This window comes from Nocardioides sp. (genome assembly GCF_041913365.1).
Lineage (GTDB): Bacteria > Actinomycetota > Actinomycetes > Propionibacteriales > Nocardioidaceae > Nocardioides.
Window position 1 is genome coordinate 334,716 of record NZ_JAYSFM010000002.1, and the last position, 43,941, is coordinate 378,656.

Consider the following 43,941-nt stretch of genomic DNA (forward strand, 5'->3'; position numbering starts at 1 on the left):
GTCGAGCCGGTGAGGTGCGCGTCCACGGCGGCGGCCGCGCTGCGGCCCTCGGCGATCGCCCACACGATGAGCGACTGGCCGCGACCCACGTCGCCGGCGACGTACACGCCGGGCACGGAGGAGGCGTACGACGCGTCGCGCTTGACGTTGCCGCGCTCGTCGAGGTCCACCCCGAGCTGCTCGACCAGGCCGGGCTTCTCCGGACCGACGAAGCCCATCGCGAGCAGCACCAGCTGGGCCGGGATCTCGCGCTCGGTGCCCTCGATGGGCTGGAACTTCGCGTCGACCTCGATCAGCCGCAGCGAGGCGACGTTGCCGTCGGCGTCGCCCACGAACTCCTGCGTCGAGACTGCGTACACGCGGTCGCCGCCCTCCTCGTGGGCCGAGGAGACGCGGAACAGCATCGGGTACGTCGGCCACGGCTGGCCCGTGGGCCGGTCGTCGCCGGGCTGCGGCATGATCTCCAGCTGCGTGATCGACCGGGCGCCTTGGCGGATCGAGGTGCCGAGGCAGTCGGCACCGGTGTCGCCGCCGCCGATGATCACGACGTCCTTCCCGGTGGCCAGGATCTGGTCCGAACCGTCGGTCGTCGGGGCCTCGCCCAGCGAGGCGCGGTTGGCCTGCGGCAGGAACTCCATCGCCTGGTGGATGCCGCCGAGCTCCCGGCCGGTGACCGGCAGGTCGCGGGCGTCGGTGGCACCCATGGCGAGCACGACCGCGTCGTAGCGGGCCAGCAGCTGCGGTCCGGTGAGGTCGCCGCCGACGTCGACGCCCGCCCGGAAGACGGTGCCCTCGCGGCGCATCTGGTCCAGGCGCCGGTCGAGGTGCTTCTTCTCCATCTTGAACTCGGGGATGCCGTAGCGCAGCAGGCCACCGATCTTGTCGGCCCGCTCGTAGACGGCGACGGTGTGGCCGGCGCGGGTCAGCTGCTGCGCAGCCGCCAGGCCGGCGGGACCGGAGCCGATCACGGCCACGGTCTTGCCCGAGAGCCACTCCGGCGGCTGCGGCCGGACGTAGCCCGAGCCCCAGGCGCGGTCGATGATCGAGACCTCGACGTTCTTGATGGTCACCGGGTCCTGGTTGATGCCCAGCACGCAGGCGGTCTCGCAGGGCGCCGGGCACAGCCGGCCGGTGAACTCCGGGAAGTTGTTGGTCGCGTGGAGCCGGTCCATCGCGCCGTCCCAGTCGTCACGCCAGACGAGGTCGTTCCACTCCGGGATGATGTTGCCCAGCGGGCAGCCCTGGTGGCAGAACGGGATGCCGCAGTCCATGCAGCGTCCGGCCTGGGTGTTGATGATCGGCAGCAGGGCGCGGCCGATGCCGTCGGGGTAGACCTCGTTCCAGTCCTTCACCCGCTCGGCGACCTCGCGCCGGCTCGCGACCTCGCGGCCGTTCTTCAGGAAACCCTTGGGGTCAGCCATGCAGCACCTCCATGATCCGTGCGGCGGCCTCGTCCTCGTCGAGGCCCTCCTCGAGGGCCTCCTCACGAGCCTCGAGCACGCGCTTGAAGTCGCTGGGCATCACTTCGGTGAAGCGCCCCAGCGAGGTGTCCCAGTCGGCCAGCAGGGCCGTGGCGATCGTCGAGCCGGTCTCCTCGGCGTGCTGCTCGACGAGCGCCTTGAGCTCGTCGGCGGCCTTGCCCCGGACGCGCGCGAGCTCGACGAGCTCGGGGTTGACCCGCGACTCGTCGAGGTCGAGCACGAAGGCGTAGCCGCCCGACATGCCGGCGGCGAAGTTGCGGCCTGTCGGACCGAGCACGACGACGACGCCGCCGGTCATGTACTCGCAGCCGTGGTCGCCCACGCCCTCAACGACGGCGCTGGCGCCGGAGTTGCGGACGCAGAACCGCTCCCCCACACGACCGCTGAGGAAGATCTGGCCCGAGGTCGCGCCGTAGCCGATCGTGTTGCCGGCGATGATCTGCTCGCCGGCCTCGAAGGTCGCGGCCCGGTCCGGGCGCACGACCAGCCGGCCGCCCGACAGGCCCTTGCCGACGTAGTCGTTGGCGTCGCCCTCGAGGCGCAGCGTGACCCCGCGCGGCACGAACGCGCCGAACGACTGGCCGGCCGAGCCGGTGAGGGTGATGTCGATGGTGCCGTCGGGCAGGCCCTCGCCGCGGTAGCGCTTGGTCACCTCGTGGCCGAGCATCGTGCCGACCGTGCGGTTGACGTTGCGGACCGCCACCTGGGCGCGGACCGGCTCGCCGGACTCCAGCGCCGGAGCGGCGATGGCGATGAGCTCGTTGTCGAGCGCCTTGTCGAGGCCGTGGTCCTGCGTCTTGGTGTTGCGCAGGTCCTGGTCCTCGAACTGCCCGAACTCACCGTGGGCCGAGGCCTGGTGCAGGATCGGCCCGAGGTCGAGACCGGACGCCTTCCAGTGGTCGACGGCCTGGGCGACGTCGAGCGTGCCGACCTGGCCGATCGCCTCGTCGAGGCTGCGGAAGCCGAGCTGGGCGAGCAGCTCGCGGACCTCCTGGGCGATGAACTCGAAGAAGTTCACGACGTAGTCGGCCTGGCCGCTGTAGCGCTCGCGCAAGACGGGGTTCTGCGTGGCGACGCCCACCGGGCAGGTGTCGAGGTGGCAGACCCGCATCATGATGCAGCCGCTGACGACCAGCGGCGCGGTGGCGAAGCCGAACTCCTCGGCCCCGAGCAGCGCGGCGATGATCACGTCGCGGCCGGTCTTGAGCTGGCCGTCGGCCTGCACCACGATCCGGTCGCGCAGCCCGTTGAGCAGCAGGGTCTGCTGGGTCTCGGCGAGGCCGAGCTCCCACGGACCGCCCGCGTGCTTGAGCGAGGTGAGCGGCGAGGCGCCGGTGCCGCCGTCGTGCCCGGACACGAGCACGACGTCCGCGTGGGCCTTGGACACGCCCGCCGCCACCGTGCCGATGCCGACCTCGGACACGAGCTTCACGTGGATGCGCGCCGCCGGGTTGGCGTTCTTGAGGTCGTGGATCAGCTGCGCCAGGTCCTCGATCGAGTAGATGTCGTGGTGCGGTGGCGGGCTGATCAGGCCGACGCCCGGCGTGGAGTGCCGGGTCTTGGCCACCCACGGGTAGACCTTGTGGCCGGGCAGCTGGCCGCCCTCGCCGGGCTTGGCGCCCTGCGCCATCTTGATCTGGATGTCGTCCGCGTTGGTGAGGTACTCCGAGGTGACGCCGAACCGGCCCGAGGCGACCTGCTTGATCGACGAGCGTCGCTCGAGGTCGTAGAGGCGGTCGGGGTCCTCGCCGCCCTCACCGGTGTTGGACTTGCCGCCCAGCCGGTTCATGGCGATCGCGAGGGTCTCGTGGGCCTCCTTGCTGATCGACCCGTAGGACATCGCGCCGGTGGAGAAGCGCTTGACGATATCGGAGACCGGCTCGACCTCATCAATGTCGACGGGCTCGCGCACGCCGTCCTTGAAGGTGAACAGCCCGCGCAGCGTCATCAGCCGCTCGGACTGCTCGTTCACCCGGTCGGTGTACTGCTTGAAGATGTCGTAGCTGCCGGTGCGGGTGGAGTGCTGGAGGCGGAACACCGTCTCGGGGTCGAACAGGTGCGGCTCGCCCTCGCGGCGCCACTGGTACTCGCCACCGATGGTCAGCTCCCGGTGGGCCGGCGCGATGCCGCCGCGGGGGTACGCCACCGCGTGCCGTCGAGCCACCTCCTCGGCGATCGTCTCGAGCTCGATGCCGCCCAGCTTGGACGTCGTGCCGGTGAAGTAGCGGTCGACGACGGCCTGGGAGAGCCCGACCGACTCGAAGATCTTGGCGCCGGTGTAGGAGGCCACTGTCGAGACGCCCATCTTGGACATCACCTTGAGCACGCCCTTGCCGAGCGCCTTGATCAGGTTGGCGACGGCCTTCTCGGGGTCGACCTTCACGTAGTAGGCCTCGCGGGCGAGGTCCTCGACGGACTCCATGGCGAGGTAGGGGTTGACCGCGGCGGCGCCGTAGCCGACGAGCAGGGCCACGTGGTGGACCTCGCGGACGTCACCGGCCTCGACGAGCAGCCCGACCTGCGTGCGGGTCTTCTCCCGGACGAGGTGGTGGTGGATCGCGCCGGTGAGCAGCAGTGACGGGATCGGCGCCAGGTCGGCGGTCGCGTGGCGGTCGGACAGCACGATGATCCGCGCGCCGTCGGCGATCGCGGCCGACACCTCGGCGGACAGCTCGTCGAGCTTCGCGGCCAGCGCCTTGCCTCCCCCGGCGACGTCGTACAGGCCGCGGACGATGTGGACCTGGAAGCCCGGCATGTCGCCGTTGCGGTTGATGTGACGGATCTTGGCCAGGTCGTCGTTGGAGAAGACCGGGAAAGGCAGCACGACCTGACGGCACGACGCCGGCGTCGGCTGCAGCAGGTTGGCCTCGGGGCCGATCGAGCCGCTCAGGGACGTCACCAGCTCCTCGCGGATGGCGTCGAGGGGCGGGTTGGTCACCTGGGCGAACAGCTGCGAGAAGTAGTCGAACAGCAGCCGCGGCTTGTCGCTGAGGGCCGCGATGGGAGTGTCGGTGCCCATCGAGCCGAGCGCCTCGCCACCGGTGTTGGCCATCGGGCTGAGCAGGACGCGCAGCTCCTCCTCGGTGTAGCCGAAGATCTGCTGGCGGCGCGTGACCGAGGCGTGCGTGTGGACGATGTGCTCGAGCTCGTCGAGGTCGTCGAGGTGGATCAGGCCCGCGTGCAGCCACTCGTCGTACGGGTGCTCCGAGGCGAGCTGGCTCTTGATCTCCTCGTCCTCGATGATCCGGTGCTCCTCGGTGTCGACGAGGAACATCCGGCCCGGCTGGAGGCGGCCCTTGCGCACGACCGTGGCGGGGTCGAGGTCGAGCACGCCGACCTCGGAGGCGAGGACGACGAGGCCGTCGTCGGTGACCCAGTAGCGCGAGGGGCGCAGGCCGTTGCGGTCGAGCACGGCACCGATCTGGGTGCCGTCGGTGAAGACCACGCACGCGGGGCCGTCCCACGGCTCCATCAACGTGGAGTGGAACTCGTAGAACGCACGACGCTGCGCGTCCATGTCGCGGTGGTTCTCCCACGCCTCCGGGATCATCATCAGCACGGCGTGCGGCAGCGAGCGGCCGCCGAGGTGGAGCAGCTCGAGGACCTCGTCGAAGGACGCGGAGTCCGACGCGCCGGGCGTGCAGATCGGAAAGAGGCGCTCGAGGTCGCCGGGGATCAGGTCGCTCTCGAGCAGGGCCTCGCGGGCGCGCATCCAGTTGCGGTTGCCCATGACCGTGTTGATCTCGCCGTTGTGGGCGATGAAGCGGAACGGGTGGGCCAGCGGCCAGCTCGGGAAGGTGTTGGTCGAGAAGCGCGAGTGCACGACAGCCATCGCCGAGGCGATCCGCTCGTCGGTCAGGTCGGGGAAGACCTGGTCGAGCTGGTCGGTGGTGAGCATGCCCTTGTACGCCAGGGTGCGCGAGGACAGCGACGGGAAGTAGACGTCGGTCTCGGACTCGGCGCGCTTGCGCAGGCAGAACGCCAGCCGCTCCAGGCCCATGCCGCTGACGCGGGAGGCCTTGCCGGCGACGAACACCTGGGCGAACGTCGGCATCACGCTGCGCGCGGTGGCGCCGAGGGTCGAGTCGTCGACCGGGACCTCGCGCCAGCCGAGGACGGCCAGGCCCTCCTCGTCGGCGATCTCCTCGATGCGCTGCCGGGTCTTGGCCACCGTGTCGGTGTCGCCGGGCAGGAACGCGGTGCCGACCGCGTACGAACGGGCCGGCGGGAGCTCGAAGTCGACGACGTCGCGCAGGAACGCGTCGGGCACCTGGAGCAGGATCCCGGCGCCGTCGCCGGAGTTGACCTCGGCGCCGGCGGCGCCGCGGTGGTCGAGGTTGCGCAGGGCGGTGAGCGCCTTGGCCACGATGTCGTGGCTGGCCTCACCCGTCAGGGTCGCCACCATGGCGACGCCGCAGGCGTCCTTCTCGTGGCGAGGGTCGTAGAGACCCTGGCTCGGCGGGAATGCGTGCATGGAGGCATTCTCCCGTCGTCGTCTCCACACGCCAGCACGATCCCGGGTGGGATCACAGGCGGGCAGAGGGGTGGGCGTTACCGCTGGGGACGACGTTGGCCCGAGCAAGACGGAATCTATCACCGGTGACAGGCGCCCGGTGCGCGCCGTTTCAGGCCGTGGGACCGGCGGTCTCGCGCTCGTCGGCGCCGCCGGACCCGTCCGTCCCCTCCGCCTCGGCCTCGTCGCCGGGCTCGGGCTCGGGGTCGCGGGTGCGCACGACCTCCTCGCGACCCGGGTGCCGCCTCGCCGACCACACGAAGAACAGCGCCGCCAGGACGAACAGGACGATCGAGGTCCACACGTTGAGGCGCAGGCCGAGGACGTCGTCCATCTGCACGTCGTCGATGCGCAGGTTCTCGATCCAGCCGCGACCGGCGGTGTAGAGCATCACGTAGAGCGCGAGCACCCGGCCGTGGCCGAGCCGGAACCGCCGGTCGAGCCAGACCAGCAGGGCGAACGCGGCCAGGTTCCACAGGCACTCGTACAGGAACGCCGGGTGGTACGTCGCCACGTCGAGGTACTGGCTGGGGCGGTGGGCGACGTCGATCTCCAGGCCCCACGGCAGGTCGGTCGGGCGGCCGAAGAGCTCCTGGTTGAACCAGTTGCCCCAGCGGCCCATCGCCTGCGCCACGAGCACGCCGGGCGCCAGGGCGTCCAGGAGCGGGAGCAGCTTGATGCCGCGCAGCCGGGCGAAGATCCACACCCCGAGCGCGCCGAGCGCGATCGCGCCCCAGATGCCGAGGCCGCCGCGCCAGACGTACAGCGCCGTGACCGGGTTCTTGCCCTCGCCGAAGTAGAGCTCCCAGTCGGTGATGACGTGGTAGAGCCGGCCGCCGACGAGGCCGAACGGGACCGCCCAGATGGCCAGGTCGCTCACCTCGCCGGGCTCGCCGCCACGGGCGACCCAGCGCTTCTCCCCCAGCCAGATCGCGAAGACGATGCCGGCGATGATGCACAGCGCATAGGCACGGACCGGCACGGGGCCGAGGTGCCACACACCCTCGGCGGGGCTGGGGATCGAGAGCAGGGTCACCAGGGGGGACGCGAACATGGTGAGCATCATCCTTCGTCGAGCAACACGGTGACGTCGTGGGCCAGCTGTGCCTGGGAGACGTCGTAGTCCCAGAACATAGGCGTCTCGTCGTCGGCGTCGACGGCCATCACCTGCGTGCCGTGGGTGACGTCGTAGCCGCCGCTGGGCAGCTTCTCCCCCTGCTCGATGCCGATCGCCATGCTCCGACCGACCTCGATGATGTCGTCGAGGTCGCCGGTGAGGCCGATGATGCTCGGGTCGTAGCGCTCGACGTAGCCCGCCACGGCCTTCTCGGTGTCGCGCGCCGGGTCGGTCGTCACGAAGACCACGTCGAGCCGGTCCTTCTGCTCGTCGTCGAGCCGGGAGAGCGTCCCGGCCAGCGTGGCCATCACCTGTCCGCAGATGTCGGGGCAGTTGATGTAGCCGAAGAAGACGAGGGTGAGGTCCTTGTCCGTGTCCTCGGTCAGGCTGTAGGGGTCGCCCGCCGTGTCGACGAGCGGCGTCGCGGACACCTCGAACGGCGGGTCCAGCTCGGTGCCGGTCAGCTGCGCCGGCGCCTCGGTGCCACCACAGGCGGCGACCAGGCCGAGCAGCGAGACGGCCAGCAGGGTGCGGGCACTACGCACGGCGTACGCCCTCGGCGAGGTCGGCGGTGAGCGCGCGGAGCGCCTCGAGCCCGGCGGCCTCGTCGTCCGGGTGGTCGAGCAGGGCACGCACGAAGGCCGAGCCCACGATCACGCCGTCGGCGTAGCCGGCGACCTCGGCGGCCTGGTCGCCGGTGCTGACGCCGATGCCGACCGCGACCGGGACGTCGCCAGCGGCACGCACCCGGCCGACCAGCGGGCCGGCGAGGTCGGAGGTGGACTCGCGGGCGCCGGTGACGCCCATGACGGCGGCCGCGTAGACGAAGCCGCGGCTCGCGGCCGCGGTCATCGCGACCCGCTCGTCGGTGGAGCTGGGCGCGACGAGGAAGACCTTGTCGAGGTCGTGCGCGTCGGCCGCGGCGATCCACTCCGTCCCGTAGTCGGGCGTGATGTCGGGCGTGATGAGGCCCGCTCCCCCGGCCGCGGCCAGGTCGGCGGCCCACCGCTCCACGCCGTAGCGCTCGACGGGGTTCCAGTAGGTCATCACCAGGGTCGGCACACCGGTCTCGGCGACCGCGCGGACCACGTCGAGCACGTCGCGCGTGCGCACGCCGCCGTCGAGCGCCTGCTGCGCCGCGGCCTGGATGGTGGGTCCGTCCATCACCGGGTCGCTGTAGGGCAGACCGATCTCGATGGCGTCGCAGCCCGCCTCGACCATCGTGCGCATCGCCCTGATCGAGCCGTCGACGCTCGGGAACCCGGCCGGGAGGTAGCCGATCAGCGCGGCCCGGTCCTCCGCGCGCGCCTTCTCGAACGCGGCACTCGTCGACGTCACTGCGCGGCCTCTTCCTCGATCTGCTCCAGGTCCGCGTCGGGGCCGAGGTCGGCGTCACCGAGCCCGAACCACTCGATGGCCGTGCCCATGTCCTTGTCGCCGCGACCGCTCAGGTTCACGATGACCGTCGCGTCGGGGCCCTTCTCCTGACCCAGCCGCTTGGCGACCTCCAGCGCACCGGCCACCGCGTGGGCGGACTCGATGGCCGGGATGATCCCCTCCGTGCGGCTCAGCAGCGCCATCGCGTCCATCGCCTCGGCATCCGTCACGGGCGTGTACGACGCCCTGCCGGACGCGGCCAGCCACGAGTGCTGCGGGCCGACGCCGGGGTAGTCCAGGCCGGCCGAGATCGAGTGCGACTCGATGGTCTGGCCGTCCTCGTCCTGGAGGACGTAGGTGCGGGCGCCGTGCAGCACCCCGGCCTCGCCCGCGTGGATGGTCGCCGCGTGGCGGCCCGTCTCGACGCCGTCTCCCCCGGGCTCGAAGCCGTGGATCTCCACGCCGTCGTCCTCGAGGAAGGCGGTGAACAGCCCGATCGCGTTGGACCCGCCGCCGACGCACGCCGCGACGGCGTCCGGCAGCACGCCGTACTGCTCGAGGCACTGGGCGCGCGCCTCGTCGCCGATGCCGCGGCAGAAGTCGCGCACCATGCTCGGGAACGGGTGCGGGCCGGCCGCGGTGCCGAAGAGGTACGCCGTGTGGTCGACGCTCGCCACCCAGTCGCGCAGCGCCTCGTTGATGGCGTCCTTGAGCGTCGCGCTGCCGGACTCGACCGGCACCACCTTCGCGCCGAGCAGCTGCATGCGGGCGACGTTGAGCGCCTGGCGTCGGGTGTCGACGGCGCCCATGTAGACAGTGCAGTCGAGGTCGAACCACGCCGCGGCCGTCGCGCTGGCCACGCCGTGCTGGCCCGCACCGGTCTCGGCGATCACGCGGGTCTTGCCCATCCGCTTGGTGAGCAGCGCCTGGCCCAGCACGTTGCGGATCTTGTGGGCGCCCGTGTGGTTGAGGTCCTCGCGCTTGAGCAGCACCCGGGCGCCGACGGTCTCCGACAGCCGCTCGGCGTGGTAGAGCCGGCTCGGCGTGCCGGCGTAGTCGCGCAGGACCCGCTCGAACTCGGACACGAAGGACTCGTCGGCCATCGCCTCCTGCCACGCCACCGTCAGCTCGTCGAGCGCGGCGACGAGGGCCTCGGGCATGAAGCGCCCGCCCCACGTCTCACCGAAGTAGCCGCGCTCGTCGGCCTCGTAGCGCATCGGACCACCTGGCAGGGTCTGGCCGTGGCTCATCGGGACGTCACTCCTGTCATCGTTCGTACGGCGGCCTCCGGGTCGCCGTCCTTGACCAGCGCCTCGCCGACCAGCACCGCACCCGCGCCCTCGTTCACGAAGCGCTGCACGTCGGCGACGCCGGTGATGCCGCTCTCGGCGACCTTGACCACGTCGGCGTGGATCTGGGGCGCGAGGCGGCCGAACACGTCGGGGTCGACCTCGAGGGTCTTGAGGTTGCGGCTGTTGACGCCGATCAGTTCGGCGTCGAGCGCGAGGGCCCGCTCGACCTCGGGCTCGTCGTGGACCTCGACCAGCACCGTGAGCCCGAGCTCGCCGGCCTCCTCGTGGAGGCGGCGCAGGGTGTCGTCGTCGAGGGCGGCGACGATGAGCAGCGCGAGGTCGGCACCCGCGGCCCGCGCCTCGACGAGCTGGTAGGTCTCGACGATGAAGTCCTTGCGCAGGATCGGCGTCTCGACCGCGGCCCGCACCGCCCGCAGGTCGGCCAGGCTGCCGCCGAAGCGGCGCTCCTCGGTGAGCACCGAGATCGCCGCGGCCCCACCCCGGGCGTAGGCCTGGGCGAGCTCGGCCGGGTCGGGGATGTCGGCAAGGGCGCCCTTGCTCGGGCTGCGGCGCTTGACCTCCGCGATCACGCTCGAGCCCCGGGCGCGGAAGTGCGGCATCGGGTCGCGCGGCGCCGGTGCATCGGCGAGGTGCGCGAGCAGGTCGGACAGCGGGAGGGCCGCCTCGCGGCGCGCGAGGTCCTCCCGCACCCCGGCGACGATGTCGTCGAGAACGGTCGCAGGCATGGACTCAGCCTCTCACCCGGGACCAGCCGGTGCGGGGCCGGTGCCCAGTGGTCGGACCGGTCGACCCGGTCCTCGATCAGTGGTGCCGGCTCAGTGGTCGGAGGTGTTGAAGCCGAGCCTGGCCAGCACGAGGAACAGCGGGAACGCCACGACGGCGACGATGATGCCGATCCAGAGGAGCGTCATCTGCGCCGGCGTCTGGAGCAGGGCGACACTGCCGATCACGAAGCCGAGCATCGCGACCGCCACCGCGGTCCAAGCAGCGGGGGTGTTGCCGTGGCCTGACGCCATGGTGGGGTGCTCCTTCGTCGAACCGGATCGTTGCGCGCTGAGTCTAGGCGGTCGGGTCGCGGCCCTCGTCGAGGGCCTTCCAGATGTCGATGTTCTCGGTCGGGACGTCGCCGCCGTCCGCCCGCTCGACGTCACCGCCCGAGGTCGGCGCGTCGTACTTCGTGCCCATCTCGGGCCACGACGGCACCAGGCGGACGGCAGCCAGCGTCGTCACCACGCAGAGCACGGCGCCGACGAGCGCTGCGGCGTACCAGCCCGTGAAGCCCGTGCTGACGGTGTCGGCCCCGGACAGCTCCTGGAGCGCGTCGCCGAGCTTGGCAGGCAGGCTCCAGAAGGCCTCGACGGTCACGACGACGAGCCCGAGCGCGGCGACGAGGGCGAGGACGGTGACCGCCCGGCGGAACCGGCCGCGCGTGACGAGCACGACGCCCCAGCACGCCAGCACCACGAGGGCCAGTGCGAGCGCGAGCGGCGACTCGCTCGCCCCGTTGGCCGCCAGGGTCGACACCATCGCCTGGTTGTCATCCGATGCGGTGTCGAAGGCGCCGGAGCTGCCGGCGACCCAGGACTTCCCGCCGGCCACGGCCGCGAGCGTGCCGGCCAGCAGCCCGAGCAGGACGACCGGCCCGAAGGAGCCCCGGCGCCGGTCCGTCGGAGCGGCCTCAGCCATCGACGCGGTGGACGAGGTCGGCGTCGAAGCAGGTGTGGTCGCCGGTGTGGCAGGCCGCGCCGACCTGGTCGACCACGAAGAGGAGGGTGTCGCCGTCGCAGTCGAGGCGGATCTCCTTGACCCACTGGACGTGGCCGGAGGTGTCGCCCTTGACCCAGTACTCGCGGCGCGAGCGCGACCAGTACGTCGCCCGGCCGGTGTCGATGGTGCGGGCGAGTGCCTCCTGGTCGACCCACGCGAGCATCAGCACCTCGCCCGAGCCGTGCTGCTGCACCACGACGGGGACCAGGCCCTCGGCGGTCGGGTGGAGCCGGGCGGCGAGGGCGGGGTCGAGGGAAGGACCGGTCATGGCTCCATCGTCTCAGCCTCGCGGGCGGCCCACGTCTTCGCGCACCACTCGGTGACAGGCCCGGGCGCCGGGAGCTCCCGGTCGTCCCACTGCGAAACAGCCTGCACGTCGCGAGTCGTCGAGGCCAGGAAGACCTCGCTCGCGGACGCCAGCACGTCGGCCAGCGGCTCGTCGACCTCGCGGGCGCCGCACCACTCCACGACCAGGGCGCGGGTCACCCCGGCGAGGCAGCCGGAGGCGAGGGTGGGCGTGCGGAGCTCGCCGTCCACGACGTAGAAGACGTTGGATCCCGTGCCCTCGCAGAGGTTGCCGGCGGTGTTGGCGAAGACCGCCTCGGTGCCCCCGCGCTCGGTGGCATGGGCCAGCGCGATCACGTTCTCGGCGTACGACGTGGTCTTGAGGCCCGCGGTGGCGCCGTGCTCGTTGCGGGTCCACGGGACGGTGACGACCGTCGTGGCGGGCGCGGGGTGGGTGATCGCGCTGTAGGCCACCGCCAGGGTGGGCGGTCCGCCACCGCGACCGGAACCCATCGGGTGCGGTCCGGCGGTCCAGGTGATGCGCAGCCGGCCCATCGGGTCGCCCTCCGCGCCGTCCTCCAGCACCGCCTCCACCCCCTGGCGTACGACGTCGAGGTCGGGGTCGGGGAGACCGAGGCCGGCGGCCGAGCGGGCCAGCCGGTCCAGGTGGCGCGTCAGGGCGAACGGCACCCCGTCGATGGTCTTCACGGCCTCGAAGACCCCGTCGCCCACGGTGAATCCATGGTCGGTGACCGCGATGGCTCCCTGGGTCGGATCGGTCAGCAGGTCACCGTTGAGCCACGCGCGCATGGCGTCACTCTAGGGGTGCCGCACCCGCTCCCCGGGCCGCGCGAACACGCCAGTGGGGGGCCGATTTTGGCGCCGGTGAACCCATGGGCTACTGTTCCACTCGCGCTTCGGGCCGGGAAACCGGACGGGAGTCGCAAGCGGACGTAGCTCAGTTGGTAGAGCGCAACCTTGCCAAGGTTGAGGTCGCGAGTTCGAGCCTCGTCGTCCGCTCGGAGAGGTCTCCCCCAAGTCGTGGGCCTCCACGGTGGGTTGGCCGAGAGGCGAGGCAACGGACTGCAAATCCGTCTACACGGGTTCAAATCCCGTACCCACCTCGCACCACACAACTCAACACGGGCGATTGGCGCAGCGGTAGCGCGCTTCCTTGACACGGAAGAGGTCACTGGTTCAAACCCAGTATCGCCCACCACACAGCTCGAGGGCCGGTCTCATGGAGACCGGCCCTCGAGCCATTTCCGGGTCGCGGCCCGGCGTTGCCACCGCTGCCCGCACCCCGGGGCCGGACACGTGTCCGAGGTGTCGCCCTCACACCGCCCGCCCGAGGGCGAGAAGTCGGACACGTTTCCTCTGTTGTCTGCGCGAGGTCAGCGCTTGCTCTTCGTCACCGTCACCGTCGAGCGCGAGATCCCCGGCTGGACGACGTCGGTCCCGGCGTAGCGCACGACCATGGGCCTCTTGCCCGGGCGGAGGTCGCGGACCACGAGGTGGGCCTTCCCGTCCACGACCTGGCCCTCGACCGTCCGGTTGCCGATGCTGACGGTGATCGCGCCGGCCGGCTTGCGTGCGCCCAGCGCCTTCACGCGGACGTCGACGATGACGCGTCCCCGCTTGACCTCGGGACGGACCCGCAGCTCAGGGACCGTCGTGACGACGGACGCCACGCCGAGCGTCTCGGTCGTGGCCCGGAAGTGGCGGCGCTCCAGCGTGACCTCGACCGTGAGGCTGTGGCCGAGGTCGCCCTTGCGGACCGTGTAGGTGGGGTTCGTGGCCTTGGGGATGCGCTTGCCGTTGCTGAGCCACTGGTAGGTCGCGGTCGCGTCCTTGGGCCGGGTCTGACCGACCTTGGCGACGAGCCGGCTTCCGACCTGGGCCTTGCCCCTGATCTTGGACGGCGTCGTGAAGGTCACCGGCTTGGCGAGGACAGCCGTGGTCGCCGGCGCGTTCGACCGCGACTTCAGGTAGGCCTTGGAGCTGGCCGTGACCCGTGCGCTGATCTGCTTGCCGATGTGGTCCCGCGTGAGGGTCAGCGTCCCGCCGGTGGCTCCGTCGAGCGGCTCGCCGTCGGCGTACCACTGCGTCGTCGCCTTGGCGGGCTGCGGTGCCCAGGCTGAGGGCGTGAGGGTCAGCGTCGAGCCGACCTGCGGCTCACCCTGGATGGTCGGCTGCTGGGTCTGCTGGAAGGTGCCGGGAGCGACCGGAGCGGTGGCCAGTGAGGCCTTCCCGGGGGCGTAGCCGTCCAGCTGCGCGGTCACCTGCGCCGTCAGGGTCTTGCCCTTGACGTCGGGCGTGGGGACGTACGCCGGCGCGGTCGCGCCGGGAATGGCCGCGCCGTCCGCCAGCCACTGCACGGTGACGCTGGTGGGCGAAGGTGACCACGCACCCGTCGCCACCTCCAGCTGCGAGCCCACGGCGGCCGACCCGGCGATGGTGGGCGCCGTCGTCGGCGCGACCACGCGGTCGTTGAAGTGGATGAAGCCGCTCGGCCAGCCGCCTCCGGTCTTGGTGATGCGGCGCCAGTAGAAGTCGCCGCCCCAGTAGTCCTCGGAGACGATGATCTCGGTGTCGGAGACGACCTGCTCCACGTAGGCGACGTGGCCGGCCGAGCCGGCAGGGGTCACGTGCGGCTTGTACCAGGCGACGGAGCCCACGGCGGGGGTCTGGTCGGTGATGCCGGCCATCGCGACGCCCCAGTTCGACGCGTTCCCATCGCCCTGCCACGGCCGGACGTTGGGCATGCCCGACTGGATCAGCCGGTACGCCACGTAGTTGGTGCAGTTGTGCCCCGCGTACATCTTCCAGTACATCGTGCCGGAGGCCTGCCGGTAGCCGGCGTTGCCGTACCCCGCAGCGGCGCACCCTTGGTAGCCCGAGCACAGGTACGTCGAGGAGGTGAGGGTGATCCGCCCGGCCGTGCTCGGCATCGCGAGCAGGAGGAGGACGACCACGCCGATGAGCAGCTTCGCCGTGCCCAGGACCCGTCGCACCACGTCCCGACGGGTCGTCTGGGGCGTGAGGGGCTTCCGGGACGCATGGTGCGTTTGTGACTGATGGGGCACGAGAAGCGATCGTAGGAGGCAAATGTCAAGGGCGCCACGCCGATGGACGAAGAACAATTGTGTAATTCGTCCGGCCCCGCGTGCGGCGTGACCTGGGTCTCAGCCGACCCGGGTGACGCCGGCGCGGCGCACCCGGACCTTGACCTTCTTCCAGGCGCTGGTCCCGCCAGGGCCGAGGGAGCGGACCGAGCAGGTCCGGGCTTCCGCGCGAAGCACGGCTCGGGTGCTTCGCAGACGGGTGCTCCGCGGGCCGCACCGGACGCGGTAGGCATCGGCGCGGGCCGCCCTGCGCCAGGTCACGACGACGCGCGAGCCGGTGCGCCGGGCGCTGACGTGCCGCGGCGTCGACGGGGCGGCCGCCACCTGGGTGGCCGGAGGTGCGAAGGGCACCGTGGTCGGCGGTGCCGAGGGGCTCGCCGGGGGCGGCGGCACCTCGATCGGCGTGGAGCCCCCGCCGAGCAGCTCGTGCACGGCGGTGCCCATCATCTGGGCGATCTTGGCCTGTCCGGAGACGTTGGGGTGGACGTAGTCGTAGGAGTCGCCCGCCTGCGTGTAGGGCGCGGTCATCGTGGCGACCGAGATCCGCGACTCGGCGGTGCCCAGCTCGGCCGCGAGGTCACCGAGCATCGCGTTGAACGCGGTGACCTCGCCGTCGTAGAGCCAGGTGTAGGGAAGCCTGCCGATGACGAAGTCGACGTCGGGCCGCACCGACCGTGCCTCGGCGATCCACGTCCGATAGCTGGCGATCAGCTCGGCCGGTCCCTGGTCGGCGTCGGAGAGGTCGTTGATCCCCCACAGCGACACGATGACGTCGGGCTGCTGCTCCTGCACCTGCGGGGCGAAGGGCACGTAGAACCAGTTGTTGTGCTCCCCCAGCCGGCCGCCGTACCAGGCGCCGTGGTCCTGGTCGAAGTCCGGCTCGGCGTAGGCGTCGGCACCGGAGTAGTCCCAGTCGAACGTGCCGTCCGGGTGGTAGTAGAACGGCCCGCGCCGCGGACCGACGAGGTCGACCCGGTCCCCCGCGTCCTGCAGCGCGTGCCAGAAGAAGTAGCGCCAGGTCACGTCGCCCTTGTAGCCCTGGGTGACCGAGTCGCCGACGACCATCACCCGCGTCGGGTCGTCGGCGTGCGCGACGAGCGGCGTGCTGGTGACGGACGCGGAAGCGACGACGGCAGCGGCGAGGCCGTGCGCGAGCGTGCGAAGCATGGTGGTTCCCCCGGGGTGACGCGAGTGCACGCCGATCGTAGGCGATCGATGGCGGGCGGTCAGTCGTTCCCCGACGGTGGCGGCTGGCCCGCAGCGGTGCGGAAGCCGGTGTGGCTCGTGGTCGAGTCGGGGGCGTTGCCCGTGCGAGCGGACACCCGGTAGCGGTTGCAGTACGAGTCGTGGCACAGGTGCGATCCGCCACGCATCACCCGCTCGTGGCCGGCGGTCGGGCCGGTGGGATCGGTGCGCGCGTGCTCGTCCACGCGAGCCCACGCCGGGTCGAACCAGTCGCCGCACCACTCCCACACGTTGCCGACGCACTGGTGCAGGCCGAAGCCGTTCGCTGCGAACCAGGTCGCCGGTGCCGTCCCGGCGAAGCCGTCGGCCGCCTCGTCGTGCTCGGGGAACGTGCCGTGCCAGATGTTGCAGCGGTGCTCGCCGTCGGGCATCAGCTCGTCGCCCCACGGGTAGCGCGCGCCCTCGAGGCCACCGCGGGCGGCGTACTCCCACTCGGCCTCGGTCGGCAGCCGTCGGCCCGCCCACGCGGCGTACGCGGCCGCGTCGTGCCAGGACACGTGCACGACCGGGTGGTCGAGCCTCTCGGCGATGCTGGAGCCCCGGCCCTGCGGTGAGGTCCAGGTGGCACCCGCGACCGCGCTCCACCACGGGAGGTCGATCGGCGAGGACGCCAGCACGTGCCCCTGCGCGTCCGGGTGCACGTGGCCGGCGAACACGAACGACCACCCCAGGCGCTCGGCGGTGGTCAGGTGCCCGGTCGCGGCGGCGAAGGCGGCGAACTGGGCGTTGGTGACGGTGTGCACGTCGATCGAGAAGGCCGACACCGTCACCGCCCGGACCGGCCCCTCGCCGTCCTCGGTGCGCGCGTCGGGGCCGTCGTCGCCCATGGCGAAGGTGCCCCCGGGGAGGCGTACGTCGCGGTGGCGTGCCGACCCTGACGGCGTGCCGGCGACTGCGATCCCCTGTGTCGCAGTCGCCCGCACGCCCGCACCCGGGCCGCCGGAGGGCGGCGGCGCGCAGCAGGACCCGCCCACGTCACTCCTCCGGCAGTCCGTGCCCGCGCTGCGCGTAGAGCTCGAGCACCTTCTCGCGCGGGATGACCCCGCACCGGTCCGCCCACGCCTGCCAGGCGTCCGCGAGCGTTGCGACCACGTCCGGGTGCTCTGCCGCGAGGTCCCTGAGCTCGGTGCGGTCGGCGTCGATGTCGTAGAGCTCCCAGGCGCCGCGGTGCTTCCTGACCAGCTTCCACGCCCCACGGCGCACGGCGCAGTTGCCCTCGTGCTCCCAGAACAGGTCGCGGTCCTCGGCCGGCGCCGCACCGCGGAGCGCTCCGAGGAGGCTGACGCCCTCCATCGGCGGCACGTCCTGGCCGTTGCGCTGCGCGGGATAGCGCGCTTGCGCCACCTCCGCGATGGTGGGGAGGACGTCCACGAGCTGGCTCGGCACCCGGCACAGCGACCCGTCGGTCGGGAGGCCGGCCGGCCAGTGCGCGATGAACGGGGTGGAGATGCCGCCCTCGTGGACCCAGTGCTTGTACTCCCGGAACGGGGTGTTGGACAGGTTGGCCCACGCCCGGCCGTAGGACATGTAGGTCGACTCCGGACCGGGTCGCAGGGACGGGTCGTTGCCCGGGACCACCGGCTCGCCCTCGCGGGTGGTCTCCTGCAGGGGCACGAACGCGGTCACGAACTCACGCGCGCCGTCACCCGGCGGCATCTCCTCGGCGCACCCGCCGTTGTCGGACAGGAACACCACGAGGGTGTTGTCGAGCCGCCCCGTGCGCTCGAGCTGGTCGAGGACCCGCCCGATGCCCTGGTCCATCCGGTCCACCTGGGCGGCGTACGTCGCCATGCGGGACGCCTCCCACTCGCGGTCGACCGTCTCCGCCCACGCGGGGACGCGCTCGTCGCGCGGCGTCAGCGACCAGGACGCGTCGATGATCCCCTCCTTGACGAGCCGCTCGAGCCGCTCCTCGCGGAGCTGGTCCCAGCCAGCGTCGAAGCGGCCGGCGTAGGTGGCGATGTCCTCCTCGTGGGCGTGCAGCGGCCAGTGCGGCGCGGTGTAGGCGAGGAACAGGAAGAACGGGTCCTCGCCCCGCTGCTCGTGGTGCTCGGCGAGGAAGTCGACGGCCGTGTCGGAGATGGCGTCGGTGTAGAACCACCCGGGCGCCTCGGCCTCGTGCTCGACGTTGGTCTCCTGCCGCACGAGGGTGCGGGGCCGGTAGAACGAGCCCGCGCCCTCGAGAGTGCCGAAGAAGCGGTCGAAGCCGCGGCGCGTCGGCCATGCGGGGTTGGGGGTGTCCATGTCGACGGCGAGGTGCCACTTGCCGGAGAGGTACGTCGCGTAGCCGGCGTCGCGGCACACCTCCGCGACCGTCGCGCACTCCTCGCTGAGGTTCCCGGGGTAGCCGTCGGGGGCGTCGTCGAAGTTGAGGATGCCGATCCCGACCTGGTGCGGGTGCAGACCGGTGAGCAACGACGCGCGCGACGGGCTGCACCGCGCGGTGTTGTAGAACTGCGTCATCCGGACACCGCCGGCCGCGAGCCGGTCCAGCGACGGTGTCCGCACCTCGCCGCCGTAGGACGCGATGTCGGAGAAGCCCATGTCGTCGGCCAGGATCAGCAGGACGTCCGGCCGGGTGTCGGTGCCCGTCATCGCGCCGCCCGGCTGTCGTACGCCGATGCGTCACGCAGGTCGCGCCGGTGCGTCTCCGGGAGGAAGAACACCGAGACCAGCGAGATCGCGGCCATGACCATCACGTAGACCGCGACCGGCCAGACCGAGCCGCTCCAGGCGCTGACCAGCGAGGTGCCGATCAGCGGGGCGACGGCGCCGGTGGGGATGACGCCGATCTGGTAGACCGCGCTCATGCCGGAGTAGCGCACCCGCGTCGGGAAGACCTCGGCGAACATCGCGCCCTCGGGCCCGAACATGATGCAGGCCGCGAGCCCCCATCCGATGACGACGCCGAGGGTGATCAGGACGGCGTTCTCGGTGTTGACCAGCGCGAAGATCGGCACGGCGCTGACGAGCGCGAGCCCGGCGCCGGTGGCGAAGACCGGGCGGCGGCCGACGCGGTCGGAGACGTGCCCGGCCACGAGGATCGTGGCGAAGCCGACGACGGCGGCCACGAGCAGCGCGTCGAGCACCACCGACGCGTCGAGCCCGAGCACCTTCACGGTGTAGGTCACGAGGAACGCGTTGTAGATGTTGAAGGTGACGCTCTCGCTGACCCGGGCGCCCATCGCGAGCAGGGTGACCTTCGGGTGGTTGCGGAAGACCTCCACGAGCGGCAGCGCCGCCTGGGCGTCGGCATCCTCGATCTCGCGGAAGGCCGGCGGCTCGTCGATCTTGAGCCGGATCACCAGGCCCACGGCGACCAGGACGATCGACACGAGGAACGGGATGCGCCAGCCCCAGGACTCGAAGGACTCGTCGGGGAGCTGCGTCACTGCGGTCACCGCGAGGGTGGAGGTCAGCAGGCCGATCGGCACGCCGAGCTGCGGCCACGACGAGAACCAGCCGCGCCTGCCGTCGGGTGCGTGCTCGACGCAGAGGAGGACGGCGCCGCCCCACTCGCCGCCGAGGCCGATGCCCTGGAGCATGCGCAGCGCGAGCAGCAGCATCGGTGCGGCGACCCCGATGGCGGCGTAGTTGGGCAGCAGTCCCATCGCGAAGGTGGACAGGCCCATGATCAGCATCGTGAGCACCAGCATCTTCTTGCGGCCGATGCGGTCGCCGAAGTGGCCGAAGACGAACCCGCCGAGCGGCCGCGTGACGAAGCCGGCGGCGAACGTGGCGAAGGAGATCATGGTGCCGACCAGCGGGTCGAAGGTCGGGAAGAACTGCCCGTTGAACACCAGCGCGGCCATGGTCCCGTAGAGGAAGAAGTCGTACCACTCCACCACCGAGCCGAGCAGGCTCGCCGCGGCCACCCGCCGGATCTCCTTCTCGTCGCGTGCGGTGCCCTCCGGTGCCGCGACGGCGGTCGTAGCCGGCTGTGCCATGTCGTCTCCTGCCTTGCCATGTGTCCCATTCAATGGGACAGTGATCCCTGAAGTGGGACACCGCGGGCCAGTGTTCGGGCGCCGTCGCCCCCGTGTCAAGGAGTGCCTGCTTTCCCCTCCCACCGATCCGAGGAGTTCCCGCGTGGTCCTGTCACCCACCTCGAGCCGGACCGAGGAGCGGGGTGCACTGCGGCGGGCGGTCGCCGTGCTCGACGTGCTCGCGGCCGACACCGCGCCGCCGAGCGTGCGCACGATCGCCGAGGTCACCGGCCTCTCGAAGTCCGCCGTGCAGCGCCTCCTGGCCGACCTCGAGGCGGTCGACCTCGCGGTGCAGGACCCCGCGACCCGCCGCTACCGGCTCGGGCCCCGCACCCTCGCCCTGGGCTCGGCCTACCAGCGCGGGCTCAGCCTCCACGCGGCGTCCATCGGCCCGATGACCGACCTCGCCGCGGAGGTGTCGGAGACCGTGGGGCTGTCGGTGGGCCGTGCGGACCGGCTCATCCACGTCGAGCAGGTGGAGCCGCAGCGGCGCCTCAGCGCCCGCTTCGACGTCGGCCGCCCGTTGCCGCTGTGGTTCGGCGCCCCCGCTCGCGTGCTGCTGGCCGAGCGGTCCGAGGACGAGATCTCACGGGTGCTCGAGGACCGGGAGAGCACCGACGTCGTCCCGGTGAACCCTCCTGCGGCCGACGAGCTGCGCCGCGCGGTCGAGGACGTACGACGCACCGGGCACGCGCGCGCGTTCGAGGAGACGATCGAGGGCGTCCACACCGTGTCCGTCGGGGTGCGCGGCGCACAGCGTGAGCTGGCCGCCGTCCTGTCCGTCACCGCTCCCGCCGAGCGACTCTCGTCGCGACGGATGGACGAGCTGCTCCCCTTGCTGCAGGAGGCGGCCGCCACCATTGCCGGGCGACTGGGCTACCGCGGCCCGTCGGCCGCTGCGGCTCAGAACTCGTAGCCGAACTCGCGGATCGTCCGCGCGAACCGCTCGGCGACGATCTCGGCGTCACCGGGGCCGTAGAGCTCCCGGTAGTGCGGGCCGTTGCCCTGCTTGGCGTGCGGCAGGTCGAGGTCGATGCCGAGCCGGTCGGAGACCTCGGCCACCGCGGCCGGCAGGTCCTCGTAGCGGTAGACGCGGTCCACGACGACGCGGCCACCCAGCCGGTAGAGCCGCTCGTTGAGGGCCAGGCGGTCCAGCCGCCGGGGGGTGCGCACGAACTCGGCGAAGGTCTTGGTGAAGGTCGGCTTGCGTGCGCTGTAGCGGTAGGAGGAGGCGACGACGTCGTAGGGGTTCCGCTCGACCGCGAAGGTGAAGTAGTCGTCCCAGGTCTCGCGGCCGATGACCTGGATCACCCGGCGCGCGCCCATGTGGGCGTACGAGCTGGGGTCGGTGTCGTCGTTCTGGGGACCCACTCCCCCGGCGGCACGCCGCAGCTCCTCGTCGTCCGGGCTGATCCGGGTGACGATGTCGTCGGGGCCGCAGTGGCGCGAGAGCGCGATCTCCAGGCTGGTGCCGGCGGTCTTGCGGGTCTTGACGAAGACGAACCGGTGGGCGTGCGACGCGATCACGTCAGTCGTCGTCCTCGGCCAGCTCCTCGCCGTGGGTGCCGGGGCGCGGCGCCCACGGCAGCTCCTTGGCCGGTCGGACGACGATGAGCCGGTCGCCGCGGGCCAGCAGGGAGACCACCGGGTCGAAGTAGCGGTAGACCTTCTCGTCGCGGATGACCGCGATGACCTGGTCGGGCAGCCGCTGCGGCTGCTTGCCCACCTCGTTGACGAGCAGGTCGCGCTCGGCGACCTCGAGGCCCTCGCCGTAGGTCATCAGGTCCTCCATCACCGAGCCGAGCATCGGCGACATCGACGACAGGCCGAGCAGGCGGCCGACCGCGTCGGAGGAGGTGATGACGGAGTTGGCGCCGGACTGCCGCATCAGCGGGACGTTCTCCTGCTCACGGACCGCTGCCACGATCCAGGCGTCGGGGTTGAGCTGGCGCACCGTCAGGGTGACGAGCACGTTGGAGTCGTCGCGGTCGGTGGTGATGATGACGTGGGTCGCCTTCTCGACGCCGGCCTGGCGGAGCACGCCACGCCGGGTCGCGTCGCCGGCGATGCCGACGAGCTGGTCGCGGTTGGCCTCGCTGAGGGCGACGGGCCCCGGGTCGACCACGACGATCGCGGACCGGTCGTAGCCGTTGTTCACGAGGGTGTCGATCGCGCTGCGGCCCTTGGTGCCGTAGCCGATGACGACGACGTGCTGGTCCATCTTCTTCCTCCACCGGGCGACCCGGAACATCTCGCGTCCCTGGGAGGCGAGGACCTCCAGGGTGGTGCCGATCAGCAGGACCAGGAAGGCGATGCGAGCCGGGGTGATCACCAGGGCGTTCACCAGGCGCGCCTGGGCGTCGGCCGGCGCGATGTCGCCGTAGCCGGTCGTGCTGAGCGTGACGGTCGTGTAGTAGAACGCGTCGAGGAGCGTCAGCTGCCGCTCGGGGTGCGCGTTGTCGCGGTAGCCCTCGCGGTCGAAGTAGACCAGCAGCACGGTGCCGACGAGGATCGCCAACGCCAGCAGCAGCCGGCGGCCGAGCTCCCACCACGGCGACCTCGCGCGCTCGGGCAGGGACACCCGGCCCACGCTGGGGTGGTTGCTCGCGGCTTGCACGGTCAGGAGTCTCGCACGGTGATCCGGTCCCGCAGGCGCTGCACCAGCTCGAGTCGGGCGCTGGTGGTGCTCTTCTGCGGGAAGACGGTGTCGAAGGCGGCGTTGACGGCCGCGCCGATGAGCACGGCGAGGGCGAGGAGGTAGAGCCAGAGCAGCACCGCGATCGGTGCGGCCAGCGGCCCGTAGATCGACCGCGACTCGGCCGCGGTGACTGTCAGCACCCACCGCAGGACGTACGAGCCCGCGATCCAGCAGAACAGCGCGAACGCCGCTCCGGGCAGGTTGAAGCTCCAGCTGGTCCGCACCGGGACGGACACGTGGTAGAGCGTGGCGAGGAAGCAGATCGAGATCGCCAGCACCACCGGCCAGTAGAGGCCGTTGAGGAAGTCCAGGCGTTCGGGCAGGAGCCGGTCCACCAGCGTGGGCCCGGCCACCACGAGCGGCAGGCTCACGGCTCCGGTGACCATCGCGAGGACGTAGAGGACGAACGACAGGGCGCGGGTCGCGACGATCCCGCGGTGGCCGCCGAGGCCGTGCATGATCGTGATGGTGTCGACGAAGACGTTGAGGGCGCGCGAGCCCGACCAGAGCGCGAGGATGAAGCCGATCGAGATCACGTCGTAGCGCCCGCCGTTGAGCACCTCGTTGATGGTCGGCTCGATGATCCGGTCGACCGCGCGGTCCGTCAGCGCCTGCCGGGAGATCTCGAGCACCGCGTTGCTGATGTCGTCGATCTGGGTCGCGGTGAAGCGGTCGCTGACGAAGCCGATCGCGCCGGCGAGCGCGAAGACGAGCGGCGGCACCGACAGCACGGCGAAGAACGCCGCCTCCGCGGCGAGGCCGGTCACCCGGTGCCGGAGGCAGGACCCGACGGTCGTGACGATGATGCGCCAGAGGTGGTCGCGCCCGCGGCGCGCGAGGGCCTCGACCCGGCGCCGGGCAGGGTGCTCCTCTCGCGCCTCGACCATGGGCGCCACGCTATCGACTGCCCTGCCACCCGAGGCGGACCCCGGCCGCGGGTTTCCCGGCTGCGTGCGTGGGTAGCGTCACTGCATGCGCCGACTCTCCCGCACACCTGTCCTGGCCGCCGTCGCGATGCTCGGCACGAGCGCCCTCACCGTCTCGCTCCTGGCCGCGCCCGCGGAGGCGGGACCACGCAAGACCCGCGTCTCGGCCAGCCTCAGCGCCACCGCGACCAACCCCGGCGAGGTCGTGACCCTCTCCGGGTGGGTCAAGGACAAGGGCAAGCAGAAGCGCAAGGTCGTCCTGGAGCAGAAGATCGCCTCCGGCTGGCGGACCATCGGCAAGACCAGGTCGGCCAAGGACGGCGGCTACGGCTTCACCGTGCCCACCACCTGGTTCTACTCCACCAAGCTGCGCGCGCGGGTCAAGCCGACCCGCAAGCACCGCGGCAAGGTCTCGCGGGCGCACAAGCTCAGCGTCGTGCCGGCCTACACCCCGCTCGGCTCCCCCGACTCGTGGGAGACGCTCGGCGAGTCCCGTGACCGGTGGAACCCCTGCCGCACCCTCACCTACGGCATCAACACCTCCCGCGCGACCCCCGACGCCGGCACCGTCTCGACCGGCATCCACAACACGATCGCCCTCGTCTCGCAGGCGACCGGCGTGCGGTTCAAGTTCGCGGGCGAGACCAGCTCCAACCCGCTCGACCGGAAGTGGAAGCGCAAGGACCCCGACATCATCTTCGGCTGGACCACCGACGCGGAGACCAAGCTCGATCTCGGCCCGACGACCGCGGCCCGGGGCGGCTACGACCGCACCCGCCGGGCCCGTGACGCCCGCGGCAAGCTCATTTGGGAGGCGATGGACGGCGGCGTGATCTACGACCTCACTGACACCGCGACGATGAACGCCACCGAGTTCCAGCAGCTCACCCTCCACGAGATGGGCCACGTGATGGGCCTGGGCCACGTGTCGGTCGCCGACCAGTACATGACGCCCGGCGTGGAGCTCTACTCCCTGCCGCTCGTCTACCAGGCCGGCGACCTCAACGGCTTCAGCAAGGTCGGGCTGCAGGCCGGGTGCACGAAGGTGGTGCGGTTCCACCGCAAGACGTCCCTCGAGCGGGTCGCACCCGTCGCCACCACCCTGGACTGAGCGACCTGGGGGCGCCCGACCGCCTACGGTGGGCGCCATGAGCGACCCGCACGACATCCGCCTCACCACCAACCAGGCGCCGCCCCTGGTGGGCCACAACGTGGTGACCTCCGACCTTGCGTTCACCGAGGCGCTGGCTCGACACGGCTCCACCGACCTCGTCGAGGACCTGACCCCGCTCGGGGCCGAGGCGGGCACGGATGAGGCCCGCGAGCACGGTCGGCTGGCGAACCGCCACCACCCCGAGCTGACGACGTACGACCGCTGGGGCAACCGGGTCGACGAGGTCGAGTTCCACCCGTCCTGGCACTGGCTGATGGAGCGCGCGGTGGGCCACGGCCTCCAGGCCGCGCCCTGGGAGTCGGACCGTCCGGACGCCCACCTGCGGCGCGCGGCAGGCTTCTTCGCCTGGTCGCAGACCGAGCCGGGGCACGGCTGCCCGATCTCGATGACGTACGCCGCCGTGCCGGCGCTGCGGGCCGACGACGCGATCGCCAAGGAGTGGACGCCGCTGCTGGCCGCCCGGTCCTACGACCCCGGCGTCCGGGCGCGCTCGGAGAAGACCGGCGCGCTCGCCGGGATGGGCATGACGGAGAAGCAGGGCGGCTCCGACGTGCGGGCCAACCAGACGCGGGCAGTGCCGACGTCGGAGGACGGCTGGTACACCCTCCACGGCCACAAGTGGTTCACCTCGGCACCGATGAACGACGTCTTCCTCGTGCTCGGGCAGACCGCCGGCGGCGTGACGTGCTTCGTCGTGCCGCGCGTGCTGGCCGACGGCACCCGCAACCGGATCGACGTGGTCCGGCTCAAGGACAAGCTGGGCAACCGGTCCAACGCGTCCAGCGAGCTCGAGCTCGACGGCACCCTCGCCCAGCGGCTCGGCGACGAGGGCCGCGGCGTGCGGACCATCATCGAGATGGTCGCCGCGACCCGGCTCGACTGCGTCCTCGGCTCCGCCGCGCTCATGCGGCACGCGCTCGCCGAGGCGTCGTGGCACGTCGCGCACCGGTCCGCCTTCGGTGGCCTGCTCGTCGACAAGCCGCTCATGCAGAACGTCGTCGCCGACCTCGCCGTGGAGTCCGAGGCTGCGACCGCGCTGGCCATGCGGCTCGCGGCGGCCGTGGACCGGGCCGACGACCCGCACGAGGCGGCGCTGCGGCGCATCGCGCTGCCGCTGGCGAAGTTCTGGGTCTGCAAGCGCACCCCGGCGATGGTCGCCGAGGCGCTGGAGTGCCTCGGCGGCAACGGCTTCGTCGAGGACTCGGGGCTGCCGCTGATGTTCCGCGAGTCGCCCCTGAACTCGATCTGGGAAGGCTCGGGCAACGTCAACGCGCTCGACGTGCTGCGCGCCCTCGGGCGCGAGCCGGAGGTGCTGCAGGCGTGGATCACGGAGGTCGGTGCAGCGCGCGGCGGCGACAGCCGGCTCGACCGGGCCGTCGACGACACGCTCGCCCTCCTCGGCGACACGTCCGGCCTCGAGGCCGGCGCGCGGCGCCTCGCCGGCCAGATGGCCGCCTGCCTCCAGGGCTCCCTGCTGGTGCGCTTCGCGCCGGCCGAGGTGGCCGACGCCTTCTGCGGCAGCCGCTTCGGGACGTCGTACGCCGGCACGTTCGGGATGCTGACCAGCGGCGACCTGCGGGCGGTCGTCGACCGCGCGACGCCGAGCACCTGAGCGGTCACATGGCCCATCTGGGCCATGTGACGTGGCCGATCAGTCAGGGAATCGCGAACGCGCCATGGCCACGTCGCGATCCCCGTATGGTCTGGACCAGTCAACGAGGGGGATGCATGGTCCAGGGAAGCACGCTGTTCACGGTCGGCACGCTGCTGCGCCATGCCCAGGACGCCGCCGCGCCGGTGCGGGTGCTGGTCTCGGGCACGTGGCTGGACGGCGTGATCGTGGGCGCCGACGGGCTCGGGGTCATCCTCGACGACGGCAACGGCCACCAGGTGCTGGTGCGCCTGGACTCCATCGTGGCCGTCAGCTTCTCGCGCTCGGCCATCGACGGTGACGACAGCGGTCCGGGCGAGTCGGACGACGAGGCGCGCGCCCACTGGGGTGGCACCCGCCAGCCGATCGAGGCCGGTCCGGTCGGGGGCTGAGCGCCTCACCCCAGCGCGTTGCTGACGACCTCGCGCGCCTCTGCCTGCACCTCGGCGAGGTGCTCGGGGCCGCGGAAGGACTCGGCGTAGATCTTGTAGACGTCCTCGGTGCCGCTCGGGCGCGCGGCGAACCACGCCGACTCGGTGGTCACCTTGAGGCCGCCGATCTTCGCGCCGTTGCCGGGTGCCTCGGTGAGCTTGCCGGTGATCTGCTCCCCCGCCAGCGACGTGGCGGCCACGTCGTCGGGCGAGAGCGCACCGAGCTTGGCCTTCTCCTCGCGGCTCGCCGGGGCGTCGATCCGGGCGTAGGCGGGGTCGCCGTGCTGCGCCACCAGGTCGCTGTAGTGCTGACTCGGGGTCCTGCCGGTCGCGCCGAGGATCTCGCTGGCCAGCAGCGCGAGCAGGATGCCGTCCTTGTCGGTGGTCCACGTCGAGCCGTCGCGGCGCAGGAAGGAGGCGCCGGCCGACTCCTCGCCGCCGAAGCCGAACGACCCGTCCATCAGGCCGGGCACGAACCACTTGAAGCCCACCGGCACCTCGACCAGCGGCTTGCCGATCGACTCGGCCACGCGGTCGATCATCGAGCTCGACACGAGGGTCTTGCCGATCCGGGTGTCGTCGGACCACCCGGGGCGCGCGCCGCCGAAGAGGTAGCCGATCGCGACCGCGAGGAAGTGGTTGGGGTTCATCAGCCCGGCGTCGGGCGTGACGATGCCGTGCCGGTCGGCGTCGGCGTCGTTGCCGGTGGCGATGGCGTACTCGTCCTTGCGACCCACCAGCGACGCCATCGCGTGGGGCGAGGAGCAGTCCATCCGGATCTTGCCGTCCCAGTCGAGCGTCATGAAGCGCCACGTGGGGTCGACCAGCGGGTTGACCACCGACAGGTCGAGGCGGTGGCGCTCGGCGATCTCGCCCCAGTAGGCCACGCTCGCGCCGCCGAGCGGGTCCGCACCGATGCGGACGCCGGCGTCGCGGACCACGTCGAGGTCGAGCACCTGCGGCAGGTCGTCGACGTAGGTGCCGAGGAAGTCGTAGGTGCCCACCGTGGCACGCGCCTTGGCGAACGCCACCCGGCGCACGCCCTCGATGTTGCCGCGGATCAGCTCGTTGGCGCGCGCGGCGATCACACTCGTCGCGTCGGAGTCGGCCGGGCCACCGTGGGGCGGGTTGTACTTGAAGCCGCCGTCCTGGGGCGGGTTGTGGGACGGCGTGACGACGATGCCGTCGGCGAGGCCCGCGCCCGTCGTACGCCCCTGGTTGGCGCGCAGGATCGCGTGGCTGACCGCGGGGGTCGGCGTGAAGCCGTCGCGGTCGTCGACCAGCACGGTCACGTCGTTGGCGACGAGCACCTCGAGCGCGGTCGCCCACGCGGGCTCGGACAGCGCGTGGGTGTCGCGTCCGATGAAGAGCGGGCCGTCGTAGCCCTGCTCCTTGCGGTAGTCGCAGATCGCCTGCGTGGTGGCGGCGATGTGGACCTCGTTGAAGGAGGTGTTCAGCGACGTGCCGCGGTGTCCGCTGGTGCCGAAGGCGACCTGCTGAGAGACGTCGTCGGGGTCGGGCTCGAGGTCGAAGTAGGCCGTCACGAGGTGGGACACGTCGACGAGGTCCTCGGTGCGGGCGGGCTGTCCTGCTCTCTCGTGGTTGGCCATGCCCCCATCTTGGTGCCCCGAGCGGCCTCCGTCGAGAAAGGCTCACCCCTGCTGTCGATCCGGGGCACGATCGTCCGTCAGAGTGGTGAGGCCGCAGACCGGCGGCCCGTCACACAAGGAGTTCACCGCGCGATGAGTCGCTACCTGATCCTGCTGCCCGCCCCCGAGGCCGACTGGGCCGACCTCCCGCCCGAGGAGCACGAGAAGGGCCACCGGTCCCACATCCAGTTCCAGGAGGACCTCACGGCCGGCGGCCACGAGCTGCTGGTCGCAGGGCCGCTCGAAGCGTCAGCGGACGCCACGTCGATGCGTCCGGACGGTGCGGGCGGCACGCTCGTGACCGACGGTCCCTTCACCGAGTCGGTGGAGCAGGTGGTCGGCTTCTACCTCGTCCGCTCGGACGACGAGGCCGACCTGCGCGCGGCGTGCGAGCGGTGGTCCAGCCGCGGCGAGCTCCTCGAGTTCCGCCGGATGGCGGAGTGAGGGAGACAGCGATGACCGACTACATCGTGCTGCTGCTGGGAGACACCGAGGCGTGGTGGGACACGCCCGAGGCAGAGAAGAAGGCGACCTACGAGGTGCACGGCCGCTTCACCGAGGAGCTGGAGAAGCGCGGTCACACCGTCATCGGCGGCGCCGAGCTGCCGCGAGCCTCGGAGGCGAAGTCGCTGGCGCCCTACTCCGACGTCGTCACCGACGGGCCGTGGACCGAGACGACCGAGCAGCTCGGCGGCTACTACGAGGTCCGCACCGACGACCTCGACGACCTGATGCGGGTGTGCACGATCCTGTCCGCGACCGGTGACGCGGTCGAGGTGCACCGCAAGCTCACCGGCGAGGAGGTCACGTCGTGAAGTACCTCGTGCTGCTGATCGGCGACGGCGCGGAGAAGCCGTGGCCCGAGCAGACGGAGGCCGAGCAGGCGGCTGCGATGGCGAAGTTCGGTGAGTTCGACGCGGCCTGCCGGGCGCGCGCGGGCGTCGAGCTGCTGGCCGGCGAGGCGCTCTCCGACCCGCGCGACGCCACCGTGATGCGGACGACCGCGGGCGGGGTCCAGCTGACCGACGGGCCCTACGCCGAGGTGATCGAGGGCATGGGTGGGTTCTACCTGCTCGAGGCTCCCGACCTCGACGTCGTCGTCGAGCTGCTGCAGGTGCTGCCGCCGTACGACATCCAGATCCACCCGACCGTCGACGTCACCCTCTGAGGCGACCCCACGGCATGCAGCAGCTCGAGGAGGTCGTGCGGGACGAGTGGGGCCGACTGGTGGCCCTGCTCCTGTCGCAGTTCCGCCGGCTCGACCTCGTCGAGGACGCGCTCGGTGACGCCGTCGAGGCGGCCAGCCGCACCTGGCCGGTCGACGGCGCTCCCGACAAGCCCGCCGCCTGGCTGCTCACCGCCGCGCGGCGGCGGGTGGTCGACCGGCTCCGCACCGAGGACGTGGCCCGGCGCAAGGAACCGCTGCTGCGCACCGACGCCGAGCAGCACCAGGAAGGAGCGCGCACCATGGCCGACGCCGGCAGCCTGATCGAGGACGACGTCCTGCGCCTGGTGCTGATGTGCGCGCACCCGGCGCTGGCGCCGGAGTCCGCGAGCGCGCTGAGCCTGCGGCTCGTGCTCGGCGTGCCGACGGCCGACATCGCGCGGCTGTTCCTCGTGCCCGAGCCCACCATGGCCGCCCGCATCACCCGCGCCAAGAAGCGCATCGTCGGGGCCGGCATCCCCTTCGCCGTGCCCGACGCGAGCGTGCTGCCCGACCGCCTCGACCTCGTCGCCCAGACCGCCTACCTCGCCTTCACCGCGGGCTACTCCCCCGGCACCGGCCCCGACCTGCTGCGGGCCGAGACCTCCGGCCAGGCGATCCGGCTGGTGCGCGTCGTGCTCGGGCTGCGTCCCGACGAGCCCGGCCTGGTCGCGCTGCTGGCGCTGATGCTCCTCCAGCACTCCCGGCGCGATGCGCGGGTCCGCGACGGCCGGCTGGTGCTGCTCTCCGACCAGGACCGCGGCAGGTGGCACCACGACGAGGTCGCCGAGGCCACCCGGCTGCTCGCGAGTCCCTGCCTCGCGGGACCGCTCTCGCCCCTCGCGGCGTCGTACGTCCTGCAGGCGCGGGTCGCCGTCGAGCACGCGACCGCGCCGGCCGCTGCGGACACGCGCTGGGACCGCATCGTGAGGTGGTACGACCTGCTGCTGCAGGTGGCGCCGTCGCCGTCAGCCCGGCTGGCCCGCGCCGTGGCCGTCGCCGAGGACCGCGGCACGGCAGCCGGTCTCGCCGCGCTCGACGGGATCGACATCCCCGACAGCCACCGCCCCGCAGCGGTGCGGGCCGAGCTGCTCTCGCGCGCCGGTGACGTCGACGCCGCGCGGGCGGCGTACGACCAGGCGATCGCGGCCTGCCGCAACGACGTCGAGCGGGACTTCCTCGAGCGACAGCGAGAGGAGCTGGGCTGAGCCTCGAGCGCCAGCGAGACGCGCTCTGATCAGTCCTCGGGCACCGGCTGCTGCTTGGCGAGCACGGTGAGGCCCTCGTCGACGACGAAGCCGCGGGCGAGGTCGGCCTCCTGGTCGACGCCGATCTGGACGCCCGGCGGGATGACGACGCCCTTGTCGATGATCGCGTTGCGCACGATGGCGCCCTCGCCGACCCGGACGCCGTCCATCAGCACGGAGTCCGAGACCTCGGCGCCGTCCTTGACCCAGACCGCGGGAGAGAGCACCGAGTGGTTGACGGTGCCGCCGCTGACCACGACACCCGGCGACAGGATCGAGTTGAACGTCGACACCTTCTCGCCGCCGTGGCCCTCGACGAGCTTGGCGGGCGGGTGCGGGCCGTAGCTGGTGTAGATCGGCCAGGCGGTGTTGTAGAGGTTGAAGACCGGCAGCGGGGAGACGAGGTCCATCTGGGCGGCGTAGTAGGACCGCATGGTGCCGACGTCGCGCCAGTAGCCGCGGTCGCGGTCGGTCGCGCCGGGCACCTCGTTGTCCTTGTAGTCGTAGACCGCGGACTCCGACTTGTCGACGAACCACGGCACGATGTCGCCGCCCATGTCGTGCTTGGACTGCTCGCGCTCGGCGTCGCGGGTGACGGCGTCGCGCAGCGCATCGGCGTCGAAGACGTAGTTGCCCATGCTGGCCAGCACCTCCTCCGGAGAGTCGGGCAGCCCCACCGGGTCCTTCGGCTTCTCCAGGAACGCCCGGATCCGCCGCGGGTCGCCCGGGTCGACGTCGATCACCCCGAACTGGTCGGCGAGGTCGATCGGCTGGCGGATCGCGGCGACGGTGCACCCGGCGCCGGACTCGACGTGGTCGGCGACCATCTGCGCGAAGTCCATCCGGTAGACGTGGTCCGCGCCGACCACCACGACGATGTCGGGCTGCTCGTCGGTGAGCAGGTTGAGCGACTGGAAGATCGCGTCGGCGCTGCCGAGGTACCACCGCTTGCCGACGCGCTGCTGGGCCGGCACCGGGGTGACGTAGTTGCCCAGCAGGTTGGACATCCGCCACGTCGTGGTGACGTGGCGGTCGAGGCTGTGCGACTTGTACTGCGTGAGCACGACGACCTTGAGGTAGCCGGAGTTCACGACGTTGCTCAGCGCGAAGTCGATGAGCCGGTAGATGCCGCCGAACGGCACCGCCGGCTTGGCGCGGTCGGCGGTCAGCGGCATCAGCCGCTTGCCCTCACCACCGGCGAGGACGACGGCGAGGACCTTCTTGCGCGGGGGCGTGATGGCCATGCGTCGAAACTAGCCGTCCGCGGGGGCGCGGTCGACCTCCCTTCGGTCCTCGTTTTGGGTCTAGGTTCGGTCCATGCGGATCGACGTCCTGAGCAAGGAGTACCCGCCCGAGGTCTACGGCGGTGCCGGGGTCCACGTGGCCGAGCTGGTCCGGGCGCTGCGGGTGCTGCCCGACGTCGACGCGCGGGTGCGCTGCTTCGGCGCCCCCCGCTCCGAGCCCGGCACGACGGCGTACGCCGAGCCGGAGTCGCTCGCCGGCGCCAACGCCGCGATCCGCACGCTGGGCGTCGACCTGGCGATGGTCGACGACTGCGCGGGTGCCGACCTCGTGCACTCGCACACCTGGTACGCCAACATGGCCGGCCACCTCGCCGGGCTGATGCACGGCATCCCCCACGTCGTCAGCGCCCACTCGCTCGAGCCGATGCGGCCGTGGAAGGCCGAGCAGCTCGGCGGCGGCTACGCCCTGTCCAGCTGGGCCGAGCGGACGGCGTACGAAGGAGCGGCGGGCATCGTCGCCGTCAGCGCCGCGATGCGCGACGACGTGCTCCGCAGCTATCCCTCGGTCGACCCGGCGCGCGTCCACGTCGTCCACAACGGCATCGACACCACGCTCTGGTCGCCGGTCCCCGACCCCGACCGCGTGCGTGAGCTGGGCGTCGACCCCGACCGGCCCAGCGTGATCTTCGTCGGCCGCATCACCCGGCAGAAGGGGCTCCCGCTCTTCCTGCGTGCGGCCGCCGCGCTCCCGCCGGAGGTGCAGCTCGTGCTCTGCGCCGGAGCCCCCGACACCGACGAGATCATGGCCGAGGTGAGTGGCCTGGTCGACGACCTGGCCGCCACGCGCTCGGGCGTGGTGTGGATCGCCGAGATGCTCCCCCGGGCCGACGTCGTCGCCCTCCTGACAGCCGCCACCGTCTTCGCCTGCCCGTCGATCTACGAGCCGCTGGGCATCGTCAACCTCGAGGCGATGGCCTGCGAGACCGCCGTCGTCGCCACCGCCACGGGCGGCATCCCCGAGGTCGTCGTCCACGGCGAGACCGGCTGGCTGGTCCCGATCGAGCAGGCCACCGACGGCACCGGCACGCCACTCGACCCCGAGCAGTACGTCGCCGACCTGGCCTCCGCCCTCACCGACGCGGTCAGCGACCCCGCACGCGCACAGGCGTACGGCGTCGCCGGCCGCCGCCGGGCCGAGGAGTCCTTCAGCTGGGGCTCCATCGCCGCCCGCACCCTCGACCTCTACCGCTCGCTGACCTGACCTCGGGCCCACCTGGCCAGGGCGAGCCCACCTGGCCGGGCTGTCCAGCGGTCGGGGTAGTCCAGTGGCAGATGGCTGCCCGGAGGGCCGATCGACAACCATCTGCCACTGGACTACCCGGGCGCGACGACCATCTGCCACTGGACTACGCGGGCGGGCCGATGGCAGACGAACGCCCCGGACCGACTGCGGTCCGGGGCGTTGCGTCGGTCGTCAGTGGGTGGCGGTGGCCGGCTCCGCCTCGCGGGTGGCTGGTACGGCGGGGGCGCCGTGGTCGTCGTCGACCATCGTGGCCTCGTCGAACTGGTCCTCGCCGGCGAGCACCCGGTCGAGCTGGCCGCGGTCGAGGGTGCCGGTCCAGTGGCCGATGAGGACGCTGGCCACCGAGTTGCCGGCGAAGTTGGTGACCGCGCGGGCCTCGGACATGAAGCGGTCGATGCCGACGATCAGGCCGACGCCGTCGAGCAGCTCCGGGCGGTGCGAGGACAGGCCACCGGCCAGGGTGGCCAGGCCGGCGCCGGTGACGCCCGCGGCTCCCTTGGAGGCGATGACCATGAACAGCAGGAGGGAGATCTGCTCGCCGATCGACAGCGGCTTGTCGAGCGCGTCGGCGATGAAGATCGAGGCCATCGTCAGGTAGATCGCGGTGCCGTCGAGGTTGAAGGAGTAGCCCGTCGGCACGACGACGCCGACCGTGGTCTTCTCGACGCCGGCGTGGTTCATCTTGGCGATCAGCCGCGGCAAGGCCGACTCGGAGGACGACGTCGACACGATCAGCAGGAACTCGCGGCCGAGGTACTTCAGCAGGCTGAAGATGTTCACGCCGGTCGACAGCTTGAGGATCGCGCCGAGCACGCCGAAGACGAACACGAAGCACGTGACGTAGAAGGCGACCATGATCGTCGCGAGGCTCTTGAGCGCGTCGACGCCGGTCTCGCCGACGACCGCCGCGATCGCGGCGAAGGCACCGACCGGGGCGGCCCACATGATCATCGCGAGCACCCGGAACACCAGGCGCTGGACGTGACCGATGCCGGTGAGGATCGGCTCGCCCGAGCGACCCATGGCCTGGAGCGCGAATCCGACGAGCAGGGCGACCAGGAGGGTCTGGAGCACCTCGCCGGAGGTCAGCGAGGACAGCAGGGAGTCGGGCACGATGCCGGTGATGAACTCGGTCGTCGAGCCGTGGGCCTCCGCTGCCTGCTCCTTGCCGATGCCGGCGACGTCGTCGGAGAGGTTGAGCCCCTCACCCGGGTCGAGCAGGTTGCCGACCACCATGCCGATGGCCAGCGCGACGGTCGACATCGACAGGAAGTACGCCAGCGCGAGGCCGCCGACCTTGCCGACGCTCGCCGCGCTGCGTACGGACCCGACGCCGAGCACCAGGGTGCAGAAGATGACCGGCTGGATCATCATCTTGATGAGGGCGACGAACGTGGTCCCGATCCACTTCAGCCCCACCGCGAAGTCCGGGAAGACGAGGCCGACGACGGCCCCGAGGATCACCGCGATGATCACCGCGATGTACAGGTAGTGGGTGCGGTCGCGCCGCTGCGCGGGCGCCGCTTCCTGGTGCGTGGTGCTCATCTGGTCCTCCTGGGATCCGGGTCCCGGCGATCGCCGGCCCGACGGCAAGCGTCACCGAGCCTGTGAGCGCCGTCACCGTTCTGTTCGTTGTGTTCGTCGTCACAGGTGCCCCGACGAGTGCGGCACAATGCGCGGCATGACGCGTCGAGCCGAGGGCGAGAGCCCGGTGGCCCGCCAGATCCTGCTGCTGCAGGTCGGCGTCGTGGTCGTCCTCGTGGTGACCGCGGTGGCGCTGGCGGCGCTCGATGCGCGCCGCGACTCCCGGGAGGCGGCCGGCGACCAGGCCGTCGCCGTCGCGCGCTCGGTGGCGGACTCCCCCTTCGTGCGCGAGGAGGTGCTCACCGCCGACCCCACGACAGCGTTGCAGCCGTTCGCCGAGGAGGTGCGCCGCGACACCGGGACCGACTTCGTCGTCATCATGGACACCGACCGCACCCGCTGGACGCACCCGGACCCCGACCAGATCGGCGGGAAGTTCATCGGCGACCTCGGCGACGCGCCCCGGGGCGAGGTCTTCACCCAGGTCTTCAGGGGCACGCTGGGGCCGTCGGTCCGCGCCGTGGTGCCGGTGGTCGACGACGGTGACGTCGTGGCGCTGGTCGCGGTCGGCATCACCATCGAGCGGCTCGACCGCCGGCTGCTCGGCGACCTGCCCGGCATCGGCCTCGCCGCAGGGGTGACCCTGCTCGCCGGCCTCCTCGGCGCGTGGCTCATCGCCCGGCGGCTGCGCCGGCAGACGCACGGTCTCGGCGAGCGTGAGATCACCCGGATGTACGAGTACTACCGCGCCGTGCTCGGTGCCGTGCGCGAGGGGCTGTTGCTCGTCGACTCCGACCTGCGCGTCCAACTCGTCAACGACGAGGCGGTGCGCCTGCTGGCCCTGCCGGACGAGGTCGAGGGCCGCTCGCTCGCCGAGCTCGGGCTGCCGCCGGGGCTCGTCGCCGCGGTGGAGCAGCGCACCGCGGTCGCCGACGAGACGTACGTCCTGGGCCAGCAGGTGCTCGTCCTCAGCACCTCGCCTGCGTACTGGCACCAGGACGAGGTCGGGGCCGTCATCACCGTCCGCGACCGCACCGAGCTGCAGGCGGTCACCGGCGAGCTCGACCTGGTCCGCGGCCTGACCGAGTCGCTGCGGTCGCAGAACCACGAGTCCGCGAACCGGCTGCACACCATCGTGTCGCTCGTGGAGATGGGCCGCCCCGAGCAGGCGGTCGAGTTCGCCACGGCCGAGCTGCAGGTCGCGCAGGGCCTGGCCGACGAGGTCGTGTCGGCCGTCGAGGAGCCCGTCCTCGCGGCGCTCCTGCTCGGCAAGACGGCGCAAGCGGCCGAGCGCGGCATCGACCTCGACATCGAGGGCGAGCTGCCGGCCGAGCTCCCGGTCGCCCCGCGCGACCTGGTCGCCCTCGTCGGCAACCTCGTCGACAACGCCTTCGACGCGGTCGCCGAGACGCGCGGTGAGCGTCCCCAGCAGGTGCGGGTCGGCCTGGCGGGCGACGCGGACCGGCTGCGGATCGAGGTCGACGACTCGGGCCCCGGGATCGCCCCGGAGGACCGTGCGCACGTCCTCGACCGTGGCTGGTCGAGCAAGGCCGAGGAGGGTCGCGGGCTCGGGCTGGCGATCGTCTCGCGGGTCGTCTCCGGCCACGGCGGCCGCCTCGAGGTGACCGACTCACCGCTGGGTGGCGCCAGGTTCGTCCTCACCGTGGCGGCCGCGGACCCCGGCGGCGTCCGATGACCGTGCGGGTGCTCGTCGTCGAGGACGAGGAGGTCGCCGCCGAGGCGCACGCGACGTACGTCGGGCGGTTGCCGGGGTTCGAGCTCGCCGGCGTGGCCCGCTCCGCCGGCGAGGCGGTGCGCCTGCTGGCGCGCGAGGAGGCGGTCGACCTGATCCTCCTCGACATGCACCTGCCCGACGGCCACGGACTGGGCCTGCTCCAGCGCCTGCGCGCCGAGGGCCGCACCGTCGACGTCATCGCCGTGACCTCGGCGCGGGACACCGAGGTCGTGCGCCGCGCGGTGTCCCAGGGCGTGGTGCTCTACCTCCTCAAGCCGTTCACGTTCGCCGCCTTCCGCAGCAAGCTCGAGCAGTACGCCGAGTTCCGCGCGCGGCTGGAGAGCGCACCCGGCGACGTGGTGCAGGACGACGTCGACCAGCTGTTCGGAGCTCTGCGCAGCCGGCCGACCGGCGACACCCTGCCCAAGGGCATGAGCCTGGACTCGCTGCGCGCGATCGTGCTGGCGCTCCGGCAGCGACCCGACGGCCTGTCCGCCGCCGAGGCCGGCGCGGAGATCGGCGTCTCCCGAGTGACCGCGCGGCGATACCTCGAGCACCTCGCCGACGAGGGCCGGGTCACCCGCCAGCCCCGCTACGGAGGGGCCGGCCGCCCCGAGGTCGGCTATGTCTGGACCGGTGCCGATCCCGGCTGACCCTCCCTTGCCGCCGAGGTCCGCCGAGGCTCACCGTGGAGCATGACCCAGCCGATCCCCGAACAACCTCCACCGCTCGAGCCGGCTCGCGAGCCGGTGCCGGACGGCGTACGCGCCCAGATCCTCGCCACGGAGCACTGGGGCCTGCTGGCCGTGCGCAGCCAGACGTGGAGCGAGGTCATCGGCCGGATCACCTCCCAGCTGATGTTCACCTCGGCCTCGCTGCTGTTCCTCGCCCTCGCCGGACAGGCGATGTCCTACTCCCCGACCTTCAGGCTCCTTGCGATCCTGCTCGGCCTCACCCTCCTCGTGGCGGGGACGCTCACGTCGTTCCGCGTCCACAACGCGAGCCAGGAGGACTACCTCTTCATCAAGGGGATGAACCGGCTGCGTGCCGGCTACGTCGACATCGACCCCAGCCTGGCGCCGTACTTCATCACCGGCCTCCACGACGACGAGACGGGGGTCGGCCTGACCTACGACATGGGCATCACCCGGCGCAGCGCCAGCCAGGTGCTCGCGAGCTCGGCGATGTTCATCGTCGTGGTCAACACGCTGGTGGCAGCCGGTGTCGCCGCGTTCGTGGCCTGGCCGCTCGGCCCGTGGCCGACGGCGATGGCCGGAGCGGTCGTCGGGACCGCCCACTTCACCGCCTGGATCGCGCTCGGCTACCGGAGCTGGCAGGCCAACATCGACCCGCTGCTGGTGCGGTTCCCCACGCCGGACCGACTCAGCTGAGGTTCAGCCCCGGGTAGAGCGGGTGCTTGTCGAGCATCTCGGCCGACTGCGCGGTGACCCGGTCGGCGACTCCGTCGCCCAGGACGTACGACGCCTTGCTGGGCTCGCCGGCCTTGGTCGTGCCGGCCTCGGTGTTGGCCAGCACGTCGACGATGAGCTCGGCGACCTTGTCGAACTCGTCGTGGCCGAAGCCGCGGGTGGTGAGCGCGGGGGTGCCGAGCCGGATGCCGGAGGTGTACCAGGCGCCGTTGGGGTCGGACGGGACCGAGTTGCGGTTGGTGACCACGCCCGCGTCGAGCAGCGCCGACTCGGCCTGGCGGCCGGTGAGACCGAAGGACGACACGTCGAGGAGCACGATGTGGTTGTCGGTGCCGCCGGTGACGAGGTTCGCACCGCGGGTCAGGAAGCCATCGGCGAGCGACTTGGCGTTGTCGGCGACCTGCTGGGCGTAGGCCTGGAACTCCGAGGTGCGGGCCTCCGCGAGGGCGACCGCCTTGGCGGCCATCACGTGCGAGAGCGGGCCGCCGAGCACCATGGGGCAGCCGCGGTCGACGTCGGCGGCGAACTCCTCCTGGGCGAGCACCATGCCGCCGCGCGGACCGCGCAGCGACTTGTGGGTGGTCGTGGTGGTGATGTGGGCGTGCGGCACCGGGTCCTCGTCGCCGGTGAAGACCTTGCCCGCGACGAGGCCGGCGAAGTGGGCCATGTCGACCATGAGCACGGCGCCGACCTCGTCGGCGATCTCGCGCATCTTGGCGAAGTCCACCCGGCGCGGGTAGGCGGAGTAGCCGGCGACCAGCACGAGCGGCTTGAACTCGCGGGCCTTCGCGGCCACGGCGTCGTAGTCGAGCAGCCCGGTCTCGGGGTCGGTGCCGTACTGCTGCTGGTGGAACATCTTGCCGCTGATGTTGGGCCGGAAGCCGTGGGTCAGGTGGCCGCCGGCGTCGAGCGACATGCCCAGCAGGCGCTGGTTGCCGAACTCGTGGCGCAACGTCTCCCAGTCGGCCTCGGAGAGCTCGTTGACGTTCTTCGCCTGCATCTTCTGCAGGTAGGGGGTCTCGACCCTGTTGGCCAGGATCGACCAGAACGCGACGAGGTTGGCGTCGATGCCGGAGTGGGGCTGGACGTAGGCGTAGGGAGCCCCGAACAGCTCGCGGGCGTGCTCGGCGGCGAGCGCCTCGACCGTGTCGACGTTCTGGCAGCCGGCGTAGAAGCGGTGGCCGACGGTGCCCTCGGCGTACTTGTCGCTGAACCAGGTGCCCATGGTCAGCAGCACGGCCGGGGAGGCGTAGTTCTCCGAGGCGATCAGCTTGAGCGAGCCGCGCTGGTCGGTGAGCTCCTGGCGGGTGGCGTCGGCGATGCGGGGCTCGACCCGGCCGATGACCTCGAGGGCCTGCGTGTACGCGCTGCTGATCAGGGAGTCGGTCATGGGCGACAGCCTAGGGGTCCGCGAGGTGACCCCTGAGTACGGTCCGTGTGACCTGGACCGCACGCATCTGCGGTTCCCCGCCTGAGCGCGGCGCCCGTGTCTCACATCGTGGCACCGCATCCCACATGACGAGATTTCGTCTTGTGGAACGGGCGTCCACTCCCTGAGACTTCTTGACATGGTCAGCGCCTCCACCCACGCACACCTTGTGGTCCGACGTCACGTCGACCTCATGCGCGTGGGCAGCGCGACCTGTTGGCATCGCTGACGCCGCCAGAAGTCCCCTCCGCGCTCAACGTCGCGCGCGGCACTCCTCAGCGAACAGGAATTTCCTGATCATGCCCGACCTCAGGTTCAAGCCCCAGGCAGCCCAGAGCACCGAGATCCCGCGTCCCAAGCGCGCCGAGGGCCAGTGGGCGCTCGGCTACACCGAGCCGCTCAACAAGAACGAGCAGTCCAAGAAGGACGACGACCCGCTCAACGTCCGGGACCGCATCCTCTACACGTACTCGCGCCGCGGCTTCGACTCCATCGACCCGGCCGACCTGCGCGGCCGCTTCCGCTGGATGGGCCTCTACACGCAGCGCGCCCCGGGCTTCGACGGGGGCAAGACCGCCCAGCTCGAGGAGGAGGAGCTCGACGACCGCTTCTTCATGATGCGCGTCCGCACGGACGGTGCGATCCTCGACGCCGCGGCGCTCCGTGCGCTCGGCGAGGTGTCGACGGCGTACGCCCGCAACACCGCGGACATCACCGACCGCAACAACATCCAGTACCACTGGATCGAGATCGAGAGCGTCCCGGCGATCTGGGAGCGCCTCGAGGCGGTCGGCCTGACCACCCTCGAGGCCTGCGGCGACAGCCCGCGCCCGTTCCTCGGCTCACCGGTCGCCGGCATCGCCAAGGACGAGATCATCGACGGCTCGTCGGCCCTCGACGAGATCAAGCGCCGCATCCTGGGCAACCCCGACTTCTCCAACCTGCCGCGCAAGTTCAAGACGGCGCTGACCGGCCACCCGAGCCACGACGTGGCCCCCGAGGTCAACGACGTCGCCTTCGTCGGCACGGTCCACCCCGAACACGGTCCCGGCTTCGACCTCTGGGTCGGCGGCGGCCTGTCCACCAACCCGATGCTCGCCCACAAGCTCGGGGTCTGGATCCCGCTCGACGAGGTCGCCGACGCCTGGGAGGGCGTCGCCGGCATCTTCCGCGACTACGGCTACCGCCGGCTGCGCTCGAAGGCGCGGCTGAAGTTCCTGCTGGCCGACTGGGGCAAGGAGAAGTTCCGCGAGGTGCTGGAGAACGAGTACCTCCACAAGGCGCTCGTCGACAACCCCTCCCCCGAGTCGCCCGTCGTCCCCGGCGACCACATCGGCATCCACGAGCAGAAGGACGGCCGCTTCTACGTCGGCGCCGCCCCGGTCGTGGGCCGCATCGACGGCACCACGCTGAGCGCGCTCGGCGACCTCGTCGAGCAGTACGGCGCCACCGGCGCGCGACTGACCGCCTACCAGAAGCTCGTGGTGATCGGTATCGCCGCCGAGGACACCGCAGCCTTCGCCGACGACCTCGAGAAGATCGGCCTCACCGCCCGGCCGAGCGGCTGGCGGCGCTCGACGATGGCCTGCACCGGCATCGAGTTCTGCAAGCTCGCCATCGTCGACACCAAGGAGCGCGCCCGCCGCCTGGTGACGGAGCTGGAGAAGCGCTTCCCCGACCTCGACACCGACATCTCGGTCAACGTCAACGGCTGCCCCAACGCCTGCGCCCGCACCCAGGTCGCCGACATCGGGCTCAAGGGCCAGCTCGTCATGGACGAGAGCGGCCAGCAGGTCGAGGGCTTCCAGGTCCACCTCGGCGGCGCCCTCGGGCTCAACCCGGCGATGGGCCGCAAGCTGCGCGCCCACAAGGTGACGAGCGCCGGCCTCGACGACTACGTCACGCGGGTCGTGACGGCGTACCTCCAGGACCGCACCGACGGCGAGCGCTTCGCCGCCTGGGTGGCCCGCGCCGACGAGAAGCTGCTGCGCGGCGAGCCCGAGCCGGCGTTCGCCTGATGAGCGAGCGCGCGCATGTCTGAGCGAGCACAGCCCTTCCACTGCCCCTACTGCGGGGACGAGAACCTGTTCCCGCAGGAGGGCGCGGGAGCCTGGGAGTGCCGCTCGTGCTTGCGCGCGTTCACCGTCCGGATGACCGGCATGATCCGACACCCTGCGAACGGAGGCACGTCATGAGCCTCTCCACCCGCGCCGCCCGCGACTTCAAGGGCACGCACACTGAGGGACGTACGTCCGAGGAGCTGCGCGAGCTGGTCTCCCACGTCGGCGCCGAGCTCGAGCTCGCCCCGGCCGAGGTCATCATCGAGTGGGCGGTCGCCACCTTCGGCGACCGGTTCGCGGTGACCTCGTCGATGGGCGACGCCGTGCTGGCGCACCTCGCGTCGAAGGTCGCCCCCGGCATCGACGTGGTCTTCCTCGACACCGGCTACCACTTCATCGAGACCATCGGCACCCGCGACGCCGTCGAGGCCACCCTGCCGGTCAACCTGCGCACCGTGCGCCCGGCGCAGACCGTCGAGGAGCAGGACGCGCAGTACGGCAAGGACCTCTACAAGACCGACCCCGACCTCTGCTGCGCCCTGCGCAAGGTGACGCCGCTCAACGACACCCTCGCCGAGTACGACGCCTGGGCGACCGGCCTGCGTCGCGCCGAGACCCACAACCGGGTGATCGCGCCGGTCGTCGGCTGGGACGCCCGCAAGGGCAAGGTCAAGGTCTCCCCCCTCGCCCGCTGGAGCGACGAGCAGGTCGAGCGCTACATCGCCGACAACGGCGTGCTGGTCAACCCGCTCGTCCACGACGGCTACCCCAGCATCGGCTGCTGGCCGTGCACCCGCCGCGTGGCGCCCGGCGACGACCCACGCAGCGGTCGATGGGCCGGCACCTCCAAGACCGAGTGCGGCATCCATGCCTAGCTCACGCCACGACGTTCACCACCGGGACGACAGCGCCGTCGCACCCGCAGCACCCCCGAAGAAGCACCGCACCACCACACATGATCGGAGGCACCCCTGATGGCTGCTCCTGCTCTGGTTGCCCTGGCCCACGGAAGCCGGGACCCGCGTTCGGCCGCGACGATCAAGGCGCTCGTCGCCGAGGTCAAGGCCATGCGTCCCGACCTCCGTATCGAGACGGCCTTCCTCGACCTCTCCAAGCCGACGTTCGACACGGTCGTCGACCGGCTCGTGAAGGCCGGCCACGAGGAGATCGTCGTGGTCCCCCTGCTCCTCACCGAGGCCTACCACGCCAAGGTCGACGTCCCCGAGGCGATCGCCGCTGCGATGGCCCGCCACGAGGGCCTCAAGATCCAGGCCAGCCGGATCCTCGGCATGGAGGCCGCCTTCCTCGAGGTGCTCGACGTCCGCCTCCGCGAGGCCCTCAAGCAGGCCAGGGTGCGCGAGCTCGACGCCCTCGTCCTGGCCGCGGCGGGCTCCTCCGACCCGCTCGCCAACCAGGCCGTCGCCCGGATCGCCCGCACCTGGGGCGCGCGGCACCGGCTGCCGGTGACCGCGGCGTTCGCCTCGGCCGCTCCCCCGGCCGCCGGCGAGGCCGTGCGCGCCTTCCGCGCCGAGGGCAAGCGGCACATCGCCGTCGCCTCGTTCTTCCTCGCGCCGGGCAAGCTGCCGGACCGCGCCGCCGAGCTCGCCGTCGAGGCCGGCGCGGTGGCCGTCTCCGACCCGCTGGGCGCCCACCCGGCGGTGGCCCGCGCGATCCTGGCCCGCTACGCCGTCGGCGCGGTCGAGCTCGTCCCCGTGTGAGACGAGCAGCGGCGTGCGAGGCACGAGCTCGACGCGTGGGCTCGGCCAGATTGAGCAAGCGACGCGACTGAGGCACGAAGTCGCACGAGCGCGTCGAAATCTAGGCTAGGTGCTTGAGCGCCTCACGGCGTGACAGCCCGCTCAGGCGGTCGTCGTGGGGGGGGGCGGACCGGGCGGCCCCCCCCCCCCGCGGGGGGGGGGGGGGGGGGCCGGGCCCCCCCCCCCCCCCGGGCGCGCGAAATTGGCGCG

38 protein-coding genes and 3 tRNA genes (1 of these 41 cut by a window edge) are annotated in these 43,941 nt (G+C 71.8%); 18 read left to right on the forward strand and 23 right to left on the reverse strand.

Annotation, left to right across the window (positions count from 1 at the left end):
* The 11 genes from ACE3QY_RS06620 to ACE3QY_RS06670 all read right to left on the reverse strand — a co-directional run.
* Positions 1–1,421, reverse strand: partial view of a glutamate synthase subunit beta gene (locus ACE3QY_RS06620; RefSeq protein WP_374455215.1) — the 5' portion only. It extends 49 nt beyond the left edge of the window; 1,421 of the gene's 1,470 nt are visible here — the first part of the coding sequence; its start codon is at positions 1,419–1,421; its stop codon lies beyond the left edge, outside the window.
* Complete coding sequence (gltB, locus tag ACE3QY_RS06625) at positions 1,414–5,955, reverse strand: glutamate synthase large subunit (RefSeq protein WP_374455216.1); 4,542 nt, start codon at positions 5,953–5,955, stop codon at positions 1,414–1,416. The genes ACE3QY_RS06620 and gltB overlap by 8 nt, the downstream gene beginning before the upstream one ends.
* A gap of 151 nt (positions 5,956–6,106) precedes the next feature.
* Entirely contained in the window at positions 6,107–7,048 is a 942-nt protein-coding gene (lgt, locus tag ACE3QY_RS06630; RefSeq protein ID WP_374455217.1) for a prolipoprotein diacylglyceryl transferase, read from the reverse strand.
* 8 nt (positions 7,049–7,056) lie between these two features.
* Positions 7,057–7,656, reverse strand: coding sequence for an SCO family protein (locus ACE3QY_RS06635; RefSeq protein WP_374455218.1), 600 nt, complete (start codon positions 7,654–7,656; stop codon positions 7,057–7,059).
* Positions 7,649–8,449: a tryptophan synthase subunit alpha gene (trpA, locus tag ACE3QY_RS06640; protein ID WP_374455219.1), complete on the reverse strand. Its 801-nt coding sequence runs from the start codon at positions 8,447–8,449 to the stop codon at positions 7,649–7,651. Before trpA ends, ACE3QY_RS06635 begins: the two co-directional genes overlap by 8 nt.
* Entirely contained in the window at positions 8,446–9,738 is a 1,293-nt protein-coding gene (gene trpB / locus ACE3QY_RS06645) for a tryptophan synthase subunit beta (protein WP_374455220.1), read from the reverse strand. The genes trpA and trpB overlap by 4 nt, the downstream gene beginning before the upstream one ends.
* Positions 9,735–10,526: an indole-3-glycerol phosphate synthase TrpC gene (gene trpC, locus ACE3QY_RS06650; RefSeq protein WP_374455221.1), complete on the reverse strand. Its 792-nt coding sequence runs from the start codon at positions 10,524–10,526 to the stop codon at positions 9,735–9,737. Before trpC ends, trpB begins: the two co-directional genes overlap by 4 nt.
* 90 nt (positions 10,527–10,616) lie before the next feature.
* On the reverse strand, positions 10,617–10,817 hold the full coding sequence (locus ACE3QY_RS06655) for an HGxxPAAW family protein (RefSeq protein ID WP_374455222.1): 201 nt from the start codon (positions 10,815–10,817) through the stop codon (positions 10,617–10,619).
* A gap of 43 nt (positions 10,818–10,860) precedes the next feature.
* A complete protein-coding gene (locus ACE3QY_RS06660; protein ID WP_374455223.1) occupies positions 10,861–11,487 on the reverse strand; it encodes a Trp biosynthesis-associated membrane protein in 627 nt (208 codons plus the stop codon).
* Positions 11,480–11,836 (reverse strand): phosphoribosyl-AMP cyclohydrolase, encoded by a 357-nt coding sequence (gene hisI, locus ACE3QY_RS06665; protein ID WP_374455224.1) that lies wholly within the window; start codon positions 11,834–11,836, stop codon positions 11,480–11,482. Before hisI ends, ACE3QY_RS06660 begins: the two co-directional genes overlap by 8 nt.
* Positions 11,833–12,663, reverse strand: coding sequence for an aminotransferase class IV (locus ACE3QY_RS06670; RefSeq protein WP_374455225.1), 831 nt, complete (start codon positions 12,661–12,663; stop codon positions 11,833–11,835). Before ACE3QY_RS06670 ends, hisI begins: the two co-directional genes overlap by 4 nt.
* A gap of 137 nt (positions 12,664–12,800) precedes the next feature.
* Between ACE3QY_RS06670 and ACE3QY_RS06675 the strand changes: the two genes are divergently transcribed.
* The 3 genes from ACE3QY_RS06675 (at position 12,801) to ACE3QY_RS06685 (ending at position 13,072) form a co-directional block, all read left to right on the forward strand.
* Positions 12,801–12,873 (forward strand) — tRNA-Gly (locus tag ACE3QY_RS06675).
* 33 nt (positions 12,874–12,906) lie between these two features.
* Positions 12,907–12,977, forward strand: a tRNA-Cys gene (locus ACE3QY_RS06680).
* A 20-nt stretch (positions 12,978–12,997) separates the two neighbouring features.
* Positions 12,998–13,072, forward strand: a tRNA-Val gene (locus tag ACE3QY_RS06685).
* Between the two features lie 175 nt (positions 13,073–13,247).
* On the opposite strand, the gene ACE3QY_RS06690 is transcribed toward ACE3QY_RS06685, so the two are convergent.
* From ACE3QY_RS06690 to ACE3QY_RS06710, 5 genes are all read right to left on the reverse strand, one after another.
* Positions 13,248–14,870, reverse strand: a complete 1,623-nt coding sequence (locus tag ACE3QY_RS06690; protein ID WP_374455226.1) for a CHAP domain-containing protein — start codon at positions 14,868–14,870, stop codon at positions 13,248–13,250.
* Between the two features lie 168 nt (positions 14,871–15,038).
* Positions 15,039–16,145 (reverse strand): SGNH/GDSL hydrolase family protein, encoded by a 1,107-nt coding sequence (locus ACE3QY_RS06695; protein WP_374455227.1) that lies wholly within the window; start codon positions 16,143–16,145, stop codon positions 15,039–15,041.
* A 59-nt stretch (positions 16,146–16,204) separates the two neighbouring features.
* Positions 16,205–17,146, reverse strand: coding sequence for a formylglycine-generating enzyme family protein (locus ACE3QY_RS06700; RefSeq protein ID WP_374455228.1), 942 nt, complete (start codon positions 17,144–17,146; stop codon positions 16,205–16,207).
* 52 nt (positions 17,147–17,198) lie between these two features.
* Complete coding sequence (locus ACE3QY_RS06705; RefSeq protein ID WP_374455229.1) at positions 17,199–18,818, reverse strand: arylsulfatase; 1,620 nt, start codon at positions 18,816–18,818, stop codon at positions 17,199–17,201.
* Positions 18,815–20,170: an MFS transporter gene (locus ACE3QY_RS06710; protein WP_374455230.1), complete on the reverse strand. Its 1,356-nt coding sequence runs from the start codon at positions 20,168–20,170 to the stop codon at positions 18,815–18,817. Before ACE3QY_RS06710 ends, ACE3QY_RS06705 begins: the two co-directional genes overlap by 4 nt.
* 142 nt (positions 20,171–20,312) lie before the next feature.
* Here ACE3QY_RS06710 and ACE3QY_RS06715 point away from each other — a divergent pair, with 142 nt between their 5' ends.
* Positions 20,313–21,125 (forward strand): IclR family transcriptional regulator, encoded by an 813-nt coding sequence (locus tag ACE3QY_RS06715; protein WP_374455231.1) that lies wholly within the window; start codon positions 20,313–20,315, stop codon positions 21,123–21,125.
* On the opposite strand, the gene ACE3QY_RS06720 is transcribed toward ACE3QY_RS06715, so the two are convergent.
* From ACE3QY_RS06720 to ACE3QY_RS06730, 3 genes are read right to left on the reverse strand one after another with little or no spacing between them, the layout of a single operon-like run.
* Complete coding sequence (locus ACE3QY_RS06720) at positions 21,113–21,736, reverse strand: hypothetical protein (RefSeq protein WP_374455232.1); 624 nt, start codon at positions 21,734–21,736, stop codon at positions 21,113–21,115. The two genes, ACE3QY_RS06715 and ACE3QY_RS06720, sit on opposite strands and share 13 nt — an antisense overlap.
* 1 nt (position 21,737) lies before the next feature.
* Positions 21,738–22,826, reverse strand: a complete 1,089-nt coding sequence (locus ACE3QY_RS06725) for a TrkA family potassium uptake protein (protein WP_374455233.1) — start codon at positions 22,824–22,826, stop codon at positions 21,738–21,740.
* A gap of 2 nt (positions 22,827–22,828) precedes the next feature.
* Positions 22,829–23,794 carry a YihY/virulence factor BrkB family protein gene (locus ACE3QY_RS06730; protein WP_374455234.1) on the reverse strand — a complete coding sequence of 322 codons (966 nt, stop codon included), beginning with the start codon at positions 23,792–23,794 and terminating at the stop codon, positions 22,829–22,831.
* Between the two features lie 85 nt (positions 23,795–23,879).
* Here ACE3QY_RS06730 and ACE3QY_RS06735 point away from each other — a divergent pair, with 85 nt between their 5' ends.
* The 3 genes from ACE3QY_RS06735 to ACE3QY_RS06745 all read left to right on the forward strand — a co-directional run bounded on the left by ACE3QY_RS06735 (position 23,880) and on the right by ACE3QY_RS06745 (position 27,050).
* Entirely contained in the window at positions 23,880–24,944 is a 1,065-nt protein-coding gene (locus ACE3QY_RS06735; protein ID WP_374455235.1) for a matrixin family metalloprotease, read from the forward strand.
* Positions 24,945–24,981: 37 nt separating this feature from the next.
* Positions 24,982–26,619, forward strand: a complete 1,638-nt coding sequence (locus ACE3QY_RS06740; RefSeq protein WP_374455236.1) for an acyl-CoA dehydrogenase family protein — start codon at positions 24,982–24,984, stop codon at positions 26,617–26,619.
* A 116-nt stretch (positions 26,620–26,735) separates the two neighbouring features.
* Positions 26,736–27,050: a hypothetical protein gene (locus tag ACE3QY_RS06745; protein WP_374455237.1), complete on the forward strand. Its 315-nt coding sequence runs from the start codon at positions 26,736–26,738 to the stop codon at positions 27,048–27,050.
* 5 nt (positions 27,051–27,055) lie between these two features.
* Here the strand turns inward: ACE3QY_RS06745 and pgm are convergent, their stop codons facing one another.
* Complete coding sequence (gene pgm, locus ACE3QY_RS06750) at positions 27,056–28,699, reverse strand: phosphoglucomutase (alpha-D-glucose-1,6-bisphosphate-dependent) (RefSeq protein WP_374455238.1); 1,644 nt, start codon at positions 28,697–28,699, stop codon at positions 27,056–27,058.
* A gap of 132 nt (positions 28,700–28,831) precedes the next feature.
* On the opposite strand from pgm, the gene ACE3QY_RS06755 reads away from it, so the two are divergent.
* Genes ACE3QY_RS06755 through ACE3QY_RS06770 form a run of 4 tightly spaced genes read left to right on the forward strand, consistent with a single transcriptional unit; the run spans position 28,832 to position 31,150 of the window.
* Complete coding sequence (locus ACE3QY_RS06755; protein WP_374455239.1) at positions 28,832–29,182, forward strand: YciI family protein; 351 nt, start codon at positions 28,832–28,834, stop codon at positions 29,180–29,182.
* A gap of 11 nt (positions 29,183–29,193) precedes the next feature.
* Positions 29,194–29,553, forward strand: coding sequence for a YciI family protein (locus ACE3QY_RS06760; protein WP_374455240.1), 360 nt, complete (start codon positions 29,194–29,196; stop codon positions 29,551–29,553).
* Complete coding sequence (locus tag ACE3QY_RS06765) at positions 29,550–29,906, forward strand: YciI family protein (protein ID WP_374455241.1); 357 nt, start codon at positions 29,550–29,552, stop codon at positions 29,904–29,906. The genes ACE3QY_RS06760 and ACE3QY_RS06765 overlap by 4 nt, the downstream gene beginning before the upstream one ends.
* Before the next feature lie 14 nt (positions 29,907–29,920).
* Positions 29,921–31,150: an RNA polymerase sigma factor gene (locus tag ACE3QY_RS06770; protein WP_374455242.1), complete on the forward strand. Its 1,230-nt coding sequence runs from the start codon at positions 29,921–29,923 to the stop codon at positions 31,148–31,150.
* 29 nt (positions 31,151–31,179) lie between these two features.
* Here the strand turns inward: ACE3QY_RS06770 and glgC are convergent, their stop codons facing one another.
* Entirely contained in the window at positions 31,180–32,433 is a 1,254-nt protein-coding gene (gene glgC / locus ACE3QY_RS06775; RefSeq protein WP_374455243.1) for a glucose-1-phosphate adenylyltransferase, read from the reverse strand.
* Between the two features lie 73 nt (positions 32,434–32,506).
* Here glgC and glgA point away from each other — a divergent pair, with 73 nt between their 5' ends.
* A complete protein-coding gene (glgA, locus tag ACE3QY_RS06780; protein ID WP_374455244.1) occupies positions 32,507–33,694 on the forward strand; it encodes a glycogen synthase in 1,188 nt (395 codons plus the stop codon).
* Between the two features lie 213 nt (positions 33,695–33,907).
* On the opposite strand, the gene ACE3QY_RS06785 is transcribed toward glgA, so the two are convergent.
* Positions 33,908–35,281: a cation:dicarboxylate symporter family transporter gene (locus ACE3QY_RS06785; RefSeq protein WP_374455245.1), complete on the reverse strand. Its 1,374-nt coding sequence runs from the start codon at positions 35,279–35,281 to the stop codon at positions 33,908–33,910.
* 136 nt (positions 35,282–35,417) lie between these two features.
* Here ACE3QY_RS06785 and ACE3QY_RS06790 point away from each other — a divergent pair, with 136 nt between their 5' ends.
* Genes ACE3QY_RS06790 through ACE3QY_RS06800 form a run of 3 tightly spaced genes read left to right on the forward strand, consistent with a single transcriptional unit; the run spans position 35,418 to position 38,446 of the window.
* A complete protein-coding gene (locus ACE3QY_RS06790; RefSeq protein WP_374455246.1) occupies positions 35,418–37,016 on the forward strand; it encodes an ATP-binding protein in 1,599 nt (532 codons plus the stop codon).
* A complete protein-coding gene (locus ACE3QY_RS06795) occupies positions 37,013–37,708 on the forward strand; it encodes a response regulator (RefSeq protein WP_374455247.1) in 696 nt (231 codons plus the stop codon). The genes ACE3QY_RS06790 and ACE3QY_RS06795 overlap by 4 nt, the downstream gene beginning before the upstream one ends.
* A gap of 42 nt (positions 37,709–37,750) precedes the next feature.
* Positions 37,751–38,446 carry a hypothetical protein gene (locus ACE3QY_RS06800; protein ID WP_374455248.1) on the forward strand — a complete coding sequence of 232 codons (696 nt, stop codon included), beginning with the start codon at positions 37,751–37,753 and terminating at the stop codon, positions 38,444–38,446.
* Here the strand turns inward: ACE3QY_RS06800 and ACE3QY_RS06805 are convergent.
* Positions 38,439–39,875, reverse strand: a complete 1,437-nt coding sequence (locus ACE3QY_RS06805) for a glycine hydroxymethyltransferase (protein WP_374455249.1) — start codon at positions 39,873–39,875, stop codon at positions 38,439–38,441. The genes ACE3QY_RS06800 and ACE3QY_RS06805 overlap by 8 nt on opposite strands.
* Positions 39,876–40,213: 338 nt before the next feature.
* Between ACE3QY_RS06805 and ACE3QY_RS06810 the strand changes: the two genes are divergently transcribed.
* The 3 genes from ACE3QY_RS06810 (at position 40,214) to ACE3QY_RS06820 (ending at position 43,692) form a co-directional block, all read left to right on the forward strand.
* Positions 40,214–41,932, forward strand: a complete 1,719-nt coding sequence (locus ACE3QY_RS06810) for a nitrite/sulfite reductase (protein ID WP_374455250.1) — start codon at positions 40,214–40,216, stop codon at positions 41,930–41,932.
* Positions 41,933–42,105: 173 nt separating this feature from the next.
* Positions 42,106–42,849: a phosphoadenylyl-sulfate reductase gene (locus tag ACE3QY_RS06815; protein WP_374455251.1), complete on the forward strand. Its 744-nt coding sequence runs from the start codon at positions 42,106–42,108 to the stop codon at positions 42,847–42,849.
* Between the two features lie 99 nt (positions 42,850–42,948).
* Positions 42,949–43,692 carry a sirohydrochlorin chelatase gene (locus ACE3QY_RS06820; protein ID WP_374455253.1) on the forward strand — a complete coding sequence of 248 codons (744 nt, stop codon included), beginning with the start codon at positions 42,949–42,951 and terminating at the stop codon, positions 43,690–43,692.
* The last annotated feature ends 249 nt before the right edge of the window (positions 43,693–43,941 follow it).

Coding starts and splice junctions, on each gene's coding strand:
- gltB (WP_374455216.1), bottom strand. CDS start 5,955: ATGCACGCATTCCCGCCGAGCCAGGGTCTCTACGACCCTCGCCACGAG.
- lgt (WP_374455217.1), bottom strand. CDS start 7,048: ATGTTCGCGTCCCCCCTGGTGACCCTGCTCTCGATCCCCAGCCCCGCC.
- trpB (WP_374455220.1), bottom strand. CDS start 9,738: ATGAGCCACGGCCAGACCCTGCCAGGTGGTCCGATGCGCTACGAGGCC.
- trpC (WP_374455221.1), bottom strand. CDS start 10,526: ATGCCTGCGACCGTTCTCGACGACATCGTCGCCGGGGTGCGGGAGGAC.
- ACE3QY_RS06655 (WP_374455222.1), bottom strand. CDS start 10,817: ATGGCGTCAGGCCACGGCAACACCCCCGCTGCTTGGACCGCGGTGGCG.
- ACE3QY_RS06660 (WP_374455223.1), bottom strand. CDS start 11,487: ATGGCTGAGGCCGCTCCGACGGACCGGCGCCGGGGCTCCTTCGGGCCG.
- hisI (WP_374455224.1), bottom strand. CDS start 11,836: ATGACCGGTCCTTCCCTCGACCCCGCCCTCGCCGCCCGGCTCCACCCG.
- ACE3QY_RS06670 (WP_374455225.1), bottom strand. CDS start 12,663: ATGCGCGCGTGGCTCAACGGTGACCTGCTGACCGATCCGACCCAGGGA.
- ACE3QY_RS06695 (WP_374455227.1), bottom strand. CDS start 16,145: ATGCTTCGCACGCTCGCGCACGGCCTCGCCGCTGCCGTCGTCGCTTCC.
- ACE3QY_RS06705 (WP_374455229.1), bottom strand. CDS start 18,818: ATGACGGGCACCGACACCCGGCCGGACGTCCTGCTGATCCTGGCCGAC.
- ACE3QY_RS06710 (WP_374455230.1), bottom strand. CDS start 20,170: ATGGCACAGCCGGCTACGACCGCCGTCGCGGCACCGGAGGGCACCGCA.
- ACE3QY_RS06730 (WP_374455234.1), bottom strand. CDS start 23,794: ATGGTCGAGGCGCGAGAGGAGCACCCTGCCCGGCGCCGGGTCGAGGCC.
- ACE3QY_RS06735 (WP_374455235.1), top strand. CDS start 23,880: ATGCGCCGACTCTCCCGCACACCTGTCCTGGCCGCCGTCGCGATGCTC.
- ACE3QY_RS06740 (WP_374455236.1), top strand. CDS start 24,982: ATGAGCGACCCGCACGACATCCGCCTCACCACCAACCAGGCGCCGCCC.
- ACE3QY_RS06745 (WP_374455237.1), top strand. CDS start 26,736: ATGGTCCAGGGAAGCACGCTGTTCACGGTCGGCACGCTGCTGCGCCAT.
- pgm (WP_374455238.1), bottom strand. CDS start 28,699: ATGGCCAACCACGAGAGAGCAGGACAGCCCGCCCGCACCGAGGACCTC.
- ACE3QY_RS06755 (WP_374455239.1), top strand. CDS start 28,832: ATGAGTCGCTACCTGATCCTGCTGCCCGCCCCCGAGGCCGACTGGGCC.
- ACE3QY_RS06760 (WP_374455240.1), top strand. CDS start 29,194: ATGACCGACTACATCGTGCTGCTGCTGGGAGACACCGAGGCGTGGTGG.
- ACE3QY_RS06770 (WP_374455242.1), top strand. CDS start 29,921: ATGCAGCAGCTCGAGGAGGTCGTGCGGGACGAGTGGGGCCGACTGGTG.
- glgC (WP_374455243.1), bottom strand. CDS start 32,433: ATGGCCATCACGCCCCCGCGCAAGAAGGTCCTCGCCGTCGTCCTCGCC.
- glgA (WP_374455244.1), top strand. CDS start 32,507: ATGCGGATCGACGTCCTGAGCAAGGAGTACCCGCCCGAGGTCTACGGC.
- ACE3QY_RS06785 (WP_374455245.1), bottom strand. CDS start 35,281: ATGAGCACCACGCACCAGGAAGCGGCGCCCGCGCAGCGGCGCGACCGC.
- ACE3QY_RS06790 (WP_374455246.1), top strand. CDS start 35,418: ATGACGCGTCGAGCCGAGGGCGAGAGCCCGGTGGCCCGCCAGATCCTG.
- ACE3QY_RS06795 (WP_374455247.1), top strand. CDS start 37,013: ATGACCGTGCGGGTGCTCGTCGTCGAGGACGAGGAGGTCGCCGCCGAG.
- ACE3QY_RS06800 (WP_374455248.1), top strand. CDS start 37,751: ATGACCCAGCCGATCCCCGAACAACCTCCACCGCTCGAGCCGGCTCGC.
- ACE3QY_RS06805 (WP_374455249.1), bottom strand. CDS start 39,875: ATGACCGACTCCCTGATCAGCAGCGCGTACACGCAGGCCCTCGAGGTC.
- ACE3QY_RS06810 (WP_374455250.1), top strand. CDS start 40,214: ATGCCCGACCTCAGGTTCAAGCCCCAGGCAGCCCAGAGCACCGAGATC.
- ACE3QY_RS06815 (WP_374455251.1), top strand. CDS start 42,106: ATGAGCCTCTCCACCCGCGCCGCCCGCGACTTCAAGGGCACGCACACT.
- ACE3QY_RS06820 (WP_374455253.1), top strand. CDS start 42,949: ATGGCTGCTCCTGCTCTGGTTGCCCTGGCCCACGGAAGCCGGGACCCG.